Origin of the sequence: Mesorhizobium sp. Root695 (assembly GCF_001428185.1) — a bacterium.
Classification (GTDB): Bacteria; Pseudomonadota; Alphaproteobacteria; order Rhizobiales; family Rhizobiaceae; genus Mesorhizobium.
On record NZ_LMHO01000046.1, the window covers coordinates 169,614 to 226,726 of the forward strand.

Here is a 57,113-nt window from a genome sequence, read left to right on the forward strand (position 1 = left end):
TTTCCTGGCGCTCAACTGGTTTGCGCTGCGGGACAGGATTTAGGACCGGTTCCGTCCCGATGGAATCAGGACCGGGCTCCATCTGTTGGTTGGCATGATTTTTGGCGACAGCCTGATGCCACTTTCGGGATCATGCGCCGGGTGGATAGGATCGTTCTGAATTCCTGTAATATTGCTGTAATATTTGTTGCCGTGGCGACACATTGCAGAATCCCCGGCGAAGGTGCAGAATCACAGGGAAGGCGTAGTGATGCCACAATCACCGGCAAAAGATGCCGGTTGTGGGCGACTGACGGGGAATTCTGCGGGCTTGCCCGCTTTGGTTTCTTGGGATCGATGCAGATCTGGCGCCAGGTTCTTGGCATTCGATCGAAAGAACATCGGCCCGCTTATGGAGGTGGCAAGAGTGAGAGAGCCCTTCAGTTTCGGTACGCCGGAACGTCGGCGCTTTGCCATGCAGTTCGGGTATGACATGCGGCCGTCCTTCTGGCAGGAAGTCCGTTCGAATTCGCATCTGGTGATCGCCGCGATCGGCACCGCCGCACTGTTTGGCGTCGCCGCCGTTGCGCTGTGGCTGGCATTGCCGGCCAATGACAGGCAAGCGGCAGCGAGCCCCGAGCAGACCATTCCAACCATTCCGGTGAAGACGACGAAAATCGCGCCGGCAGGAGCAGCGGTGGCTGCGGCAACCGTGCCGCAGGCGCGCAAATCCAACGCGGTTTCACCGACCGTAGCGGCCGCTGAAGCCAACATCCCCGCACTCGCGGCCAACGATCCGCGCTGGACCGGTTCGCAGCCGAAGGCTGCACCCGCTTCCGACGCGCCTGCTCGCAGCCAGGCGGCGAACCAGGCTGAACAGGCGCCGGACAAGCCGGCGGCATTCGCGCAGCCGTCAGCCGATACCGATGCCGCCACCGAACTTGCCAAGGTCGCCGCGCCCACCTCGCCGTCGGGCGGCCATCCCGATGGTGCACAAACCGCCGCCATACCGGAGGTGCAGCCGCAAGTGACGGCGCAGCAGCCGGCAGCGGCGGAAGGCGATGGCAGCCAAGCCAAGGAAAAGCCAAGGAAAATTGCCGTCGCCGGAACCGGACGGATCCTGCGGGCCGTGACCATGCGGAGTGGTCCGAAGAAAAATGCGGCCGCCATCGTCACGGTGCCAGCCAGAACCTCGGTGCAGGTGATGAGCTGCAAGAAATGGTGCCAGATCACCTACAACGGCAAGACCGGCTGGATCTACAAGAGCTACATCAAGACCGGCGCCTGACGCCCATCGCCCTGCGTGGAACGTGCCTCTTGCTTTTGTGCATGTCGTTCGCCCAAAACCGGTTCTCGCTTCTGGGCGACCCAGGGCCTTCAGATACAGCGGCCGCCGTCGACCTCCAGCGCGACACCGGTGATGAAGGCGGCTTCGTCCGAGGCCAGCCAGAGCGCTGCGTTGGCGATATCGAGCGGCGTCGAAAGCCGGCCGAGCGGGATCGATGCCCGGAACTTCTCGCGGATTTCGGGCGTGTCGGCGCCCATGAATTTCTCCAGCATGCCGGTCTCGCCGGCAACCGGGCAGAGGCAGTTGACGCGGATGTTCTTCGGCGCCAGTTCCACCGCCATCGATTTGGTGGCGGTGATCGCCCAGCCTTTTGACGCATTGTACCAGGTGAGGCCCGGCCGCGGGCGCAGGCCTGCGGTGGAGGCCGTGGTCAGGATGACGCCGCCGCCTTGCCGCTCCATGATCGGCACCACGGCGAGTGCCGCATGATAGATCGCCTTCATGTTAACTGATGTGATCAGGTCGAAGGTTTCCTCGTCGACGTTGAGCATGTCGCCATTGCGATGGGTGTAACCGGCATTGTTGACCATGATGTCGATGCGGCCGAAGGCGCTTTTTGCGGCATAGACCATCTCGTCGAATTCGGAGCGCAGCGAAACATCCGTCTGGGTCCAGATCGCCGCTTCCCCGATTTCGCCGGCGACGCGCTCCGCGCCCTTGGCATTGAGATCGGCGACAACGACCTTGGCGCCCTCCTGCGCAAAGCGCCTGGCGATGCCCTCGCCAAAGCCCGACGCGGCACCGGTGATGACGGCAACCTTGTTTTCCAGACGCATGTTTTTCCCGCTCATGATTGGTGACGATCAACCGGCGCGCCAATGGCGCTCATCCGCACAGAGCCAGGGCTTCTGACCGGATTGGGCGAAAGATGTGCGGCCATTGCCGATTTCTCCTTTGGCTTTCGCTTCGATCCCGCTCTATGCTGCAACTGCGAAGGCTTCCGGAGCCGCGCCTGTCGACAAGCCTCCCGGGTATCGGACTGTCAAGAGGCAGGCGCATACACCCAGATGTGACACCATGGCACTGGAAAATTTAAATCGATTAGATTATATCAGCCGCGTCACAGCGACCGGCGTCAAAGCGGACAGACCATGACCAGCCAGATCATCCCCGTCGACCCGTTCGACTTCATCATTTTCGGCGGCACCGGCGATCTGTCGGAGCGCAAGCTTCTGCCGTCGCTCTACTATCGCCAGCGCGATCATCAATTCTCCGAGCCGACGCGCATCATCGGCACGTCACGCTCGAAGATGAGCGATGAGGAATTCCGGGCCTTCGCTAGCCAAGCGATTTCCGAGCACGTCAAACCGGCCGATATCGACGCCAAGGAACTGAAGACCTTCCTGGCGCGCCTCTCTTATGTCTCGGCCGATGCAACAAGCGGGGCCGGATTCGACAAATTGAAGAAGGCGATCGGCGACAGCGATTGCATCCGCGCCTTCTACCTGGCGGTGACGCCGGCGCTGTTCGGCGATATCTCGCACAAGCTGAAAGAGCACAATCTGATCACGCCGAACTCCCGCATCGTGCTGGAGAAGCCGATCGGTCGCGACCTTGCCTCGGCGCAAGCGCTCAACGACTTGGTCGGCGACGATTTCCACGAAAGCCAGATCTTCCGCATCGACCATTATCTCGGCAAGGAAACGGTGCAGAACCTGATGGCGCTGCGCTTTGCCAACGCGCTCTACGAGCCGTTATGGAACTCCGCCCATATCGACCATGTGCAGATCACCGTGGCCGAGACCGTGGGGCTGGAAGACCGCGTCACCTACTACGACAAGGCCGGCGCGCTGCGCGACATGGTGCAGAACCATATGCTGCAGCTGTTGTGTCTCGTCGCCATGGAAGCGCCGTCGTCGATGGACGCCGACGCCGTGCGCGACGAGAAGCTGAAGGTGCTGCGGGCGCTGAAGCGCATCAACGGCAACGAGGCGCCGAAGCACACCGTGCGTGGCCAGTACCGCGCAGGCGCCTCGGCCAGCGGAGCTGTAAAGGGCTATGTCGAGGAGCTTGCCCACGACAGCAACACCGAGACCTTCGTCGCTATCAAGACCGAGATCGGCACCTGGCGCTGGGCGGGCGTTCCGTTCTACCTCAGGACCGGCAAGCGGCTGGCGACCCGGGTTTCGGAAATCGTCATCGAATTCAAGCCGATCCCGCATTCGATCTTCGGCGACAGCGCCGGTCCGATCTTCGCCAACCAGCTGGTCATCCGGCTGCAGCCCGACGAAGGCGTCAAGCAGTTCATCATGATCAAGGATCCGGGTCCGGGCGGCATGCGGTTGCGTCAGATCTCGCTCGATATGAGCTTCGCGCGATCCTTCGACGGCCGCGCGCCGGACGCTTACGAACGGCTGATCATGGATGTCATCCGTGGCAACCAGACCCTGTTCATGCGCCGTGACGAAGTCGAGGCTGCGTGGAAATGGATCGACCCGATCCAGAACGCCTGGGAAAGCGCCAGACAGGAAGCGCAGGGCTATACGGCAGGCACCTGGGGTCCCTCGGCCTCGATAGCGCTGATCGAACGTGACGGGCGGACATGGCACGAGAGCAATTGAACAGCGCCGCCTATAGCTGGAACGGCTTCGCCAAGCGCCAAGAGCTGGCGGCCGCCCTCGCCGATCATGTCGCCGGCCGCCTGACCAAGGCAATCGCCGAGCGCGGCACAGGGCTGCTCGCCGTCTCCGGCGGCACTACGCCGGCAAAATTCTTCGCCGCCCTATCGGCGATACCCATCGCCTGGGAAAAGGTGATCGTGACGCTGGTCGACGAACGTTTCGTGCCGGCCTCCTCGCCGCGCTCCAACGCCGGCCTGGTGGCCGCCAATCTGCTGCAGAACGCGGCCAAGGCGGCTCGTTTCGTGCCGCTCTACCACGAAGCCGCCAGCATTGAGGATGCGGCTTCCTCCGACAATGCAGCGCTCCAGTCACTGCCCTGGCCGCTCGACGTCGTCGTGCTCGGCATGGGACCGGACGGCCACACCGCTTCTTTCTTTCCCGATGCCGATGACCTGGCAAGATTGCTCGACCCGTCCTCCAACAGGATCGTGCTGCCGGTTCATGCGGCAAGTGCGGGCGAGCCGCGGCTGACCCTGTCGCTGGCGCGCATCGTCGATGCCGGTTTCACCGCGTTGCACATCGAAGGCGAGGACAAGCGCACCGCCTTCGACAGCGCGGTGGCACCTGGACCGCGAAAGCCAATCCGCGCCGTGCTCGATGCCGCGCGCAAGCCCGTAGAGGTTTTCTGGGCTCCCTGAATTGAACTTGCTGAGGGTCCCGGCGGACAGCCGGATTGTGTTCCGGGACCTCGCCTGAAAGGACCGACGCCATGACCGCCAGACGCGATATCGAAGCCATCACCGAACGCATCCGCCAGCGTTCAAAGCCAGGCCGCGAGCGTTATCTTGGCCGCATCGCCGAGGCATCGAACCGCACCGCCAACCGGGCCGTGCTGTCGTGCGGCAATCTTGCGCACGGCTTTGCGGTGTGCAGCCCCTCGGAAAAGCTGGCGTTGGGCGCCGACAAGGTGCCTAACCTCGGTATCATCACCTCCTACAACGACATGCTGTCAGCGCATCAGCCGTTCGAGACCTTTCCGGCGCTGATCAAGGACGCGGCACGCGAAGCCGGCGGCATCGCCCAGGTGGCCGGCGGCGTGCCGGCAATGTGCGATGGCGTGACGCAAGGCCAGCCCGGCATGGAGCTGTCGCTGTTTTCGCGCGACGTCATCGCCATGGCCGCGGCGATCGGCCTGTCGCACAACATGTTCGACGCTGCCGTCTATCTCGGCGTCTGCGACAAGATCGTGCCGGGGCTGGTGATTGCAGCCCTCACCTTCGGCCATTTGCCGGCGGTCTTCATTCCGGCCGGGCCGATGACGACCGGCCTGCCCAATGACGAAAAGGCCAAGGTTCGCCAGCTCTATGCCGAGGGCAAGGCAGGTCGCGCCGAACTGCTGGAGGCCGAGTCCAAGTCTTACCATGGGCCGGGCACCTGCACCTTCTACGGCACGGCGAATTCCAACCAGATGCTGATGGAGATCATGGGCCTGCACACGCCCGGCGCATCCTTCGTCAATCCAGGCACGCCGCTGCGCGAGGCCTTGACCCGCGAGGCGACGAAGCGGGCGCTGGCGATCACCGCGCTCGGCAACGCCTATACGCCGGTCGGCCGGATGATCGACGAGCGCTCGATCGTCAATGGTGTTGTCGGCCTGCATGCCACCGGCGGCTCGACCAATCACACCATCCACCTGATCGCCATGGCGGCGGCGGCCGGCATCACTATTACCTGGCAGGATATTTCCGATCTTTCGGAAGCGGTGCCGCTGCTAGCGCGGGTCTATCCGAACGGTCTCGCCGACGTGAACCATTTCCATGCCGCCGGTGGGCTCGGCTTCCTGATCCGCGAACTGCTCGACGAAGGCATCCTGCACGAGGATGTGCAGACGGTCTGGGGCGAAGGCCTGCGGCCCTACGCGGTCGAGGCAAAGCTTGGTGCCGACGGCAGCGTCGTGCGCGAAGCCTCGCCGCGGACAAGCGGCGACGAGAAGGTGCTGGCGCCTTTCAACAAGGCGTTCCAGGCAACCGGCGGTCTGAAGGTGCTGTCGGGCAATCTCGGCCACGCCGTCATCAAGACTTCCGCCGTGAAGCCGGAGCGGCGCATCATCGAGGCGCCAGCCAAGGTTTTCGATAGCCAGCAAGGGCTGAATGACGCGTTCAAGGCCGGCACGCTGACCGGCGATTTCATCGCCGTCATCCGCTTCCAGGGGCCGAAGGCCAACGGCATGCCGGAACTGCACAAGCTGACCACCGTGCTCGGCATCCTGCAGGATCGCGGCCAGCGCGTGGCGTTGGTGACCGACGGGCGCATGTCGGGCGCCTCCGGAAAGGTGCCGGCGGCGATCCACGTGACGCCGGAGGCGGTCGAGGACGGGCCTATTGCCAGAATCCATGAAGGCGACATCATCCGGCTGGACGCCGATGCAGGCACCCTGGAAGTGTTTGTGCCGGCACCGGAATTCGCACTGCGCCGTACGGCGGAAGCCGATCTCATCGGCAATGAATTCGGTTTCGGCCGCGAGCTTTTCGCCGGGTTCCGGCAATTGGTCGGCCGCGCCGACCATGGCGCCAGCGCCTTCGGCACGGCTTGACGGACCACCGTCCTGCCCATGAAAAAGGGCGGCTCGTGGCCGCCCTTTTTCATGGGTTAAGGCAGTTACTTGACGGTGACCTCGACGCGTTCGCCGGCCTTGACCGTAGCCGTGCCTTCCTTTGAGCCGTTCTCGGAGGTGTCGGCGACAATCGCGTAGTCGCCGGCTGGCAGCGTGGTCTGGAACTTCGCGTCGTAATTATAGCCGATCGACTTGCGGTTGCCGTTGATGTCCTTCTTCGTCTCGAAAATCTCGATCTTCGAGGCGCCGGGCGCGGCGGTGATTGCCAGCACGCCGGCATTCATGGCCACTTTCACGTCCTGAGACTCACCGGCCTTCACCGTGAACGGCTGCTCGACCTCTGCCAACTCGACCGTCGCGATCAATACATAATCGTCCGGCGGCAGATCGAACTTGCTGTCGGGACCATAGGCATAAGTCACTTCTTCCCTAGTCCCGTCGATCTTCTTTTTCGCCTTGAACACCTTAAAGCCGATGCCCGAACCGTCGGCCTTGTCGCCGCCAGCGGTATAGTAGGCGTTGGCAACGATATGCCCGACGCCGACGATGATGTCCTTTTCGACCGTCTTGCCCGCAGCGAGCGGTATCGACTCGGAAGCCACGCCTTGGCCGATTGTGACCGTCACTTTCTCGTCGCCGGCCGGCAACACGATCTTGGTGGTCCCATAGTAGGTTGCGGGGTTGTCGGCACCCGGGTAGTCGATCACGACAGCCGCGCCATCGACAACATCAGCCCCCGCGCTTGGTCGCGGATGAATGATGAGCGTGCCGGCATTCAAGGTGAAGACTGGCTTGGCGACCTGGCCTGCCTCGATCTTTACCTTCTGCTCCACCTTGGCCTCGCCGTCGCGCGCGACGATGACGTAATCGCCCGGTTCCAGATTGGCTTTGTAGGCGCCGTATTCGGTGGTGACGTTGTCGCCACGCGTGCCGTCGGACTTTGCCTTGTAGACTTCCCAGGCATTGCCGTCGGTGACCGGATCACCGCCCTCGGCAAGCACTGCCGTCGGCATGAAGTTGAATTCCGGTTTGGCAGGCTCGGGGGCAGGTGCGGGCGCCGGTTCAGGAGCAGGTGCCGGCGCTGGCGCCGCCACGGTCTCGACAAGCGCCTCCTGCAGCGCTTTCTCGTCAGACGCCTGGATGTATTTGCCGCCGGTGTTGTCGGCAAGACAGGCGATCTGCTTGCCCTCGTCGGCGGTCAGACCAAAGCCGACGACGTCGGCGGTAAAATCGATGCCGGACGCCTCGAGCTCCTTGCCGAGCGCGCAAGGATCACCGCCACAGGTTTCAAGTCCGTCGGTGATCAGCACGACGGTCGCCTTGTCCTCTGTGTATTTCAACGCTTCGGCCGCCTGCTTGACGGCCGCCGTCAGCGGCGTCTTGCCGAGGAATTTCAGGCTGTCGGCGGCGGCCGAAATGGCGCTCGCCGAACCTGCCTGTGGCGGCACGATCAACTGGATATCGTCGCAGCTGCCTTTTTCGCGATGGCCATAGGCCATGAAGCCGATCTCATCGTCGGCGGGGACCGATTGAAGCACTGACCTCAGCGATTCACGGGCGATTTCGAGCTTGGGCTTGCCGTCGATCTGCGCCCACATCGAGCCGGAGGCATCGAGAATGATGATGACCTTGTTTGCGGCAAAGCCGAATGTCGTCATCGACAAAAGGAGGATCGCCGCAGCGACGCTCCGTGCAAGTCCCGCCATCGATATCTCCTCAAATCCGCCCCTGATCCGGGCGGGAAAGCTATTTGACGCGGCGTCAGGACACAAGTCCGGGCAAGGCTGGGAGGGGCCGAATGCCAAACTTTTCGGCGAAAGCGAAAATCCGCTCAGTACGTCGTGCGGCGCTCTTCCGAGGGCGGCCTGCCAAATTGCAGACGGTAGCTCTGGGCGAAGTAGGAATGCGAGGTGAAGCCGGTCGCGATCGCCACGTCGAGGATCGGCATGTTGGTCTGGCGCAGCAATTCGCGCGCCCGCTCCAGCCGCAGCCGCATGTAATAACGGCCAGGCGTGACGCTGAGATGGCGCAGGAACAGGCGCTCGACCTGGCGCACCGATAGGCCGGCGGATTTGGCCAGTTGCACGGCCGACAGCGGTTCGTCGAGGTGGTCGGCCATCAGTTCAACGATGCGCCTGAGCTTCTCCGACTTGCCGGTCAGGTCACGTTCCGGCCCGACGCGCTGGCGGTCGCCGGCCGAGCGGATGCGTTCGTGCTGGAACTGGTTGGCGACGCCATTGGCGAGGTTCGAGCCGAAATCGCCGCGCACGATTTCCAGCATCAGGTCGATCGAGGTGGTGCCGCCGGCGCAGGTATAGCGCTTGCGATCGATCTCGAAGACGTTGCCCGTGCAGTTGATGTCGGGGAAGCGTTCGACGAAGCCGGCGCGGTTTTCCCAATGGATGGTGCAGCGATAGCCTTCGAGCTGGCCGGCCTCGGCCAGCAGGTAGGAACCGACCGACAAGGCACCCAGCGCATTGCCACGCCTGCCCCAGCTGCGCAAAGCCGCCAGCACCTTGCTCTTGCCGGGAAATTCCGTCGTCAGCCCGACCGAGACGAAGAGGATGTCGACCGGCGGCAGGTCGGCAACGGCGTAGTCGATCTTGAGCGGCAGGCCATTGGAGGCCATCACCGGATCGCCGTCGGCCGACACCGTGGTCCAGCCATAGAAGTCGCGGCCGAGCAACCGATTTGCCGACCGGAACGTGTCGATCGCCGCGGCCAGCGAGAACATGGAGAACTTGTCGACCAGCAGGAAAGCGAACTGCCGGCCGCCTTGAACGGGATCGGTCATGGCCGGCCGTTCCAAGGGAATAGTGGGGTTCGGCAAAGCTGCGGCTTTCTGGCGGGTCAGAAGGACGGCCGTTTCAATCCGGCCGCAAGGTAGGCAGAGGCTAACGTATTGGCCATCAGCATGGCAATGGTCATCGGCCCGACACCGCCGGGCACCGGCGTGATTGCGCCGGCGGCCTTGGCCGCTTCGGCATAGGCGACATCGCCAACAAGGCGCGACTTGCCCTCGCCCTTTTCCGGCGCCGGAATGCGGTTGATGCCAACATCGATAACGGTGGCGCCGGGCTTCACCCAATCACCCCTGATCATTTCCGGCCGGCCGACGGCCGCGACAAGAATGTCGGCGGTGCGGGCTAGTGCCGGCAGATCCCTGGTGCGGCTGTGGGCGATGGTGACGGTGCAGTTGGCAGCAAGCAAGAGATTGGCCATCGGCTTGCCGACGATGTTGGAGCGGCCGACGACGACGGCATTTAGGCCGGACAGGTCCTTGCCGCGCACGCGCTCGATCAAAAGCATCGAGCCGGCCGGCGTGCAGGGCACGAAGGCGGTCTCGAGTTCACCGGTGCCAAGCTTGCCGACATTGATGAAATGGAAGCCGTCGACATCCTTTTCCGGCGCGATGGTCTGGATGATCTTGCCGGCGTCGATATGGGCCGGCAGCGGAAGCTGCACCAGGATGCCGTTGATGGCCGGATCGGCGTTGAGGTCGCCGATGATCTTCAGCAATGCCTGTTCGGAGGTTTCGGCCGGCAGCGTGTGCTGGACGGAATGAAAGCCGCATTCCTTGGCTGTGCGCGACTTGGAGGCGACATAGACCTGGCTGGCCGGATCCTCGCCGACGATGACCACGGCAAGACCGGGCTTTGCCTTGCCTTTGGCAACCAGTTCGGCCGTCAGGGCCTTGACCGTCCGCACCACATCTTCGGCGACGCTCTTACCATCAATCATTTCGGCCATGGACCATCCTCAACACCAAAATGCCCAAGCGCGTCGCTTCCGGAAGCGACGCGCTTTTCGATCTTTCACAGCCTGGCATTTTCACGAAAATTCCAACACGCAATCCCGCCAAAGCGCCTTCCCATGCCGCTTACGCGAAACCGGCATGTTTTTGTATGGCGCCGCGAAGAATTTTGTGGCTCAGAAATACCTGCGGCGCGCGCGGCTCTCGGTCAGTTCGCGGACCGCTTCGCGGAATTCGCGCAGGCTGGCGCGGATTTCCTCGATTGGCGCCTGCTGCTCGACATCCGCCTTGGTCCGCGGCGTCTCCACCGATTGCTGAGGCGGGATGGGCGGCTGCGGATAAGACTCAGAAGCAGGCTGAGGCGGATAGGGCTGCTGTCCGGCATTGGGGGCCGGAATGGACTGCGAATAGGGATGGCCGGGCTGCTGCGTGTAGCCCAATGGCTGCGCGTAGGGATAGAGCTGCGGGCCCGAATATGGTCGCTGCGGCACTATCTGCGGAGGCAATGGCGGCTGCGCCATCTGCTGCGGATGGGGGGCATGGCCACCGGGCTGGAAAGGCAGCGGTGGCGGTGGGTAGGCTGCCGCAACCTGCTGCCTAGGCGCAAAGGCCGGCGCCGACTGGGGATAGGCGGGGTACGCTGGATCTTGCGTTGGCTTCACGTTTTCAGCGGAGACCCATTCGGTATCGAAGGGCTCATCCGGGGACGGCTTGCGGGACACGGCCTTACCCAGCATCGACAGCAGCGCACGGATCCGGCCGGGGCCTTCGTCCGGCGCGATCTCAGTCTGCTGGACAGGTGGTGGTGCTGCCGGCGGTGGCGCAGGTGGTGGCGGTGCAGGCGGGGGTGTCGATGGCTGCGGTACTGGTGGTTGTGGCGGTGCCGAGGGTGCTGCCCGATATGGCTTGTCCTCGTAGGGCGTCCGGCGTTCGTCCATGCCGCGGTCGCGGCGCGAGCGCGAATTGGCTGTGTCACGCAGGCTCTCATAGGCGCCACGCATGGCGCCGAGGCCAATGCCGGAGGCAAAGCCCAGCAACAGGCCGGCAAGCGCCACCACGACCCGCGACGGCCCGTTCGGCTCCAGCGGCGCGAAGGCCTTCGAGATCACATTGATGTTGGCGGTGTTGATGTCCTTCTGCTCGCCGGTCTCCTTGGCGCGCAGCAGATACTGCTCGTAGACGGAACGCTTGGCGGAGGCCTCGCGCTCCAGTTCGCGCATAGACACCAGATCGCTGTTGACGTCGCCGCTGCGGACCTTGAGTTGAGCCAGACGAGAGGCGAGATCCTGTTCGAGCTGGACGGCACGCTTGAGGTCGACCTGCAGCGACGAGCCTATGCGGCGCAGCTCCGCGGCGATGCGGTCGCGTGCGCCGGCAATCTGGGCATTGAGGGCCTGGAGTTCGGGGTGACGCGGGCCGAACCGGATGACGGCGCGGTCAGCTTCCTGCTTCAGCGACGCATATTGCGAACGCAGGTCGCTCATCGTGTTGGAGTTGATCTCCTCCGGCAAGGTACCGGTGAGAACCGAGTTGACGTCGACCGAACGCGCCGAGGCCGCCCGGGCATTGAGTTCCAGCGTGCGGGCGCGGGCAACCGACAGTTGTTCGTTGAGCTTCAGCATCTCATCGTCGCTGATGAGGTGGCCTTGCGCATCGACAAGGTCGTGCGTGGCTCTGAAATCCTCGACCTTGCGCTCCGCCGCCTCGACGCCCTTGCGTAGCTCGTCCAGTCTTGCCGTCAGTTCGTCGGTGGCGCGGCCTGCGGTATCGGACTGGATTTGGCCGAAGGTCTGCAGGAAGACATCCGTCATCGTGTTGGCGATCAGAGCCGATTTCTCGCCATTCTGCGTGGTGGCGCTGACGGTGATGACAAAGGTCTTGCCGCCGCGCTCAACCGAGAGGCTCTCAGCCAGATTGCCGACAGCCAGCGCACGGCGGCGGGTGTCGTCGACACCCCCCGGCCCGTCATTGCGAGACAGGACGGAGCGGATGAGCGACATGACGCTGAGGCCGCCGCTGCCTTGCCCATTGAATTCCGGGTCGTTGACGAGATTGAGCTTGTCGACGACCTTGTTGAGAACAGTGCCTGACGTCAGCACCCGGACCTGGTTTTCGACTATGGCCAGCGTCGCGTCCGAAGCGACGACCGACTGGGTGAGATCGCGATCGGTAAGCTTCAGGTCGCGCGGATCGACGATCAGTTCGGTGGTGGCTTCGTATTTCTTCGGCGTCGACAGCGCGATGGCAATGCCGAGCGCGGCACCCAGTATCGTTGTCGTCACGATCAGCAGCTTCGACTTGCCGACACCGCGGACCACCTGCATCGGATCGATCAGCGGCTTCCATTGCTGGCTGTCGGCGCCATCGTTGTGGGACGTCGGCGCGTCGCCTGAATGGTAGCGTTCGGAGGCCCGATCGGAGCGATGGGCGCCTGCGATTTCGGCAGCAACAGTTCCTGCCCGTGACGTGGTTTGCGCGTGGGCCGATGAGGCCGATCCGGCAGTTGAAAAATCGTCGGCGAACAGACCGCGTTCGGGCGTCACCTGCGCTGACGAAGCGGGTGCATAGCCAGCCTGATATCCGTCTGTTGAAACCAGATCCGACAGCTTCGGGTTCGTCCGCGTTTCGCGCTGCGAACGGGCAAGGCGGTGGCGCGTGGCGGCATCCTCGCGCCATGACGGGTCTGCCCGATCCCCGATCGAGACCAGGGACGCGTCGGGTTCGTCGCCGCGCACAGCCTGGCCAAGCGCCAGCAACGAGCGCTCGCGCTTCCAGTCTTCGCGATTTTCCCTGTCGACCATCGTCTGGAACTTTACCCTTGGCGACCTGCAAACGGCGATTGGCCACTCGTTAAGCCACGCTAAACAGGCATGGAAAACAAAAGGTTAATTTTCCCGCGCCGAGCCTGCGGTTTCCCTCTTAGATTGCATCTATTTTCGACACAACCTCAGGCTCCAGAACGGCACGTTAAGTTTTCCGGCCTAGGCTCTCCATGAGACATGACGCAGGCCAGTGATATACCGCAAAGGCGGCCCCTCGCCCGGATCGGCACTTTTTTGGCCGAACGACGAGGGCTGCTTCGCGACTATTTCTCGGCGATCAGCGGCGCCGGTGGGCGACTGGTGTTTTCACTCGCCTATTTCATCGCACTGGCCAACACGCTGTCCATTTCCGAGTTCGGCATGTTCGCCACCGCATCGGCGGCCGGCGTCATGCTGTCGCGCATCCTCGCCTTCGGTTTCATCTCGGCGCTCTACCGCACCGCCACCATCCGCCCCAATCTGATCGGCACCTTCACCGCCGGCTTCCTGCTGCTCGGCGTGCTGTCGCTGCCGCTGCTGGCCGCGGCCTCGTTCGGCGTCTATCTGATTTTCTTCGCCGACACCGTGCCGCTGTCGGTGTTTGCGGCAATCGTCTTTGCCGAGGCGCTGCTGTGGCGGCCGGTGGAGGTGGCGCTGATCGTCAACAACGGTCTGGGCAAGTTCGGCCGCGCCGCGCTGCTGGCCATCCTGGCGACGGCGCTGCGGGCGCTTGGCGCGGTGCTGTTCATGTTCTGGGCGCAACACAGCGTCTGGATATGGTCGTGGTTCTATATCGGCGCCAACGCCGCCTCGCTGCTGATTGCCTTCGGCTTCTTCTATCCACGCCAGCGGCTGCGGCTGCGCATCGAGCTCTATCTCCGGCGATTGGCCGATTCCATCTATGTGGCCGGCGCCGAAGTGCTGTTCTACCTGCAGATGGAGTTCGACAAGCTGCTGGTTCTGGCGATCGGCGGCCCGCATCTGGCCGGTATCTACGCCATCATCATGCGGCTGGTCGACCTGACGGCCATTCCGATCCGCACTTTCTCGATGATGCTGGTGCAGCGCATGATGCGCGCGCCGGAAATGCTGTCGCGGCTGGCGGTCAAGAGCGGCATTGAAGGCGGCGTGTTCGCGGTGTCGACGCTGGCGCTGCTGACGCTCGGCATCGTGCTGCATTTCTTCCCCAATGCGCTTGGCAAGAATGTCGCCGAGGCCGCGCCGCTGGTCGTGCTGGCGATCTGCGTGCCGGGGCTGCGCAATCTGGTCGAATACCAGGCCGAGCTTTTGTTCGCGCGCGGCCAGACGCTGGTGCGGGCGCTCAATCTGGGCCTGCTCGCCGGGCTGAAGGCGCTGCTTTTGACCCATGTGCTGACGACCATCCTCGACACGCCGAACCTGGTGCTGTCGCTCAATGTCGTCTTCCTGCTTTTGTATCTCGCCTCGACGCTGCTCACCTATTCGGCGATGCGCAAGCCGGCGAAAGCTATCTAAGAGCGATCGAGCCCAATCAGACGGCGGATGCGGCCGATATCGGTGCCGATGAAGGACTGCATGCCTATCGCCACCTGCTCCGGCGCCATGTCAGCAACGAAGTGGCGGAGCTCGTCATCCGACAGCGCCTCGCCGGTCCAGTGCACCCGGCAGAATTCTTCCGAACCGTGGAAGTGACCGGCGCCCTGCAGCAGATCATCGACGTAGCGGCCGTAGATCATGCATTCGGAGAATTTGCGCGCCGAGCCGACGACCTCGACCCAGTTGCGACCATGGACCTTCTGGATCTCGCCGCACATGGCCAGCACGGTGTCGCGACGCCAGGCGATCAGCGTCGAGATGTAGTCGTGGATCGATGTCCGGGACGGGTCGATGCCAAGTGCCGCGCCGGCGTTGCGCGACCAGATGCGATGCTCTTCGTGACCTTCGTTCGCCAGCACGCCGTCACGGCGAAACAGCCGCGCCTTGCCATCACGCCAGAAGGCGCCGCAGTCGAAGGGCTTCAGGAAGGCGACGTCGGAATCGCAGAAGATCAGCACGTCTTCCGATGCGTGCGCTGATATCGCGATGCGGCGCAGCTGCTGCACATGCCAGCCGCGCAGCGGCTGGGTCTTCAGGCTGAGCCAGACGCGCCGGCGAAACAGGCTGAGCGGATCGTGGAAGGCGTGCAGCCAGCGCGGCAGCAATTCACGCTCATCAACGATGCTGCGATGGCCGGCCTCCAATTGGCGAAACAGCCTGACATCGCGATGTTCGACCAAAATATAGTGGTGCGCCGCACCGGAAACGTGGCGATCAAGTGTCTCGCACAGCAGGCGGCAGCGCTCGAAATCGGGCGCGTAGCTTGCCGTCACTATTGCCGCCGTCGGTGTCTGCCGAACGGGGCTTGGTTCGACAGCGGTGCCTGGAAGGAACCTGCTGTTCACTGGCCGTCCCTCGCAGCTTCGGATGCGCGCGAAAATCTCTGCCCGGCAACACGCAGCAGGAACAGGGGATTGCCGACCACGTAGCGGCGCCACAGGCGGCCCGGTTCGACAGCCAACCGAAACAGCCATTCGAGCCGCAGCCGGCGCATCCACAGGGGTGCCCGGGGCACCGAGCCGCTCAGGAAATCGAGCAACGCGCCGACGGCGATCGGCAGCGTGCAGTGGCGCGCGTCGATATGGCGTTCGATCCACAATTCCTGGCGTGGCACGCCCATGGCGACCAGAAGCACGTCCGGCCGCAGCGCGGCGATCCGGTCGACGATTTCCGATTCCTGCGAAGCGGGGAAATAGCCGTCGTGGATCACCACGAAGCTGTGCTGCACGGCCAGCGCCGCCAGCTTGATCGACGCCGCTTCGGCGTTGACGCGCGTCGCGCCGAGCAGCCCGACCGTCAGCGGCGTCGTCGAGGCCTGCAGGAAGGCGGGGACGAAGTCGGTGCCGTTGAGATTGTCTGGAAACGGCGCCCCATAGAGAAGTCTCGCCGCCAGATCGACACCGATGCCGTCGGGCAGGATGAGGAAATCATCGAGCGCCTCGGCGAAGACCGGGTCGGTATAGGCGATGTTGGCGTTGTGGGCGTTAAGGAAACTGACCTTGGTGAAACGCCGCTCGGCGATCAGGCGGGTCAGCAGGACGATGGCATCGTCCCAGCGGATCGCAACCACCGAGATACCAAGGATCGTCTTCAGCTTGTCGAGCCCGAACGCGGCGCGGGCGGAATGCATGTTCATGCAAACGCCTCCTGCCTGACGGGTCCGAGCTTTTCGAGGCCGAGCCGGATGGCGGCGTCGAGCGCCTTGACCTGCGAACGCCGGAATGCGCTGCCGTCGACGTCGCGGATGTCGGCCGCCGCGGCTTCGAGAGCCTTGGCGAAACGGGCGGGATCGTCGGCGACCACGCAATTGGCCGGGCGATGATCGATGCCGCGCAGCGAACGGCTGGTGGCGACCGAAGGCAGGCCGAGTTCGAAGGTTTCGATGGTCTTCAACTGGACGCCGCTGCCGGCGATGCTGATCAACGGGATGACGGCAGCGCTGCGCACGAAAGCCTGCGCGTCGGGCACGCGGCCGACAAATTCGACACCGGGATGCTTCGACGTGACGCCGGCAGGCATGCTGCCGGCGACGCGGATGCGGAAACCGGAGCGTAGATGCGGTACGACCTTGCCCAGGAACCAGTCGAGGCCGATACGGTTCGGCTGCCAGGTCCAGGTGCCGATCAGCGCTGCATCGCAGTCGATGTGGCGCGGGGCTTTCGAAGTTGGCGTTTGAGCCCCGGTCACCAGCGGCAGCACCGCTGAGCGGTCGTGCGAGGCGACACCGAGTGCGGCGCGGTCTTCCTCGGCCAGGGTGAAGATGAAGCGCGCACGGCGACAGAGCCGCTCTTCCACGGTCTTGAGCAACCTCGCCTCGCGGCGGAATAGTAGGCGCTGAAAGAGGCTGTCGGCGGCAGCCGCATTCTCCTGCGCCGAAAGATGCTCGACATTGTGGGCAACGAAGATCGAAGGCAAGTCAGAGAACAGCTTTTCGAAGGCGCCTGCGAACTGCACGGAATTCAGCACGTAGCCGTCAAACGGTCCGGCGCGCTCGACAGCAGCTAGTACATCGCCGTCGGACACCGCGCGCAACTTGACCGACGCAAAGGTGAGGCCCGAAAGCAGCGCCTTACCGACCCAAGCCAGCTTTTGCAGTGCGGAGGCATTGTCCGTGCGCACGTCGATCGCACCCAGCACCACGGTGTTTTCGGGATCGGCCGCGGGTTTCCCCGGCCAGGTGAAGCCGATGACCGTGACGCGCGCGCCAGCGCGCCGCAAGGCGGCGATGATCGCAGCGTTGGCGATCTCGTAGCCCGAGGCGAGAGCACCGTCGGGCACGATCGATGTGGCGAACAGCAGATGCATCTCACCTATCCAGTGGTGTAGCCGGTAGCAAAGTGCGGTGAACCCTTGATTAAGCCAGCACATTCGACGGCCGAAAGCCCCTGCCTGGCGGGCTTCTCAGTGCAAGGTGATTAACGAAACCTTATCACCGTGGTGCTACCAGAGCCCAACTCACCATGTGGCTGGACACTGATGATCCCTTTGCCATCGGACGGCTCGGTATCGATCGCTGGACGATCGCCGCGGCTTGATGTCGAGGCCGTCGAAGCGGTCGTCACCTTGCCGACCTTCAAGCGGCCCGAGCAGGTGCTGGAAACACTGGCGTCGCTGCGCGCGCAGCAAACCGGCAGGCGCTTTGCCGTCATCGTCATGGAAAACGAAGCCGAGGCGCGTGCCGGCTCCAAGGCGGCACTGCCGCTGTTCGAGCGCGGCGAGATGTCAGGTCTGGTTATCATCGCGCAGGAGCGCGGCAATTGCAGCGCCTACAATGCCGGCTGGCAGACAGCGATCCTGCAATTCCCGAACTTCAGGCATCTGCTGGTCATCGACGATGACGAGATCGCCGATCCGCAGTGGCTGGAACGGATGTGCAAGGCGGCGGAGACACTCGGCGCCGATATCGTCGGCGGCCCGCAGGTGCCCGTGTTTGCCGATCCCGCCCATGCGCGATGGGCCGAGCATCCGGTGTTCGCGCCTCCCTACCGGGAAACAGGGCGCGTGCCCGCGCTCTATTCGTCCGGCAATCTTCTGGTCGGGCGTAACGTGCTGGTCGCCATGGGTCCGCCCTTTCTCGATCTGAAATTCAACTTCATGGGCGGCGGCGATTCCGATTTCCTGAGCCGGGCGGCGCAGCGCGGCTTCGTGCTTGGCTGGTGCGCTGAAGCGCAAGTGCAAGAAACCGTTCCGGCCCGGCGTGTCGAAGCCGACTGGATCCGTGCCCGCAGCCTGCGCAACGGCGTCATCTCGACACTGGTCGAAAAGAAGAAACGCGCCGGCACCCCACTGGCCAACGCCAAGGTGTTGCTGAAGAGCCTGGCGCTGCTTACCGCCTCGCCATTTCGCGGCCTGATGCGGCTGGCGCGAACCGGATCACCGGCAATCGCCATCTATCCCGTCCATGTGGCGCTGGGCCGCGTGCTGGCCGAATTCGGATATGCCAATGAGCAATACCGCCAGCCTGAGAAAAACTGAGCGCGCCCCGCTCGGCGCCGCGTTCACGCGCGAAGGCGTGGCCACTGCCATTGCCGCGCTGCTGTTCACCGTCATTATGGTGTCGTTCCGGCCGTTCCAGCCGGCCGGCGCCGAGCTCACCGGTCAAGGCGGCGACATCGTCAATCAGCTTGGCTTCAGTTCGCTTGGAGCCATGTCGATCTTCTCGCTGATGGCCTTTGCCGATCCGCGCGTGGTGCGCTCGCTGCTCAGCCCGTCCTGGATGCTGATGCTGGGCTTCTTCTTCCTGTCGGTGATCCTGGCGACCGATCCGCCTTCGGCGATGCGCGCCGCCTCCTTCACCCTGATCGGCATCCTGACGATGGCGACGATCCTGGTGCTGCCGCGCGACGCCGAGGCCTTCTCAAAAGTCATCATCTTCACCGCCGTCGTGGTCATGGGCCTTTCCTATCTCGGCCTCATCGTCTTTCCGCACGAGGCGATGCACACCGCCGACTCACAGGAGCCCGAACATGCCGGCCTGTGGCGCGGCGTGTTCACCCACAAGAACATCGCCGGCCCGATCATGGCCTGCCTCAGCTTCTCAGGCCTGTACCTCTACCGGCGCGGGCAGCGGTACTGGGGCGCCGGGATCTTCTTCGCGGCGATGATCTTCATGCTGCACACCGGCTCAAAGACAACGGCCGGCCTGGTGCCGTTCTCGATCCTGATTGTGATGTTCCCCAGCCTGATAGGCATGCGGCTCGGCACGCCGATCCTGTTTGCCCTGGCGATCATCGCCACGGCGGTCGGCACGCTGGGCATCGTCTTCCTGCCGCCGATAAAACATCTGGCGGCGATCTATTTCCCCGACATGACCTATACCGGCCGCACGACGCTGTGGGAGTTCGCCGGCAGCATGCTGGCGAAGAAGCCATGGATCGGCTACGGCTATGAGAGCTTCTGGGGCACCCCGCTCTTGCTCAACCAGGACCAGCCCTTCGACCGGCCGTGGGACATCAGAACCATCGTACACGGTCATGACGGCTATCTCGACATCGCCGTACTGATGGGTATTCCGGCACTGTGCGTGGCGGTCTATACTTTCCTCATCGCGCCGTTGCGCGACTACATGCGCATTCCGCTGCGCAGGGAGAACATCTTTCTCGGCGACTTCTTCATGATGGTAGTGCTGTTCACGGCGCTGAACGCTTTCCTCGAAAGCTTCTTCTTCCATCGCGGCGACCCGGTCTGGCTGTTCTTCGTGCTCGGCGTGCTTGGCCTCAGGCAAGTCTCGCTGCGGCCGATGGCAGTGCGTGATCCCGATCGCGGTGCACGATCTTCCCGTTCGTCCTGACGGGGTCTTCCCTAGGGAAGCGCCAGCGTCTATGTGAAGGCCTTCCTTCGGAGGGCTTTCGATGACGATCAGGCTTGTTCTCGCCGGCTGCGGCAATATGGGTTACGCCATGCTCTCGGGCTGGCTGAAATCCGGCAAGCTTGCGCCGTCCGCGGTTTTCGTGGTCGAGCCCAATGCCGATCTGCGCAATCGCGCCGCAGCGTTGGGCTGCGGCACATCAGCCGATGCCGGCGCTATTCCAGCCGATGCCGTGCCCGATCTCGTCGTCATCGCCGTGAAGCCGCAGGTGATCCGCGACGTCACCGCCGCCTACAAGCGCTTCGCCGACGGCCGCACCACCTTCGTCAGCATCGCCGCCGGCACGCCTGCCGCCACCTTCGAGGAGATCCTGGGCAATCGCGCACCGATCGTGCGCTGCATGCCCAACACGCCGGCAGCAATCGGCAAGGGCATGATGGTGGTGTTTTGCAACAGGCTGGTCTCCGACGACACCAAGCGTTTCGTCGCCAACCTCCTGTCGGCGAGTGGCGAGGTGGCCACCATCAACGACGAGGGCCTGATGGACGCGGTGACCGCTGTATCGGGATCGGGACCAGCCTACATCTTCCATTTCATCGAGGCGCTGACCGTGGCCGCCGAGAAGGCCGGGCTGCCGATGGCAACCGCCAAGCTGCTCGCCATGCAGACTGTCTACGGCGCTGCCTCGCTCGCCGCCGAAAGCGGCGAGGAGCCAGGCGTGCTGCGCCAGCAGGTGACCAGCCCCAAGGGCACGACGGCAGCGGCGCTGGCCGTGCTGATGGGTGAGGACCGGCTGACCAATCTGCTGACCGAAGCGGTGGAGGCAGCGCGGCTGCGGTCTGTCGAACTGGGGAAGTGAAACCTCAGTCCGCCCCGTAAAGCATCTCGTCCTGCAGCCGCCGCAGGGCGAACAGCCTCGTCGACTGGTCGGGCGACGCATTGTCGGCGGTCAGCAATTCGCCTTTCCTGACCGGTTTCAGCACCTTGCCGCCCTCGAGCAGGCCGACCGGCACGGCGCGCTGGGCACGGGCTTCGCCGACAGTCATGGTCCAGGAACGATAGCAGGTCTCGCCAATCGCATCGAAGGTCTCGCCGGCGGCAAGGTCGCGCTTGGCGACGGCGCACACTTCGGCGACCGGCCTTGGCAACGGCACCATGTCGGGCTTGCCGAAAAGCACGATGCGGGCTGCGGTCAGCGGCACTTCCAGCGAGGTCAAATGATAGGGCCGGAACAGGCTGTAGTAAGGGCCGTGGCCGATATGCAGATCGTCCATGCGCTCGATGATGCGCGGATGCGTCGCCTCGACAATGACGAAGACGCCGGGCGCGACGCCCTTGCCTACCGTGTAGTCGACGACGCCTTTCTTCAGCAACAGACCGCCATCCTCACGCGGGATGAGTACCTTGGCGAGATCGTCGCGGTCGGCCTTGGGGCCGTGCATGCCGGGCACATCGGGCACCAGCCCGGTGGCGTTGGCAATGGCGCACATCTCGACCATGGTCTTGGAGCCGTCGACGAACTCGACCAGCATGCGCGGGTTCATGTTGCGGCGGATCGCTTCCTCGCGATAGTCGTCGGGCACGGCATCGTGGTTGAGCGGATTGTTCTTGCCCTTGCCGGCCGAGACGATGGTCAGCCCGAGCGCCGACGCAAACTCGATCAGTTCCATGCAGCTCGACGGCTCATCGCCCGCACCGACCGAATAGACGACGCCAAGTCGGTCGGCCTGCTGTTTGAGATAGCAACCGATGGTGACGTCGGCCTCGACGTTCATCATCACCAGATGCTTGCCGTGCTCCATCGCCGACAGGCAAAAATCGGCGGCGACACCCGGCTTGCCGGTGGCGTCGATGACGACGTCGATCAACGGATTGGTGACCAGCATCTCGTTGGAGGTGATGGCGATCTTGCCGCTCTCGATGGCGCCGGTGACTTTCGACGCGGTGTCGGCTTCGACCGCCATGGCTTCATCGCCATAGGCGATGCGGATGGCCTCGCGCGCGGTGTGCGGGCGGCGTGTCGAGACGGCGCAGACCGAAATGCCCGGCATCAGCATGCCTTGCGTGACCAGATCGGTGCCCATCTCGCCCGAGCCAATGACGCCGATGCGCACAGGGCGGCCCTCGGCGGCACGCCTGGCGAGATCGCGGGCAAGGCCGGTCAGGGCGACATTGGTCATGCAGGAAGTCCACAGCTTCGTGATTTGTGGTCGGATAGCAGGGAACGGGTTCCATTTGCCAACGAAACCGTTGGCGACCGGCATTTTCCAGCGAAATCGCCCGAAAAAGGGACATTCGTCCCGGGTGATTGGCACAAAGGGTTGCCAATTGACATTGTCGTGAACAGCCCCAATAAAACATTCGTTCGTCAACAAAGGCAAATGTTCATCGACAGATAGGAGAGCATGCGCCTCGCGGCGGACTGGGGAGTGTCTTTGCGCCGTGGCGCCAAAGGCTCGATGGAGCAACATTGCGAGGCGTCGAGCGAAGGCTCGGGGGCTCCAGGGGAGGAATAATGGATACTGTTCTCGCGGGACTCAAAGGGGCCATCGACACGCTCGGCCCGACGATCCTGCTACCGATCGTCATTTTCATCATCGCCGTGGTTCTGGGCGCCAAGGTCAGCAAGGCTTTTCGCGCCGCCGTCACCATCGGCGTCGCCTTCATCGGCATCAATCTCGTGCTTGGCCTCATGTTCACGTCGATCGGAGACGTTGCCAAGGCCATCGTCACCAACACTGGCATCCATCGCGACATCATCGATGTCGGCTGGCCTTCGGCTGCGGCGATCGCCTTCGGCTCATCGGTCGGCCTTTGGGTCATTCCGGTCGGCATCCTCGTCAACATCGTGCTGTTGCTGACACGCATGACGCGCACGCTCAATGTCGACGTCTGGAATTTCTGGCACTTCGCCTTTGTCGGCTCGCTGGTCGTCGCCGCGACAGACAATCTGGCCTATGGCATCGCGGTCGCAGCACTTGTCGCCGCGCTGTCGCTGCTCTTCGCCGACTGGTCGGCACGCGCGGTGCAGCAATTCTACGGCGTGCCCGGCATTTCCGTGCCGCACCTCGCCTCGGCGCAGATCCTGCCGATCGCCATTGTGCTCAACTGGATCATGGACCGCATTCCCGGGATCAATCGCATCAACATCAACACCGATACGATCGAACGCAGGTTCGGCGTGTTCGGAGAACCTGTCGTGATGGGCCTGATCATCGGCCTCGTGCTCGGCGCGATCGCCTTCTACAATGCGGGTGATCTCAGCGTGGTGCTGGCAAAGGTTCTGGGCACCGGCATGACGCTGGCCGCGGTCATGCTACTGCTGCCGCGCATGGTCAAGATCCTGATGGAAGGGCTGATCCCGGTTTCCGACGCCGCTCAGGCGTTCGTACGCAAGCGCACCGGCGACCGCGAGCTGCTCGTCGGCCTCGATTCGGCGATCCTGATCGGCCATCCGGCCGCGATCTCGTCGTCGCTGATCCTGGTGCCGATCGCGATCATCCTGTCCATCATCCTGCCAGGCAACCGCGTCATCCTGTTCGCCGACCTGGCGGTCATTCCCTTCATTGTCGCCATGACCGCGCCGTTGGTCAAAGGCAACGTGTTCCGCATGGTGGTGATCGGCACGGTGACGCTGGCCATCGGCTTCTACGTCGCCAACGCGCTGGCGCCGCTGTTCACTAGCGCCGCAGTCGCATCGGGCTTCAAGCTGCCGGCGGACGCGCTGCAGATCACCTCGGTGGTCGACGGCTTCCTGTGGGTGCCCTACGTGATCATCGAGGCCATGGGACTTGGTCTTGTCGGCATCATCGTGATGGCGGTGGTCGTCGCCGCGCTGTTCGTTCTCTACCGCCGTAATCCGCTCGGCTGGGAAAGGGCGGCTGGCGCCGAGGACGAGCCGGCCGAAGAGACGGTCTGAACCTGATAGCGCCTTGCGTTTGAACCGATCGTGCGCCCTTCACGGGCGCACGATTTCATCGACGGAGCAAAGAAATGGCTGACGGCCTCATGCAGCTTCTGGATCCCGAAGCGATCGTGCTCGGATCCGATGCATCGAGCAATGAGGAGATCATCCGCATCCTGGCGGGCCGGCTCGAGATGCTTGGCTATGTCAAAAGCTCCTATGCCGACGCGGTCGTGCGCCGCGAATTGACCATCCCGACCGGATTGCCGCTGGAGCGCCCCGACAACGTCGCGGTACCGCACACCGATCCGGAGCATGTGCTGAAGCCGGGCATCGCAATGGGCACGCTGAAGCAACCGGTGACCTTCGCCAACATGGAAGACCCCGACGAGATGCTGCCGGTCGGCTTCGTCTTCCTGCTTGCCATCAATGACAAGGACAAGCAGATTGAGGCGCTGCAGGCCGTCATGGCCATCATCCAGAACCCGCAAGCCTTGGACGGCTTGAGGTCGGCCAGAACCCTCGATGACGTGCGAGCCGTACTCGGCTGAAACAAGGAGAAGCAGAGATGTCCAGACAGAAAACCATTCTCTTTGCCTGCGGCACGGGCATCGCCACCTCGACCGCGGTCAACGTCGCCGTCACCGAGGAAATGAAGAAACGCGGCCTTACCTTCAATGCCCAGCAGGCAAAGGCCACCGAAGTGCCGGGACTGGCCGACAATGTCGACTTCATCGTCGCCACCACGCCGATCTCGGCTTCGGTGACCAAGCCGGTGATCAAGGGCCTCGCCTTCCTCACCGGCATCGGCAAGGACAAGATCCTCGACGAGATCGAGGCGCAGCTGCGCAAGTGACGGTCACGCAGCGACACGGAGACTGACGCGATCCGGCGCGACCCCACTGGCGCGGCTTCAGACCACCCTGACGTAGGTCGTCATTCCCGATTTCTGATGCTCGATAATGTGGCAATGCAGCAGCCAGTCGCCGGGATTGTCGGCGACGAAGCCGAGCTGAACCTTCTCGTTGGGCTGGATGAGATAGGTGTCGGAGATGACAGGCTGAACCTGGCGCGTCGAGGATGACAGCACCTTGAAGCTCATGCCGTGCAGATGCATCGGATGGGATTGCGGCGTCAGGTTCTCCATATCGATGACATAGCTCCTGCCGAGCCTCAGTTCGGCCAGCGGCGCGGTCGGATCCGGCGTATCGCCGGGCCACGGTACCTTGTTGATTGCCCAGAAACTGTAGCCAAGCGAACCGCAGATGCCATCGCTCGGGACGTTTTCCGCCGTAGCGCTGAGCGCCAGGGAAATATGTTGGGCGCTGGTGAAATCCACCTCCGCCACCGGATTGACCTCCAGCGGAGCAAGATCACGAATGTCCCGCTTGAGGGAGTCTCCTGTCGCGAGCAGGGTCGCCAGGATTTTTGGCTTCGTGCCCCTGACGTCTCTCAGGCTGACGATCGCGCCCTCGTCGTCGGGCATGCGGATGGCCAGCTCCATGCGCTGACCGGGTCCAAGCAGCAAGGCATCGGGGGAAAAACGCTGCGGCACCGGATTGCCGTCCAGCGCGATGACTGACGCTTCGGCGCCATCGACGCGAAAGGCATAGATCCGGGTGACATCGGTGATGGCGACCCTGAGCCGCACCAGCCCTCCGGCCGGCGCGTCATACTGCGGCTGATCTAGCCAGTTGGCGGTGCGCACCGCGCCGTAAGTGCCGGTTCTTGCGGCATCGCGCGGCCGGAACTGGTCGATGAACTGGCCATCGTCGCCGAGGCGCCAGTCGCGCAGGTTGATGACAATTTCGGCGTCGAATTTCGGATCGTTCGGGTTTTCAACCACGATCACGCCGGTCAGGCCGTGACCCATCTGCTCCAGCGTGTTGCAATGCGGGTGATACCAGAAGGTGCCGGCGTCGGGTGGCGTGAAGGCGTAATCGAAATGATCGCCGGTGTAGACGTAGGGCTGGACCAGAAACGGGACGCCGTCCATCCTGTTTGGAACACGAATGCCATGCCAGTGGATCGTCGTCGGATCATCGATCGCGTTGACAAGGCGCGCGGTGAAAGGCGCGCCTTTTTTCATTCTGAGCACGGGCGGCATTCCGGCGTTACCATAGGTCAGCACATCCTTGGTCTGGCCGACATCCATCAGCTTCGCCTGGATCTTTGCCGTCTGCAAAACCACCGGCTCAGCTGTGGCAGCGGCCCAGCCGCCAAGCCGACCCATGGCCGAAAGCCCGATCCCGCCGGCACCGGCAACCGCGGCCGTTTTCAAAAACCCGCGGCGTGTGAGTACGGTCATTTGGCGCTCCAACTGCAAGGACGGCAGCCTTGGGTTTATCGCAGCCCTGGATCGTAAGCGAGAAGCCTGTGCAAGACCGACCTCCGCCACCGGCCCGCCGACAGGCGCGGACGGACAATCGACCGCAAGACGCATCGCCGTCGGAGAGGAGCGTGACTATTTCGACCGCACCCCATAGGCGGCAAGGAACGCTTCAACCGAGGCATCGGCATGCCGCTCAAGGTCGGCCTTCGAGCGCGGGTTGCTTCCGGTGAACATGGCTTCGTTCATGGGGATCCAGAGAAGCATTCCGAAGAGATGGCTGGCCGCCAAACGGGGATCGCTGGTCTGCAACAGGCCTCGACTGGTAAGCTTTTCAAAGCATGACGCCACCGAGGCAAGCATGCGCTCAAAACCTTTTTCATACCAACTGCGGCCAAGCTGCGGCATTCGATCCGCGTTGGCGATAATCAGACGCCGCAGCTTCAGCAAATCGTCGTCCATCAGCGTCGTTGTCATGCGTCGGGCAAGCTGCTGCAGACCGCCCTCCATGAATTTCGCCTCGGAAAGCAGCATCGTTACGGACTCGACAACATCGTTGGTCTGGCTGGCGGTGGACTCGACGACTTCGCTGAAAAGCGTCTCCTTGTCCGTGAAATGCTTGTAGACGGTCTGCTTGGAAGCGCCTGCCTTGGTGGCGATCTCTTCCATGCTGGTTCCATCATAACCCTTGGCGATGAACGCGGCCGTGGCCGCTTCGATGATTTCACGATCCTTGCGAGCCGATCTGGTCTCACCATTATTTTCCATAGCGCCTCTCAACCAGTACTAGACGGTACCGTTCCCGCATGGTAGCTACGCTTACAGTACTAGACTGGCTAGTACTCGTCAACGAAAGCAAGGCTTGAACCGATGACCAAGATGATCTTCCTCAATCTGCCGGTGCGCGATCTGCAGGCGGCGACCAATTTCTATCTCGCGATCGGCGGCACGCTGAACCCGCAGTTCTCGAGCGACCAGGCCAGCTCGATCATGTTCTCCGACTCCATTGGGGTCATGTTGCTTACGCACAAGCATTACAGCCAGTTCACAGCGCGGGAGATCGGCGACCCCAAACGGGACAGCCAGATGCTGATAGCGCTCACCACCGACAGCAAGGACGAGGTCAATGCCATAATCGAGAAGGGCGTGGCGGCAGGCGGTCGCGCCGATCCCAACCCGGTGCAGGATCTCGGTTTCATGTTCAACCGCCACATCGAAGATCCGGACGGCAACGTCTGGGAGCTGCTGTGGATGAACCCATCCGCCATGCAATAGCCCACCGGAATCGAAGCGGGCCAGGATGACAATGGAGAAGCGATTGGCATTTGCCTGTCGCTTCTCCAACGGACGCGCCGGCATCAGCTATTCCGCCGCCTCGGCATAATGTGCCGGCACGTAGTTGAGGATGGGGCCAAGCCAGCGCTCGACCTCGGCCAATGGCATCGCCTTGCGGCGTGCATAATCCTCGACCTGGTCGCGTTCGACCTTGGCGACGCCGAAATAGTAGCTTTCGGGATGCGCCAGATAGATTCCCGATACCGAAGAGCCCGGCCACATCGCATAGCTCTCGGTCAGGCTAACCCCGGCATTGCCTTCGCCGTCGAGCAGTCGGAACAGCGTCGCCTTCTCGGTATGGTCGGGCTGTGCCGGATAGCCGGGTGCCGGGCGGATGCCGCGATAGGGTTCGCCGATCAGTTCGTTTGGTGCCAGATTCTCGTCGGGAGTGTAGGCCCAAAACTCCCTGCGCACCTTCTCGTGCATGCGCTCCGCAAAGGCTTCGGCGAAGCGGTCGGCCAGCGCCTTGACCATGATCGACGAATAGTCGTCGTTGGCGCGCTCGAAACGCTCGGCGATCGCCACCTCCTCGATGCCGGCGGTGACGATGAAGCCGCCGATATAATCGGGCTTGCCGCTGTCCGTCGGCGCGACGAAATCCGACAGTGCGACATTGGCCTTGCCGTCGCGCTTGGTCAGTTGCTGGCGCAGGGTGAAGAACGTCGCCAGTTCCTGCGAGCGTGCCTCGTCCGTGAACAGCCTGACGTCGTCGCCGACGGCATTGGCCGGCCAGAAGCCGATGACGCCGCGCGGCGCGAACCATTTTTCGGCAATAATCTTCTTCAGCATCGCCTGCGCATCCTCGAACAGCTGGCGGGCGGCGGCGCCTTGCGCCTCGTCCTCCAGTATCTTCGGATAACGGCCCTTCAGCTCCCAGGTCTGGAAGAACGGCGTCCAATCGATATAGCGCGCGAGTTCCGTGAGATCCCAGTTCTCGAACACCTTCACACCGGTGAAGGACGGCTTCGGCGGCTCATAGGCCGGCCAGTCGATGCGGTGCGCGTTGGCCCGCGCCTTGGCCAGCGGCAGCCGCTGCTTGTCGGCTTCGGAGCGGGCATGCGCGTCGGCGACCTTCTTGTATTCGGCGCGCACCGTGTCGACATAGCCGCCCTTGGTCTCGTTCGACAACAAGGACGAAACCACGCCCACCGCCCTGCTGGCGTCTGTGACATAGACCGTTTGGCCCTTGGTGTAGCGCGGGTGGATTTTCACCGCCGTGTGCACGCGGCTCGTCGTCGCGCCGCCGATCAGCAATGGAATGTCGAAACCTTCGCGCTCCATCTCCGCGGCCATGTGCGCCATCTCGTCGAGCGACGGCGTGATCAGGCCTGACAGGCCGATGATGTCGACATTTTGCTCGCGTGCCGTCTGCAGGATCTTTGCCGCCGGCACCATGACGCCGAGATCGATGATCTCGTAATTGTTGCAGGCGAGCACAACGCCGACGATGTTCTTGCCGATGTCGTGGACATCGCCCTTCACCGTCGCCATCAGGATCTTGCCCGCTGTCTGGCGTTCGCCATTGTCGATGCCATTAGCGGCGTTGGCCAGCTTCTCGGCTTCCATATGAGGCAGCAATCCTGCGACGGCTTGTTTCATCACCCGCGCGGACTTCACCACTTGCGGCAGGAACATCTTGCCCGCGCCGAACAGGTCGCCGACGACGTTCATGCCGGCCATCAGCGGGCCTTCAATGACATGCAGCGGGCGCTCGGCGGCCAGCCGCGCTTCCTCGGTGTCGGCGTCGATGAACTCGGTGATGCCGTTGACCAGCGCGTGGCTGATGCGCTGTTCGACCGTCCATTCGCGCCAGGCGAGATCGCGCTCCTTGGCTTCCTGGCCCGCCGTGCCCTTGAAGCGTTCGGCGATCTCCAGCATGCGTTCGGTGGCGGTGCCGCCGGCCCTGGGCACGCGGTTGAGCACGACATCCTCGCAGGCCTCGCGTAGCGCCGGCTCGATCGTGTCGTAGACGGCGAGCTGACCGGCATTGACGATGCCCATGTCCATGCCGCGCTGGATGGCATGGTAGAGGAACACGGCATGCATGGCCTCGCGCACCGGCTCGTTGCCGCGGAACGAGAAGGACAGGTTCGACACGCCACCGGAAATGTGGACATGCGGCAGCGTCCCGGTGATCTCGCCCGTGGCCTCGATGAAGTCGACGCCGTAATTGTCGTGCTCCTCGATGCCCGTGGCGACCGCGAAGACATTAGGGTCGAAGACAATGTCCTCGGGCGGGAAGCCGGCCTGTTCGATCAGGAGCTTGTAGGCGCGGGTGCAGATCTCGACCTTGCGCGCCTTGGTGTCGGCCTGGCCGTCTTCGTCGAAGGCCATGACGACCACCGCCGCGCCATAGGCCCGCACCAGCCTGGCATGATGCAGGAACGCAGCCTCGCCTTCCTTCATCGAGATGGAGTTGACCAGCGACTTGCCCTGCACGCATTTCAGGCCGGCCTCGATGATCTCCCATTTCGAACTGTCGACCATGACGGGAACGCGAGCGATGTCCGGCTCGGCGGCGATCAGGTTCAGGTATTCGACCATCGCTTTCTTCGAATCGATCAGCCCCTCATCCATGTTGATGTCGACGATCTGGGCGCCATTGGCGACCTGGTCGCGCGCCACGTCGAGCGCGGCGACATAGTCGCCCGCCGTGATCAGTTTTCTGAACTTTGCCGACCCGGTGACGTTGGTGCGCTCGCCGATATTGACGAACGGAATCTCGTCGGTGATCGTGAATGGCTCCAGCCCGGACAGGCGCATCCTGGGTTCGATGTCCGGAATGGCGCGCGGGGGATACTTCCGCACCGCTTCGGCAATGGCGCGGATATGTTCCGGCGTCGAGCCGCAGCAGCCGCCAACGATATTGACCAGCCCTTCCCTTGCAAACTCCTCGATCTGCGCGGCCATGAAGTCCGGGCTCTCGTCATAGCTGCCGAATTCGTTGGGCAGTCCGGCATTCGGATAGGCGCAGGTGAAGGTGTTGGCAACGCCCGAAATCTCCGCCAGGTGCGCACGCATGGCATTGGCGCCTAGCGCGCAGTTGAGGCCGATGGTGAAGGGGCTGGCATGGCGCACCGAATGCCAGAAGGCCGTCGGCGTCTGGCCGGACAGCGTGCGGCCGGACAGGTCGGTGATGGTACCGGAGATCATCACCGGCAGGCGCACACCCTTCTCGATGAAGATCTCTTCCGCAGCGAAGATCGCCGCCTTCGCGTTCAGCGTGTCGAAGATGGTCTCGATCAGGATGACGTCGGCGCCGCCATCGATCAATCCGCGCAGCTGTTCGCCATAGGCGAGGCGCAGATCGTCGAAGGTCACCGCGCGGTAGCCGGGATTGTTCACATCCGGCGACATCGAGGCGGTGCGGTTGGTCGGCCCCAGCGCGCCGGCGACGAACCGACGCTTGCCGTCCTGCTGCTCGGCCCGAATAGCGGCGCGCCGCACCAGCCGCGCGCCATCGCGGTTCAGCGCATAGACGGCACCTTCCATGCCGTAGTCGGCCTGGGCGATCGAGGTCGAGGAGAAGGTGTTGGTTTCCAAGATGTCGGCGCCTGAGATGGCGTACTGATAGTGGATCTCCTCGATGGCCTCGGGCTGGGTCAGGATCAGAAGGTCGTTGTTGCCCTGCTGGTGGCAGGCGCAGCCGGCGAAGGCCTCGCCGCGAAACTGGTCCTCCTCGAAGCCGAGGCCCTGGATCTGCGTGCCCATGGCGCCGTCGAGGATAAGGATGCGTTCGCGCGCCGCTGCCCTCAGCGCCGCAAGCACTTCCGATCCGTCGGACTTTGCCGCGACGGGGCCGAACAAAGCGTCCAGCGATGCAGAGTTCTGCGACATTTTTTATCCCTTTGGCGACAAGTTTTCTCATCTCACATAAGGATATCTTTATGTCAATATACGATAGGCGATCATCATTGTCACCCGTCGTTGCAAGTGCCTGGCTCCAGAGGGGCAATCGCTCGGTCAATGCAACTCGGCCAACAAGGCTATCCCGCGTAAAGGCGATACCCGGAACAGAATTGATCTTCTTCTGCACGGCCTCGCGCAGGATCGGCACCGCTTGCTCGAAACGGGTAACGTCGTTTCGGCCCGCCAGCGAGCGTTAAAGTTGCCGACCTCGTTCTGCAGGCTGGCCCAACGGTCGGGATCGCGGTCGCGACCGACCTCGTCGGCGAGCGCCCGGATAGGTCAAATCTCGGCCACAGCCAGCCTATTTGAAGCTGGCGATGGGCAAGAACTTCACCGCGGAGCCGGTGAAGCGGCGGTGATCGGACGTCTGTCCTCGCGGCTGGAATCCGTCGAGATAGACGTGCTCCGGCGCCCTGCGGATGAAATAGGCGGCAACAAGCCGCGCGGTCGCGGACCCCGTTCCATCGGCAATGCCGCGACCTCTCTGGAGCGGTCTGCTGGTGACCGCAGGCGCTTCAGCACCGGCGCGTGGCTGGACACGGTCGGCCTTCGGGCTGGTCCTGACCCGATCTTCGCGTTCCGATGCATGGGGGGCAAGCCGCTGGCCGGTCAGCCTGTCAAGGCCGTCATCGGCGTGGTTCAGGGCCAGCAAGGCACCGATTGCGTCGCCGGATTTGGCTGCTTCCGGTTGGCGCGTCGGGCTTGTCTGGCTTTCCGGCCGCCATGTCGGCAAGGGGATGTTGAGCGCCACCATGTCCGCCGCGACGCTCGCGAGAACGGCATCCCCGCCCAAAGGAATGTCGGCACCGGTTGCTGCCGGCTTGGCCACCGCCAGTTCGGCCCGCGCCATGGACGCACCGGCGATTGCGGACCGTGCGGTTTCCGGTGTCGGAACACGCGCCGCAAGTTCGGCGCGAGGGGCGAAGGCGGGCAGCGGCACCGAGCCCGGTGCCATGGCCATGACGATCGCTTCAGGCGTCTTCCCCGTCTGCCCAGATGGCGGTTCCTCCCCTGGATAGCTGGCAGCCATCTGGATGTCCGCCCGCTGGGCATCCTGCGGCTGCACGATGGCGATACCCTGTCCGACCGGCCTGGGTTCAACAGACCTGGCCGGTTTGCGCGGCGCCGACACCGCTTCCGCGACATCATCCGACTCGTCTCCGCCACCCAAAAGCGTCGCCAGTAGGCCACGCGCCTGTCTGCGTTGGCCGCCATCAACGCTTGCCAGCTCGATGTTGGGCGTGCCGGCGCCCTTGCGCGATTTGTAGGCGGCAAACGCCTGCTCGTAGCCGGGCAGCGGTCTGCCGTCGCTTGGCACATGCAGTGTGTTGCCGTTCGGAAATACCCTGGCTAGTTCCTGGCGGCTGATGCCCGGCCAATGCCGCACATTGCCGACATCCATGTGTATGAAAGGCGAACCGGAGGTAGGGTAATAGCCTACGCCGCCGCCCTGCATCTTGAGGCCGATATCGCGCAGCTTCTTCAGCGGCACATCCGGCAGGAAGAAATCCATCGCGCGGCCTACCATGTGTTGACTCTCTCGAGCTACGCCCTTCGAGCGGCTGCGCAGCATTGCGTTCGTCGCCGGCGAACGATAGGCGCTGACCACATGGATATAGGCTCTTGATCCACTGGCGCGATAGGCCTGCCAGACAAGATCGAGCAGGCGCGGATCCATCTTCGTCGGTTCGTTGCGACGCCAGTCGCGCAGCATGAGATTGATCTTCTTCAATCCCGCCGGATCGTAGCGCCCATTGCGCTTGAAGACGATTTCGGCCTTCTCGCCCGTATGGAGATGTTGAATCTTCAAAGCGCGCGTCTCCGCCAACGCGCTGCTGACGCAGAGGCAAAGGAACGCCACCATGATGGCCGGCAGCAATGTCCAACGATGGGAAGCGCCGGGCGTGTTTTGCTCGTTTTCAATCACGTTCATGCCTTGCAAATTGTTTTGTTTTCAGGCGATTTGACGTCGGCGTCGAGATGAAGAGCTCGTCTTCGGCGTCCTCGACCTGACAAGGCATGGACTTGACCGGCGCAGACGGGCATCCATCCCACAACGCGCCTGTCGAAGAACATCATCTTGGTTAATGAATCGTGTCGGTGCCGAGAATGCGATTCGACCGGTGGGTGCCTGTAACAACTCTTGGAGCCAAGGCTCCCCGCTGCAGCTAGGTCAGTGAGGTTTTCCAATCCTAGTCCCGGACAGCATCGGCAAACGCATCAATGGCTGGCGAGTGTGAGCGCCCTGCGACAGTAACCAACGACACTTGCGGATGATTTCGGGATCGACCACAGGCTGGTGGCACCCCCATTCCCGCCGCGACTATCGCCAGAATCCAATCCTCGCGCTCACTACGATGTGCACTTTCGATCTCTATGCCGAGGCTTCAAAGCTCGTCGATGTGATCGCTGTATTCGCAGTTGATGCGGTCGAGGTAGGGCTGCTCGTGGACATCGGAAAGATGGAGCGTGTTGCGCAGTTCAAATGGATGGCCTGTCGAAAAAGCGAGGCCAAAACGCTCGGTATAAACCGGTGTCAGGGCCGGTCGTCGCGGAGATGAGGTGACCAGGTCCTGTTCGCTAGAAACTCCGAAGCGGAAGATTTTAGAAAAGCAATTACTAATATAATGACGTGACAGCGCCAGTATCCGCGTCGCGTATGGGAGGATGCCACGACGGATGGTGGAATGAACGTCACGAAATTTGAATCCAAGTCTCACAACAAGCCGGGTGAGGTTCGCTCGCCCAACAAGACACGCGTCGAAGTGGTGCGGCTTCCCGGTTTCACGCTCGGACGGCTCAACATGGAGCCAGGATGGAAATGGTCGGAGTGCGTGAAGCCCGTCGTCAAGACCGACAGCTGTCAGGTGTCGCATGTCGGTTACGTTGTATCCGGAGCGATCACCATCAGATTGGATGACGGCACCCAGAAAACCTTCGAACAAGGCACATCCTATACAATTCTGCCCGGCCACGACGCCTGGGTGGAAGGCAACGAACGCATTGTGTGTATCGAAGTCACGAGCGCCGAGCAGCATGCCAAACCAGCGTAGGACAGAACGCAGAACTGCTGGCTGGCGGGGTTTGCGTCGGGCGACGGGCTGCTGTCGCGCCATCAAATTATTTGACGCGGAACACTATGTAACCGCACCTCCGCCCGTTCCGCGGGCAACGAGACGGTTCAAGGCCCGCAGCGAGAACCGGCAACGGCACTGAACTAGGTCTCCGCCTCTCCTATTCGGTGCCGGCGAGCCACCGCACCATGTTCGCCATCAACTTGCCGTAGAGCGGCCATTCGAGGAAATCCTGCGACAGCCAATGCGGACCGATGTCGGTCGTCCAGGCGACCGTGCGGCCGCGACCGTGGTTGCAAACGGCAAGGAGTGGCCAGTCCGTGCCGCGGTGATGGCAGGTTGCCAAAAGACGGGATGAGCCATCATGCCTGAATTCCAGCTTGTTCATGCCGAGGATCGGAGGCAACGGCCCCTCGATGCCGGAAAAGATTGGGTGGGATGTTTGCAGGATGGAGGCTTGAAGACCTTGCGGCACCTCCATGCCGTCGCAATACGGCAGGCAACGGACAGGCAGCACATCTTCGACCGGGGTGTCGTAGAATCGCGCTGTTCCGAACATGCCCTGAAAGCCCATATAGCCGCCGGCCAGCATCAACCCACCGCCACCTTCGACATAGATCTTGAGCAGATCGAGGCGGTTGACACCGACACGGCCGGCCCGGGCTTCCGGCGTCACCAGCAAGGTCAGCGCGCCGACATCGGAAATCACCACCGCCTGATATTGGGCGAGCGCATCCAGATCAGAGGGAAACTCGGCGGCGCACCGATCACCGCCGATCTGTGTCACCGCGACGCCCTCGGCGGCGAGGGCGGCATTGAAGGTCGTTGCACCATTGGTGGAGGTCGCGCTTGTGAGCACATCGCCACCTATGGCGACCGAAGTCGTCGCCGCGAAGGTTTCGCCTGCAAGCAGCACTTTCATAGTCGCCCCACATTGTCCGATAGATCGAGTTGAGAGGGCGCCAGCTGGAATCGGCGCCCCCGGGGGTTCGATAACCGCCGTATCAGAACTTGAACTCAGCCAGATTTTCGGGGGTCACGATTTTCGCTGGTCCAAGGATCAATTCGCCGCCGGCCCCAATCGTGTATTCGCCGAGCCTGCCTGCCTTGAACTTGTCACCCTCCTTGCCGGTGATCTTGCACTGCGCAAGCGCCTGGGCAGTTTGATAGGTAAGATAGCCAAGATCGGTGACGTTCCACCAGATATCCTGAGCAGCGCCGTCCTTGATGTATTTCGAGATCAAAGTGGCCGGGGCCAGGCCGGTGAGTTTGACCTTGCCGATCATGCCCGCCTCCTCAAGTGCACGAGCGGCCGCAGGAAGGCCAATGCCTGCTGGAACGATGATCACCTTGAGATTCGGAAACGCTTGCACCAGCGCCAGTGCCTGCTGCTGGTTGATCTGTTCGCTTTCTTCGCCATAGGCGACCTGCACGAGCTTCATTTTGGAAAACTTCGGCTCGGCCGCCATTTTCGCCTTCATGAAGTCGATCCAGGCGTTTTGGTTGGTCGCCGTGGGCGTCGACGACAGGATCGCGAATTCGCCTTCACCGCCGCTAAGATTGAATGCACTTTCCAGCATCATTTCGGCGAGACTGTCGCCCTTCACTTGATTCACGAATACCGCGCGGGCGTCGGCCGCCACATCGGAGTCATACGAAATGACGCGGACGCCCTGCTGGACGGCACGCTTCAGCGCAGGCGCAACGGCATTGGCGTCGTTGCCGGCAATTGCGATGACCCCGACCTTCTGCGACACGAGACTATTGATGAATTCAATCTGCGCCTCTGCCGTCGCTTGCGATGGGGCGACCTGGGTAGCTGTGCCGCCAATTTCCTTCGCCGCCTCTTCGGCCCCTCCAAAGGCCACCTTGAAGTAGGGATCGGTGTCGAGCTTGGGCAGGAAGCCGACCGTTACCGGCTCCTTGGCGCATTCCTGGCTTAGAGCCAGCGAGGTCGGGGCGAGCAGAACCGCGGATGCGAGCAGGGCTAATCTAAACGCTTTCATTGTGACTCCTCCATCAAAAATTCGGGCTTGAAGAAAGGGGCCCGAGATCACCCCTTGTTTTCGCGCAAGACGCGCGATCTTGAGAGCCGCTCCTGTGCTGAGCGCCAGTAATTGCCGACCAGCAGCGAGCCGATCAAAAGCAGCCCGATGATCATGCCCTGCGCGTCGCCGCCGATCTGGTTGAGCGCCAGAACGTTGCGGATCACGGCAATCAGAACCAGGGCCAGCATCACGCCGGTCAGGCGACCCTTGCCGCCAAAGACGCTGACACCGCCGAGCAACACGATGGTGATGACGTCAAGTTCCATGCCAAGTGCGTTGTTGGCGCGGGCGTTGGAAAGGCGCGCGGTATAGACGACACCGGCGACGGCCGCGACGATACCGGAGACGACGAACAGGTTCAACACCATGCGGCGCGTATCGATGCCGGAATAGCGCGCTACTTCTGGACTGCCGCCGAGCGCGTAGATGCGCTTGCCGGTCGGCGTCTTCTGCAGGATGACGGCAAACACCGGCGCCAGCACCAGGAATGGCACGATAGTCCACGGTATCTGCGTGCCCGGCAGGTTGTTGATGCCGAAATCGACGACCGCAGGCGGCAGGATGTTGACCGAACCGGTGCCGAGCAGGATGTAGCCAATACCGCGATAGAGCGCCATGGTGCCGAGCGTCACCACCAGCGACTGCAGTCCCAAGCCCGAGACCAGATAACCGTTGAAGGCGCCGAGCAGCCCGCCGGCGACGAGCGTTAGCGGGATTGCTGCCAGCGTCGGCACGCCGGCTTGAACGAGCAGGCCAAAGACCACGGATGCCAGCGCCAACACCGAGGCGATCGACAGGTCGATCTCGCGGGTGATGATGAGGAGCGTCATCGGCAGGATCAGCAACGCCTTTTCCGAGGCGCTTGCGGCCAGTTGGGAGAGATTGAAGCCAGAAACGAAATTCGGCACGAAGATCGCCGCATAGAGGAAGATGGCGAGACAGGAGACTGCCAGCAGCAGGTCCCAGAAGTCGATCGAGCGCAGGAACTTTCTCATCTCGCCCTCGCCAGTCTCGCCTGCTCGGCGCGCCGCACAATGAAGGTGTCGATGCCGATGGCTACCAGGATCACCAGGCCGTAGACACCCTGCAGCCACAGTGGATCGACGCGCACCAGTGTCAGCCCGTTCTTGATGACCAGCAAAGTGAGCGCACCGAGGATGATACCGAGCAGCGTGCCCGAACCGCCGCGGATGGCGACGCCGCCGACCACCGCCGAGGCGATCACTGTGAGTTCGAAGCCGAGCGCGACACGCGCATCGATGGTGGCGTAGCGCGATGCCCACAGAGCGCCGCACAGGCCGCCGAGCAGGCCGGCCATGCCGAAGGCCAGAAGGATGCGGCGGTCGACGGGGATGCCGATGAGACGCGCGCCGTCCGGGTTGGAACCGGTGGCGAACAGTTCGCGCCCAATGGCCGTGCGGTAGAGCAGCACGTAGCCGGCGCACAGGATGACAATGGCGATAACGACGATCAGCGGCACGCCGGCGATCTTCAGGCCCGTCATGTCGAGCCAGGCCTGCGTGACCTCGTCGGCGCTGATCTGGTCGCCCGCCGCCCAGATCGAGTTGAAGCCGCGAAAGATCGACATCGAGGCCAACGTAACGACGATGGCCGGTATCCTTCCCCTGGTAACGACAAGGCCGTTGGCCAGACCGGCGATACAGCCGACCGCGCATGCAGTCGCCAGGCCGATGCCGATGTCGAGTCCCGGATAGGCCTGAACCATGCTGGCCGCCATGTAGGCTGAAAGACCGATCACCGCGGCGATCGAAAGATCGATATTGCGGGTGATCAGCACCAGCATCTGTGCGAGTGCTGCAACAACCAGCAAGGCAGCATCCATCGACACGGCAGTCAGGTTTGCCGCGCTCACCATGCGCGGGTTGATGATGGTGACCGGAATGGCGACCGCCAGCATCGCGGCCAGCAAACCGAACTCACGCCGCTTTAGGAAATCGAACGGTCCCTTTTTCTTTTCGTTGAAGGCGGCACGCTCCGCCTGCGCCGCCGGATCGATGGGCTCATCGGTTTTCGTCGCCGCTTCCAGCACCTTTTCCTGGGTGGCTTCGCCCCTGGCGAATTCGGCCATCCGATGACCTTCGCGCAGAACGACTATGCGATCGCACATGCCGATGAGTTCGGGCATCTCGGAAGAGATCAGGATGATCGCCATGCCCTGGGCTGCAAGGTTGGCGATCATCGCGTGCACTTCCGCCTTGGTGCCGACATCGATGCCTTGCGTCGGCTCATCGAGGATGAGGACGCGCGGTTCGGTACGCAGCCATTTGGCCAGCACCACCTTCTGCTGATTGCCGCCGGAAAGTTCCTTGACCGGCTGACCGTAGCCGGAGAAGCGCAGCTTCATGCGCTTCAGCCAGTCCGCAACCAGGTCGATGGCGCGGTCCGTGCTGTAGAGGCCGGAGGGCGCCGCCTTGTCGAGAACCGGCAGCACGGCATTGTCGAGGATGGAGAAATCCATCACCAGGCTCTGGCCCATTCGGTCTTCCGAAACATAGGCGATGCGAGCATCCATAGCGTCACGTGCGGATGCGAAGCGCACGGCTTCTCCATCGATCAGCATTTCGCCGCCATCGGGCTGGTCGATACCGAACAGCACGCGCGCGATCTCTGTCCGCCCGCTGCCAACCAAGCCGCCCAGCCCGAGCACCTCCCCGGCATGCAGCTTAAAGTCGACGTCGGAGAAGCCGCCGGCGCGCGAAAGCCCCCTCGCCTCCAGCACCAGCGCGCCGGTGGCGTGGTCACGTTCCGGATAGAGGTCGGTCACCTCGCGGCCGACCATCATGCTGATTGCGGCCGCGCGGCCGAGCTCGGCCTTCGGCTTGACGCCGATGAGACGGCCGTCGCGCAGCACCGCAATGCGGTCGGCGATACGGAAGATCTCGTCCATGCGGTGACCGACGAACATCATCGCCACGCCGTGCAGCCTGAGATCGGCGACGACGGTGAACAGCCGTTCGACCTCGCGCTGCGACAGCGCCGCCGTGGGCTCGTCCATGATCAGCACACGCGCGTCGAGCGACAGGGCGCGGGCGATTTCCACCAATTGCTGCTCAGAGGTCCGCAGCGCGCCTAACCGCGTTGCCGACCGCACGTTGAGGCCGACCGTTGCCAACACCTTGCGGGCGCCGGCAAGCATTGCGGCATTGTCGATGCCGCCGAAGCGGTCACGCGGCATGTGCCCGAGATAGATGTTTTCCGCGACCGAAAGATCCGGAAACAGGCCGGGATGCTGGTGCATGACCGCGATGCCGGCGGTCTGGGCGTCGTGCGGCGAATGGAACGTCACAGGCTTGCCGTCGACTTCGACATGGCCACCGGTGGGAGAATGAACGCCGGCCAGCAGCTTCACACAGGTGCTCTTGCCGGCGCCGTTTTCGCCAAGCAGAGCCAGCACCTCGCCTGGGCGCAATTCGAAAGTCGCGTCTCTGAGCGCAATCGTGCCGCCAAAGGCCTTCGTTGCCTGAACCAGGGCAACCGGAACGGCCACTCCCCGGCCCGCCGTGGCGTCGGCGTCGCTATATGCGCCTAACTGCAACACCTTCCTCCCGGCATTGTTATTTTTTCAATTTGCTATATTAAATGGCTTGAAGCCGCAATAGGAAAATTGACTTAGACGGCTCCGACGCGCACTGTTGCATCTCCCACAGGCGTCGTCCATCGTGACTCGACCGGAGTGGTTTCAGGGCCGCGCGTGCTGGGCTGAGCGGTAACAAACAAATCTGGAGGCTCCGCTTTGTCGGGAAAAGGCAGCAATTCCGTCAAGGTTCGGCACTATAATGAGCGTTTTGTGCTCGATGCCATCCGCCGCCTGAAGGAGGCATCCAAGTCTGACTTGGCACGCGCCGCAAACCTGACGCCGGCTGCAGTTGCCACCATAGTTGATGGACTGGAGGCATCCGGATTTGTAAAGCAAGTGGGAAAAAGATTTGGACAACGCGGATCGCCGTCCACACTTTACAGGTTGACGGCAGAACGAATTTACAGCGTCGGCATCAAGATCGGTCGGCGCGCGCTGGAAGCCGTGCTCGTTGACTTCGCAGGCGAGGTCCGCGCCCGCGACTCACACGAATACCGCTTTCCGGATCCGGATCTGGTGCTCAAAGCCGGGAACATGTCACTGGCCAATTTCGAAAAACTGGTTGCCGGACTTGGCGACGCCAGCATCGTCGGGGTCGGTATCGCTTCGCCTTATTTCCTCGGTGGCTGGAGCGAGGAACTCGGCTTTCCTGGTGACCTTGGCAACCGCTGGGACGCGATCGATCTGACGAAATTCTTCGCCACGAGGCCGAAGACTCCAGTTTTCGTGGAGAACGACGCGTCTTCAGCGGCGCTTGCCGAACTTATCCAGGGCGCTGGTTCCCGATTCCGCGACTTCATGCACATCTCGATCGACACTTTCGTCGGCGGTGGGCTGGTGCAGGGCGGCAAGGTTCATACCGGGCCACACGGCAACAGCGCCGCGCTCGGCCCTTTGCCGGTTTCGCCATCAAGCCTCGATTCGGTGGCGGCCAATCCTGCGCGTTATCAAAGCCTGCTGCATCGTGCTTCCATTTATGTGCTGGTCAATCACCTCAAGTCGCGCGGCATCGTCATCAATCGCGTGCGGGAACTGGACCCATTGCCGGCGGGTGCCCGCGAACCGCTGTTCGAATGGATCGACGATTGCGCCAACGCGCTGGTCGAGGCGATCATCGCCATCACCTCCGTCATCGACATCGAGGCGATCGTTCTCGACAGTATTCTGCCGCGACCGATTCATGTCGAACTCCTGGCAAGGGTGCAGACCCAGTTCTACAGGATCAGCGCTATTGGCATCGTGGCGCCGGAAATCGTGTCGGGACAATTCGGCCCCGAGGCTTCGCCGATCGGCGCTGCCATGTTGCCATTCTCGGCGCTTCTCGCCCCCGACAGCGGCGTGCTGATGATCGGCAAGGACAGAACAATGTTGCTGGGCAGTCTTTCGATGCTTGCCAGCCAAAGCCAACCACCAACAAGCACAGCGACTTCAAAGAGATCGACTGGTGCTGCGAGAGAGGATTGAACTCTCGACCTCTCCCTTACCAAGGGAGTGCTCTACCACTGAGCTACCGCAGCCGCTGATGGCGGGGCTTCTGCCATATCGAACCGGCAAGCGCAAGGCCAAGCGCAACGCTTCTGTGAAAGCCTTTGCCGGATAGCTTTTAATGACATGGCGGCGCCACAATGTTGGCTATGCCTCATTGGGAGGTTGGCAGGGTCACCGGCCGGGACGGGACGATGGACGACAAGACAATTCCAGTGAAAAAGGGCGGTACTAACCGCAAGGATCGGCTCGCCGAGCAATTGCGCGCCAATCTGCAGAAGCGCAAGGCGCAGTCGCGCTCGCGGCGCAGTGGTGACGCCGACAAGCGGCGCGCCGGGGAGGCCGACCAGCGGCCGGACGGGCTCGCTGCATCGAAGGAAATACAAAAAGATTAACTCAAATCGGCCACTCTTGGCCCGGGGTGGGCGAAATCCTATTTCTTGAACCAAGCCGGCCAATGGTCTAGACGGGCCGCTACTCAAACGATTGAACCGGCCCTTTTTGGCCGAGAGGGACGTTCTTCCATGGATCGCATCAGAATTGTCGGGGGCAACAAGCTCTCCGGAAGCATTCCGATCTCGGGCGCGAAAAACGCGGCCCTGCCCCTGATGATCGCCTCGCTGCTCACCGACGACACGCTGACGCTGGAAAACGTGCCGCATCTGGCCGATGTCGAGCAGCTGATCCGCATTCTGGGCAATCACGGCGTCGATTATTCGGTCAATGGTCGCCGCGAGAAGCAGAACGAGGGCTATTCGCGCACCATCAACTTCTCCGCCCGCAACATCGTCGACACGACGGCGCCTTACGAGCTGGTGTCGAAGATGCGCGCGTCGTTCTGGGTGATCGGCCCGCTGCTGGCCCGCATGGGCGAAGCCAAGGTGTCGCTGCCCGGTGGTTGCGCCATCGGCACGCGCCCTGTCGATTTGTTCCTCGAAGGCCTGCAGGCGCTGGGTGCCGATATCGACGTCGACACCGGCTATGTCATCGCCAAGACCCGGAATGGCCGCCTTGTCGGCAACCGCTATGTGTTCCCGAAGGTCTCGGTCGGCGCCACCCATGTGCTGATGATGGCGGCAGCACTGGCCAAGGGCGAGACGGTGCTGGAAAATGCCGCCTGCGAGCCCGAGATCGTCAACCTCGCCGAGTGCCTCAACGCCATGGGCGCGAAGATTTATGGCGCCGGCACGCCGACCATCACCATCGACGGCGTCGAATCGCTCTCCGGCGCCCGCGTCCGAGTCATTCCCGACCGCATCGAGACCGGTACCTATGCCATGGCCGTCGCCATGACCGGCGGCGACGTCGTTCTCGAAGGCGCGCGTCCGGAACTGCTGCAGACCGCGCTCGACGTGATCGCCCAGACGGGTGCCGAAATCACGCCGACCAATTCCGGCATCCGTGTGAAGCGCAACGGCGCCGGCATTTCGCCGGTCGATGTGACGACAGCGCCGTTCCCGGCCTTCCCGACCGATCTGCAGGCGCAGTTCATGGGCCTGATGACGATGGCCAAGGGCAAGTCGCGCATCACCGAGACGATTTTCGAAAACCGCTTCATGCATGTGCAGGAGCTGGCGCGGCTCGGCGCCCACATCACGCTTTCGGGCCAGACGGCGATCGTCGACGGCGTGCCGAAGCTGAAGGGCGCGCCGGTCATGGCGACCGATCTTCGCGCCTCTGTGTCGCTGGTCATTGCCGGCCTGGCTGCGGAAGGCGAGACCACGGTCAACCGGGTCTACCATCTCGACCGCGGCTTCGAACGGCTGGAAGAAAAGCTGTCCAACTGCGGCGCGGTGATCGAGCGGATTTCGGCGTAGACGCATCGGCGGGATTCCAGGCGTCAGACAATTTTCGATCTCGGCGCCGCCCCTCATCTGCCTGCCGGCATCTCTCCCCATATCAGCGACGGGAGAAGGGGCTGCCCGCAACGTCGGTTCCCTTCCGCAACGCTGGATAGTGGCGAAATCCTCATTGAAGGCGTCCTTCTCCCCCGTCCCTACACGGGGAGAAGTGACCGGCAGGGCGATGAGGGCAGCGCAAACCGAAGCTGTTGGCGCGGTTGCACGGATCGCCAAGACCGCCTAACAGAAGGCTGAACAATCAACCTTCAGGTGCGAAAACCGCATGACCGCCCTTAAGCTTATCGCGCTCGACGATCAGGATCTGAGTATTGTTTCGGCCCATGTCCAGGACGCCGTGATGAAGATCAGTGATCTCGAATACCTGCCTGCGGCCAAGCGTTTCGTGCTGACCATGAACCGTTTCGTGTGGGAGGCCAAATCCGGCCTGTTTCGCCAGCACAACGAGCGGCGCCAGGCAGTGCTGCATTTCGACCGAGTGCTTGGCGCCAAGACCAACGGCCTCGCCCGCGACAAGCCGAATGAGGTCCTGTCCCTGCTGGCGATCAGCTTCATCGAGATCAGCAAGCCGGCCGGCATCGTCGAGCTGATCTTTGCGGGCGGCGGCACGATCATGCTCGATGTCGAATGCATCGAGGCGCGCCTCGCCGATATCGGCGGAGCGTGGGAAGCCACCTCGCGCCCCATCCACAAGGCTTGAGCGTCCGATGGCCATCACGCTTCGTCAGTCCGACGCCGATTTCGAGCAGCGTTTTGCCGCTCTCCTGCTGACTAAGCGGGAAGTGTCCGCCGATGTCGATGCCGCGGTGCGCGACATCATCGCGCGCGTGCGCGCCGAGGGCGACGCGGCCTTGATCGACTACACAAGGAAATTCGACCATGCCGACCTCGGCAGTCTCGGCATTGCCGTCTCGAAAGACGACATCGCCCAGGCTTACAAGGCCGCCGACCCAAAGACGATCGAGGCGCTGGAATTCGCGCGCGACCGCATCAGCTCTCATCATGAACGGCAGCGACCGAAGGACGATCGCTATACGGATGCCGCCGGCGTCGAGCTCGGCTGGCGCTGGACGGCGGTCGAGGCGGTCGGGCTCTATGTGCCGGGCGGCACGGCAAGCTACCCAAGCTCGGTGCTGATGAACGCCATTCCGGCGAGGGTGGCCGGCGTCGAGCGCATCGTCATGGTGGTGCCGGCGCCCGGCGGCAGCATCAATCCGCTGGTGCTGGTGGCGGCCGATATATCAGGCGTGTCGGAAATCTACCGCGTCGGCGGTGCCCAGGCGATCGCAGCACTTGCCTATGGCACAGAAACGATCAGGCCGGTCGCCAAGATCGTTGGCCCCGGCAATGCCTATGTCGCGGCGGCCAAGCGGCAGGTGTTCGGTACCGTCGGCATCGACATGATCGCCGGGCCATCGGAAGTGCTCGTCGTGGCCGACGGCAGCAACGATCCGGACTGGATCGCCGCCGATCTGCTGGCCCAGGCCGAGCACGACACATCGGCACAGTCGATCCTGGTCACCGACGATCCGGCCTTCGGCATTGCTGTCGAACAGGCGGTCGAGCGTCAGTTGCAGAGCCTGCCGCGCGCCGAGACGGCAGCGGCAAGCTGGCGCGATTTTGGCGCCGTGATCCTGGTTCCAACCATTGAATCCTCGCTGCCACTGGTCGACCGCATCGCCGCCGAACATGTCGAACTCGCCATCGACGACGCCGAGGGCTTCCTGGCGCGTATGCGCAATGCCGGTGCCGTCTTTCTCGGCCGCCATACGCCGGAAGCCATCGGCGACTATGTCGGCGGCTCCAACCATGTGCTGCCGACGGCACGCTCGGCACGTTTCTCGTCCGGCCTGTCCGTGCTCGATTTCGTCAAGCGCACGTCGATTCTCAAGCTTGGACCGGAGCAGTTGCGCCTCTTGGCGCCGGCGGCGATTGCGCTGGCCAGGGCGGAAGGCCTTGATGCGCACGGACGCTCCGTCGCGTTACGGTTGAACATGTAGGCCGCTATGTCGGACTCCGATCAAACCCGCGCCAGGCTGATCGATGTCGAACTCGATGAATCGATCGGCCGTTCGACACCCGATGTCGAGCATGAACGCGCGGTGGCGATCTTCGACCTGATCGAGGAAAACAGTTTTCAACCCGTCAATGACAGCGGTGCCGGCCCTTATCGGCTGAAGCTGTCGCTGGCCGAGCAGCGCCTGGTGTTTGCCGTGGCGCGCGAGGATGGTGCCGCCGTCGTCACCCATATCCTGTCGCTGACGCCGCTCAGGCGCATCGTCAAGGACTACTACATGATCTGTGAAAGCTATTACGACGCCATCCGCTCCTCGACGCCGAGCCACATCGAGGCGATCGACATGGGCCGCCGCGGCTTGCACAATGAGGGTTCGCAAACGCTGATGGACCGGCTCTCCGGCAAGATCGACATCGATTTCGATACGGCGCGCCGGCTGTTCACGCTGGTCTGCGTGCTGCACTGGCGGGGCTAGTCCTGGCACCCGGCGCCCTGCCCCGTTCGATCCTGTTCCTGTGCGGCATGAATGCCGTGCGCTCGCCAATGGCAGAGCAACTGGCGCGGCGGATACTGCCCGCCACCATCTTTGTCGCTTCGGCCGGCGTCCGCGCCGGCGAGCGCGATCCGTTCGTCGATGTGGTTCTGGCCGAGGAAGGACTGTCGCTGGGCGAGCGCCACCCAAGGACACTGGACGATCTCGAGGACGATTACTTCGACCTCATCGTCACGCTGGCGCCGGAAGCGCACCACGCCGCACTTGAGCTCACCCGCTCGCTCGCCGTCGAGGTCGAATACTGGCCGACGCCGGACCCGACCGATGCCGGCGGCACGCGCGAACAGATCATGGCGGCCTACCGGGACGTGCGCGAGCGGCTGAAAGCGCGGATCGGGCGTCGATTCGCGCCTCCGGAGGCCGCCGATTAAGCGTGTTCACAAGCGGACGATTATCATATAGGTTCCGCCGAAATTCCGGCTAGAGTCGGATGATTTCAGGTCTGTTCGACCTGAAATCTGAATCCGCCTCTAAACCAAGAAGTAGAGCATGATGTCGTCCGAAAACCGCTTTACACTTTTCGGCATCATGCTCTAAGCGCCGGAACTGCCATCCAAGCAAAGGTATCGAATGCCGAAGGAAGAAGTCCTCGAGTTTCCGGGTGTCGTGACGGAATTGTTGCCCAACGCGATGTTCCGGGTAAAGCTCGAAAACGAACACGAGATCATCGCCCATACGGCCGGCCGCATGCGCAAGAACCGCATCCGCGTGCTGACCGGCGACAAGGTTCTGGTCGAGATGACGCCATACGACCTGACCAAGGGCCGCATCACCTATCGTTTCAAGTAAGCAAAGCCCGACTGGTCCGCGATGAGCATTTTGCAGAAGCTGGTGCTTGCCTCGGGTTCGCCGCGCCGGATCGAGCTCTTGCAGCAGGCGGGCATCGAACCGGACCGCGTGCTGCCGGCCGATGTCGACGAAACGCCGCTGCGTGCCGAGCATCCGCGTTCGCTGGCCAAGCGGCTGTCGAAGGAAAAGGCCGAGAAGGCGTTCGCGTCACTGAAGACCGAAGCCGACTATGCGCCGGGCTTCGTGCTGGCCGCCGACACGGTGGTCGCCGTCGGGCGGCGCATCCTGCCCAAGGCAGAGACCCTCGACGACGCCGCCAACTGCCTTGGGCTGTTGTCGGGCCGTTCGCACCGGGTCTATTCCGGCATCTGCCTGATCACCCCAGGTGGCAAGCTGCGCCAGCGGCTGGTCGAGACGCGGGTGCGCTTCAAGCGGCTGCCGCGCGAAGAGATCGACGCCTATGTCGCCTCGGGTGAATGGCGCGGCAAGGCCGGCGGCTACGCGGTCCAGGGTCTTGCCGGCGCTTTCGTCGTCAAGCTGGTCGGCTCCTACACCAACATCGTCGGGCTGCCTCTGTATGAGACCGTCGCGCTGTTGAGCGGGGAAGGCTTCAAGGTGCATGGCGGCTGGCTGGCGGGAACCCGGCTATGAATTCGGATTCCAAAGTCACGCCCTTGCGCCCAAAGCGCCCCTGCCCCGAATGCGGCAAGCCATCGGCGCGCGACGCCTTTCCGTTCTGCTCGACGCGCTGCAAGGACATCGACCTCAACCGCTGGCTGAAGGGCGCCTATGTCATCTCCGCCCGCGACGACGAGGAAGAGGCGGACCCGGTCGCTCCGAAATAAAGCGAGCCTTGTTTTTATGCATGTCTTTGTCCCAAAACCGACCCTTTTGGGCGACATGCATTGGTCAGGCGGCCTCGGTCTTGCGCCTCACGCGCGCCCAGGCCGGCAGCCAGTCGCCATGAGCTGCGAGAAGATCATCGACCAGTGACCAGATCTGGTCGAGATCGAGCTCGGCGGCGGTGTGCGGATCCATCATCGCCGCATGGTAGATGTGCTCGCGGTTCTCCGTCATCAGAGCCCGCACCGTCAGTTCCTGCACGTTGATGTTGGTGCGGATCAGCGCAGTCAATTGCGGCGGCAGCTCGCCGATATAGGTCGGCTGGATGCCGGAGGCATCGACCAGGCACGGCACCTCGGCGGCACAATCCCGGGGCAGCGAGGTGATGCAGCCATTGTTGCGGACATTGCCGTAGATCACCGATGGTTCGCCGGTCCAGACCGAATTCATGATCGAGGAGGCATATTCCCGGGACTGCTCGACCTCGATGCGATCGGCCGAGCGATAGGCCTCAGCCTGCCCCTTCCAGCGCTCGATCTGCTCGATGCAGCGCTTGGGATACTCATCCAGCGGGATGCCGTACTTCTCGATCAGGTCCGGGCGGCCGTCCTTTATGAAATAGGGCGTGTATTCGGCGAAATGCTCCGAGCTTTCGGTAACGAAATAGCCGAGCCTGGTCAGCATCTCGTCGTAGCGGACGGTTGGTGCTAAGGATTTGGCGAGCGCGACGGTCATCTCTGCCACCTCAATAGGGTCTACGGCGCCGCGCAGGCCGTCGCCCAGCGCGTTGAAGGCAAAAACGGTGACGAGCACGAAACCGACCGGCGACAGGATCCAGGGATAGGTGCCGATGACGGAATAGGTCGCGGCGTCCTGCAGCATCAGGCCCCACGAGATCAGCGGCGGATGGATGATCTGTCCGACGACGCCATCTATGCTGGCGCGCATCTGCCGCTGGTGCATTTCTTCCGCTTGCATTTGCCGACGGATGTCCGCCATCGGCTGATGACAGGCGCCACCGACCCGGCGGACCACCACAATTTCGAGCGCTGGAACCGCTACTTCCGCTCGAAAGATCCGGCGATGACCGCGCATGCCGCCAACGAATTGCTGCCCAGGCTGGAGCGGGTGCGGTTCGAACCTTACTGGCTGGTGCCCGAAACCGCGCCCGGGCAGGAAACGGGCAGCCCTTTCGACCAGCAATCGTCGCGCAATGTCGGGCGCATGTGCGATTTCATCGCCGAGAACTTCCTCTTCGACATCGATTGCGTGAACATCGCGGCGGCCGCCGACATCCACCCCAAATACGCCATGAGCCTGTTCAAGAAATCGACGGGCATGACGCTCAACGAATATGTCAACCTTTTGCGGCTGAGCTACGCGCAGGCGCTTTTGATGCATCAGGATGCCAATGTGCTGGGCGTTGCCATGGACTCCGGCTTCGGCACGCTCAGCGCCTTCAACAAGTCGTTCCGCAAGCTGGCCGGCATGTCGCCCTCCGATTTTCGCCGAGGCGTGACCGGCGCCAGATAGGCGGCAACGGCCAGCGGCGCACCTGGTGCCGCGAAAGCATTGGTGCGCCTCGATCGCCGGCTAAAAGACGTGTCACGGCATTTCAGCCCGCAATCGCGACGCGGACAACGGTGACGATGGCCGGATCGTGCCATGCTATGCGCCATTCCGGCCATGCAAGCAGCATGGAAACCGGGGCACTGCACGGCATCGCTTTTCCTGTCTGAAATCGCCACCTAGGCGCTGGACAGGCCGAATTCCCGTGCTATAACCCACGCGCTTTCAAGGGGTGCCCACGGCGCCTTGATGAAATCCGGTCAACGAGATTTCGTTCGCCGGAACAGGCCCAGATAGCTCAGTTGGTAGAGCAGCGGACTGAAAATCCGCGTGTCGGTGGTTCGAATCCGCCTCTGGGCACCACTACCCTTGAAGAGCATTGAATTTTCGCGACTTTTTGCCCCGTTTTGTCCAACCGACTTACACCATCCCGTTTTTCTGGACACTTTTGTTCCTCCGCATCTTCCCTCGGCAAGGCGGCGGCCAGAACCTTCAATAATCCACATGCCGCACTGCCGTTCCTGATGCTCGGGTTCGTGTCCCTCGCAATCAAAGTGGAAGAAAGCCGGCGGAACCCACCATCTGGCCTGCAAAGCTAAACGTAACGCGAAGATAGGAGCCAACCGGCCCTTTCGCGGTCCATTGATAGGTCTTCATCGGGCTCGCGATTACCAATACTCCTTCGCAGCCGATTGTCGCAACCACTTCGGCGTATGTCATGTCGGGTTTGAGCATTGCCTTGGTTGATCTGGTTGCTTCGCAAGTCGTCTTAACCGGTGCTGCAATCGCAGAATTCGCACAGAGTAGCCCTGCTGACAGCGCAAGAGTAAGTGCTGGTCTCATCGCTTCCCCCACCGATGTTCGTCGGCGCGATTGCCGGCAGGGTACTATTGCGCCGCCCTTAGTAGCGGCACAACCAAGCCAAATGTGTAACATTAGCTACCCATAATTTTGGCACGTTTTTTGCTGTCGCGAACTTGGGGGGATAGCGAGGCCGAAGCGATGCATCGAAATGATGAAGAACTGTGCAATTGGGCGAGCACACGGGGCATCATGATTTACCGACGCTCAAAGACGGTGTGGATCGCGGCAGGTGGATACCGTGGCCGCGATTTTGAGGTTAAGGGACGTTCCCCATCGATTGCGGTCGCATTGTGGCTGGAGGCTGCCCAGTACAAAGGTTCAAGGTGTTATAGCACTCCATGATCCTGCCAGCTGCCGAAAGGTGGCGGGCTTTTGCGTTTCAGACCGGCCACTTTCGCAGCGGCGTCGTGCTCGACCCTCTGTCCATCAAATTCTAACGGCGGGACAGCGCAGCCGTAAAGCACTGGCGGTAACAGTTGATTCAACCATAGCTGGTATCTTAGGAGTGTAGCGGCTCCGACAGTGCCGGGGGGCGCTGATTGCCGGAGCCGCCTGCGCAGCCCGGTTGGGGGTTTGACCGCGCCGTCCTATTCTGGGACAGCGCGGTCTACGATTCGTTAAAATTTTCCGGATTAATTAAGTGCATTCTAGTCGAATGGCGCTGTTTATGCCGGCCGGCTTTGGCTCACCGCCGAGCTGGACGGGGCGGAGGCCGAGTCGCTTGAACAGGCGATGGTCCAAGACGGAGTAAAGGCGCAGATCGAAGAGATCACGCCGGAGGCGAAGCGGCGCTAGTTGCACGCTCCATGAACCTTTAAATTAGCCCCGACAGGTGGAGTAGCTTGGCAACTCGCGCACCAAAGCCAATGACGAATCGGCCATCGTTAGTGGCAAAGTCCCAACAGCAGAATGCGGCCCAGCCGAAGAGCAGAAGGGAGAAGCGCATATGTCAAATGCTAAATTAGATGCATTGAATAAACGTTAAGGCATGGGACACGGCCGGCGTCCGTTGGGTGGGCGCGTTGGGACAACAGGCGCCGGCCAGGCGGAAACAAGTCCGCCGCAAAGGAGAAGCTAATATGCGGAATGTCCCTGCGCCTATGGCGTGATAGCGGAAGCCACAACGTTTGTTGGTTGGACAGTTTTCCGAAAAGCCTAACGATTAGGTGGGAGACCGGACTGAAATCACGCAAGCTAATGATTGCGCTAGGTTTCTGTATCCCGCCTGTGGGCACCATCATTTTTCAAAGCAAAAAACAAAAGCTTAGGCGCCCATCCGAAGCAGCATTTCTGCGTCTAAGCTTCGAACTGCCGCCGCTTATCAGTTCGGCAGCGTTTGCAGACGGATTATCCTGGCACAGAAAAAACCCGGGCGCCACAGGCGCCCAGGCCGTCCATCAATAGTCGTACGGGCTCAGTTCTTGCCGACGTCGGCGGCCGCCTGTTCGATGAGCTCGGCGACTCATGGCGCCCGTTCTGCTGGGGGCAGCCCGGCTTGATGCGCTCGATGTCGATGCCCAGGCGCAGCCACCAGACCGACAGCTTGCTGAGGTTGAACAGCGCATTGGGGCTGGCAAAGGGAACGCCATTGTCGGTCCTGATCGCGTTGGGCAGGCCGAACTCCTTGAATACGCTCTCGAACACGGTGAAGGCATAGGCCTCCTTCGTGGTCGAGAGCGCTTCGCAGGCGATGAGATAACGGCTGGCGAAGTCGGTGATGGTCAGCGGATAGCAATAGCGCCGATCGGCGAGCATGAACTCGCCCTTGTAGTCGGCGCACCACAGTTCATTGGGTCGACAGGAGTGGGAAAGCGCTGTCCCCGTTGCCTTGTTGCGTCGCCGCTTGCGGCGCTCGACCAGGCCGTGGCGGTCCAGAACCGCATGCACCGTCGAGATCGCTGGCCTGTGCACATCCGGGTACAGCCGGGCCAGCCGCTCGCGTATCTTCGGCGCTCCCCAGTTCGGCTTGTCCTGCTTCAGGCGCACAATCAGCTTCTCGATTTGAAACGGAAGCTGATTGGCGTGGCGGTAGGGCCGGCGAGACCGGTCCGTCAGTCCTTCCAAGCCGCTGTCGTTGTAGCGCGTGAGGATCTTGTAGCCGGTCTTGCGCGAGATATCGAACTCCCGGCAAAGCACCGCCATCTTCTCGCCGTCCAGCAGCCGGGCAACGAACTTCAGCCGCTCTTCCATGACGTTACACTCCTTCCAAGGCACCTTGCTCTCCTTGCAAAGGGCCGAAAGTGTAACCCATCTATCCGGAATGAACTGTCACCCATCTCTCGGGAAGGGCACTATAANACTCCTTCCAAGGCACCTTGCTCTCCTTGCAAAGGGCCGAAAGTGTAACCCATCTATCCGGAATGAACTGTCACCCATCTCTCGGGAAGGGCACTATAAATCCACCATAGCCAGCGGGGGATTTCCCACGCGCGCAGCGGCAACACTACGGCTCCGATCGATCCGACAGTTGCCATTGATCGGGTTTGCCGATTGGCAAGAAGCCGTCAGCGCTTCCAGAAATCGCGGTGCGGTGCGAGCAGCTCGTCCGCGATTTCGGGGAAGGGGCCAAAGACCTCGATCTTTTTCTGGCCGGAGTCGAGTACGGTGCGCGAAGAGAGGCTCATCGTCGGATTCTCCGCGTGATCCCCGGTGAGCGCCAGGAGCTCGGCCTCCTCGAAGCCGTAGACCAGCCGGCCGATATTCGCCCAGTAGAGCGTTCCGGTGCACATCGCGCAGGGTTCACCGGTTGAGACCAGCGTGCAGGTCCAGAGAAACTCCGGCTCGTAGGTCGCCGCGGCGCGCCGGGCGAGCTCTGTCTCGGCATGGCGCACCGTGTCGAGATTGCCCTGCCGCATCAGCACGCGATCGTCCGGTCCGACCAGCACGCAACCGAACGGATGATGCCCATGCGCCGCCGCCTCGTGCGCCACGGCGCCGGCGGATCGGAGGTGGGCGAGCATCTGATCGCGGGTCATGGCAAGATCCTGTCACGCCGACATCCACCCGATGAGCGGCTCTTTGAGCCGAGATTGCCGCCAAGGGAAGCGAGTGGCAAGGGCCAACCGTCGCTTGAGACCTTGCGCTGGGATATCAGACCTTTGCCCTACAATCGCCGACCGGTCTTGGCGTCGAACAGATGAGCACAGGCGCGGTCGATCTCGATTCGCATCTGCGCGCCTTGCTTCAGCGCAAGCCGCTCCCGGAAAAGGCAGGAGATTTCTTCGCCGGCGCAGTCGACCTTGGCGAAGATTTCCGAACCCGTGGCTTCCAGAAGCATGATCGTGCCGGCAATACCCTGAGAAGTCGTTGCTCGGATATGTTCGGGACGAATGCCGTAGATGAGTTCGCCTGCTGGAACGCTTCCCAGATTGACGCCTTCCGGCAGCGGCAAGGTCAGCCCACCGGTGCTGCGGAACACGCCTTCCTCGACATGGCCGGCAATGAAGTTCATGGCGGGCGAGCCGATGAAGCCGGCAACGAACAGATTGGCCGGACTGTCATAAAGATCGAGCGGCGCGCCGATCTGCTCGACAAGGCCGTCATGCAGCACGACGATCTTGTCGGCCATGGTCATGGCCTCGATCTGGTCATGCGTGACATAGATGGTGGTGGTGCCCAGCCGCTGGTGCAGCGCCTTGATCTCGCCGCGCATCTGGACGCGCAATTTGGCGTCGAGATTGGACAGCGGCTCGTCGAACAGGAAAACCTGCGGGTCGCGCACGATCGCGCGGCCCATGGCGACGCGCTGGCGCTGGCCGCCGGAAAGCTGGCGCGGGTAGCGGTCAAGCAGCTTGTCGAGGCCCAAGATGCTGGCGGCCCTGCCGACGCGGCTGGCGGTGTCGGCAGGATCGGCTTTCTTGATCTTCAGGGCAAAGCCCATATTGTCGGCCACCGTCATATGCGGATAGAGCGCGTAGTTCTGGAACACCATGGCGATGTTGCGGTCCCGCGCCCGCAGATTGTTGACGATGCGATCGCCAATGGCGATCTTGCCGCCCGAGATCGTTTCAAGCCCGGCAATCATGCGCAGCAGCGTCGACTTTCCGCAGCCCGACGGGCCGACCAGGATGACGAATTCGCCATCGGCGATATCGACGCTGACATCGTGAATGATCCTGGCCGTTCCGAAGGCCTTCTGCACGTTGTTGATTGTGACCGATGCCATTGGGTTTCCCTCGAAGAAAATGTGATGTCGGACCGCGCCTCAGCCGCCCTTGACGGCGCCTGCGGTCAGTCCCGCGACGATCTGCCTTTGTGCGAACATGGTCAGGATCAGCACCGGCAGCGTCACCACCAGTGCCGCGGCGGCGAGCGGCCCCCAGCTCACCTGCTCGTAGGAAAGCATGTTGTAGACGGCGACCGGCAGCGTGCGCGTTTCGCGGCTGGCTAGCACCACGCCGAAGACGAAATTGTTCCATGAGAAGATGACGGACAGGATGAAGGCGACCACGATGCCCGGCTTGGCGATGGGCAAGGCGACCAGCCGGAACACCTGCCAGGAGCTGGCGCCGTCGATGTTGGCCGCTTCTTCCAGTTCCATCGGCGTGGTTTCGAAATAGCCGATCATCACCCAGACCACGATCGGCACTGTCACCACCAGATGGATGATGATCTGCGGCCAAAGCGTGCCGAGAATGCCGACCCACTGGAACAGCAGAAACAGCGGAATGAGATAGGAAAGCCCCGGCGTCATGCGGGCGATCATGATGACGACCGCCGATCGTTCGGCCTTGAGCCGTGCTATGCCATAGCCGGCCGGCACGCCGATCAGCAGCGCCAGCAGCGTCGCCGTGCCGGTCACCAGAACCGAATTCCAGAGATAGAGCAGGAAATTGTTCTCCTCGAACACCTTTGCATAGTTCGACCAGGCGAGATGTTCGGGGATCAGGATCGGCGGATAGGCGCCGTTGTCGATCTCGAATTTCAGCGACAGCGAGATCATCCAGAGGAAGAACAGGATCGCCGGCGAGACGAAGACCAGAGCCGCGAAGAACAGCCCGATCTGGTTGAGCAGCCGTGAACTCATCTATTTGCCCTCCACGCCGATCCACTGGGAGCGCTGGCGCAACATCAAGAGGATGAAGGACAGGGCGACGATGACGATGAAGAACACCACGGCCATGGCCGAGCCATAGCCGATGTCGTAGTAGGAGAAGGCGGTGTTGTAGAGATAGATGTTGATGGTCTCCGACGCAGTGCCCGGTCCGCCCTGGGTCATCGCGTAGATGATGTCGAAGCTCTTCAGTGCGTCGATGGTGCGGATGATCACCGCGATCATCAGGAACGGCGCGATCATCGGTAAAGTGAGATAGCGGAATTGCTGCCAGGCATTGGCGCCATCGATTTCGGCGCTCTCGAACGGCTCGCGTGGCACGGACGCCAGGCCGCCCAGCACGATCAGCATCACCAGCGGCGTCCACTGCCACGTCTCGACCGCAACCAGCGAAGGGATGACCGTGTTGGCGTTGAATATCCATTCCTGCGCCGGGATGCCGACCAGCGACAGAAGATAGTTGAGGACGCCCAGCTGGGGGTGGAACATCATTGTCCAGACCAGCGCCACGGCGACGGGCGTTGCCATCATCGGCATGACAAAGACGCCACGCAACAGGCCACGCAGCGGAAACCTGGCGTCGAAGATCAGGGCGGCGACCGTGCCGAGCAGCATCGGCGCGGCAACCGAAAGGAAGGTGTAGCTCAAAGTATGGAGAAGCGATTCCCAGAACCGCTGGTCGACCGCCAGCCGCAGGTAATTCTCCATCCCGGCAAAGCTTCGCGACTGGCCGAGCGTCCAGCGGTTGACGCTCATCCACAGCGTAAAGGCCCAGGGGAAGACGATGACGGCGCCGACGACGACGAGTGCCGGAACGACGAAAGGCCAGTAGTTGGGAGCCAGCCGGATCGTCTGGCTCCCTTCGATGGCTTGCGTCATCACCCCGGTGCGTTCTGGGGTGGTGGCGGACATCAGCCTTGCTCGCTCCTGTCGAGGACCGGCTGGAATTGTTCGGTGGCCTTCTTCAGCTCATCTGCCGGATCGGCGCCCGCGATCAAATTGGTCAGCGCCACGCCATAGATGTCGCGGAACTCGGTGACCGGGATGATGACCGGCAGCGCCAGCCGGCTGATATTGCCGGAGCCGACCACCGCATCGAGCCAGCTCGCCGGCATGGTGACGCCTGCGCGCACTTTGGGGTCTTCCAGCACCGACTTGCGGAACGGCACGCCAGCGCCTGCCTGCAGCAGGCGCGCGCCCATGGCCGGCGACACCGCCCACTGGCAGAACAGATAGGCGGCCTCCTTCTTTTCGCTCGCCGCCGTCACGCCGAGGCCGTCGCCGAAGGTGCCCGAGGCTTGCGCCTTGGGACCCTTGGGCATGACGCCGTAGCCGACCTTGCCGACCACCCGCGACTTTTCTGGATTTTCCATCGGCGGGGCAAAGCCGACGCCGTCGAACCACATGCCGATCTTGCCTTGCAGGAAGGCGGACTGCGCTTCGGCCCAGTTGAAGCCGGTGACGCCTGGAGGCGCGGATTTGGTCATCAGCCTTTGGTAGAGGCTGGCGGCCTCGATCGCCTCGGCCGACGTCGTGCGCAGCTTGCCCTTGTCGTCGAGTGGCGTCATGTCGTAGCCGAGCATGAGCGACGTCCACACCGGCGTGTTGGCGTTCTTGATGCCGCGGGCGACGAAACCATAAGTGTTGGTCGACGGATCGGTCAACGCTTCGGCGGCGGCCACCATCTGCTCGAAGGTTTCGGGATATTTGAGGCCCTTGGCCTCGAACAACTCCTTGTTCCAGTAGACGATCCAGTAGTCGACCGAGAAGGGCAGCGAGCGCAGCACGCCCTGACCGTCCTTGGCGAACAGCATGCCGGCATCGGCGAAATCGTTTTCGACCAGCCCCGGATCGGTAAGGGCTGGGTCGGCGAGATAGCCTGATATGTCGGCCAGCCAGCCAGCCTTTTCGAACTGCCGCTTCTGCACATGGTAGCTCAGATGC

At 62.5% G+C, this 57,113-nt stretch carries 47 protein-coding genes, 2 tRNA genes and 4 pseudogenes (2 of these 53 cut by a window edge); 27 read left to right on the forward strand and 26 right to left on the reverse strand.

The genetic code is table 11. The features are described 5' to 3' along the window. Positions 1–43, forward strand: partial view of an NAD(P)/FAD-dependent oxidoreductase gene (locus ASD99_RS31145; RefSeq protein ID WP_057145983.1) — the 3' end only. The gene continues 1,244 nt to the left of window position 1, outside the view; 43 of the gene's 1,287 nt are visible here — the last part of the coding sequence; its start codon lies off the left edge, out of view; the stop codon is at positions 41–43. Positions 44–406: 363 nt separating this feature from the next. After that, entirely contained in the window at positions 407–1,267 is an 861-nt protein-coding gene (locus ASD99_RS31150; protein WP_057146022.1) for an SH3 domain-containing protein, read from the forward strand. An 89-nt stretch (positions 1,268–1,356) separates the two neighbouring features. On the opposite strand, the gene ASD99_RS31155 is transcribed toward ASD99_RS31150, so the two are convergent. Then, positions 1,357–2,103, reverse strand: a complete 747-nt coding sequence (locus ASD99_RS31155) for an SDR family oxidoreductase (protein ID WP_056583320.1) — start codon at positions 2,101–2,103, stop codon at positions 1,357–1,359. Between the two features lie 315 nt (positions 2,104–2,418). Between ASD99_RS31155 and zwf the strand changes: the two genes are divergently transcribed. The 3 genes from zwf to edd all read left to right on the forward strand — a co-directional run bounded on the left by zwf (position 2,419) and on the right by edd (position 6,481). After that, a complete protein-coding gene (gene zwf, locus ASD99_RS31160; protein ID WP_056583321.1) occupies positions 2,419–3,888 on the forward strand; it encodes a glucose-6-phosphate dehydrogenase in 1,470 nt (489 codons plus the stop codon). Beyond that, complete coding sequence (gene pgl / locus ASD99_RS31165; protein ID WP_056583323.1) at positions 3,870–4,586, forward strand: 6-phosphogluconolactonase; 717 nt, start codon at positions 3,870–3,872, stop codon at positions 4,584–4,586. Before zwf ends, pgl begins: the two co-directional genes overlap by 19 nt. 71 nt (positions 4,587–4,657) lie before the next feature. Beyond that, a complete protein-coding gene (gene edd, locus ASD99_RS31170; protein ID WP_056583324.1) occupies positions 4,658–6,481 on the forward strand; it encodes a phosphogluconate dehydratase in 1,824 nt (607 codons plus the stop codon). A 65-nt stretch (positions 6,482–6,546) separates the two neighbouring features. Here edd and ASD99_RS31175 read toward each other — a convergent pair whose 3' ends face one another. The 4 genes from ASD99_RS31175 to ASD99_RS31190 all read right to left on the reverse strand — a co-directional run bounded on the left by ASD99_RS31175 (position 6,547) and on the right by ASD99_RS31190 (position 13,057). After that, positions 6,547–8,208: a vWA domain-containing protein gene (locus ASD99_RS31175; protein WP_056583326.1), complete on the reverse strand. Its 1,662-nt coding sequence runs from the start codon at positions 8,206–8,208 to the stop codon at positions 6,547–6,549. Between the two features lie 125 nt (positions 8,209–8,333). Next, positions 8,334–9,296, reverse strand: coding sequence for a GlxA family transcriptional regulator (locus ASD99_RS31180; protein ID WP_013530232.1), 963 nt, complete (start codon positions 9,294–9,296; stop codon positions 8,334–8,336). Positions 9,297–9,352: 56 nt separating this feature from the next. Beyond that, positions 9,353–10,252, reverse strand: a complete 900-nt coding sequence (gene folD, locus ASD99_RS31185; RefSeq protein ID WP_056583330.1) for a bifunctional methylenetetrahydrofolate dehydrogenase/methenyltetrahydrofolate cyclohydrolase FolD — start codon at positions 10,250–10,252, stop codon at positions 9,353–9,355. Positions 10,253–10,432: 180 nt separating this feature from the next. After that, complete coding sequence (locus ASD99_RS31190; RefSeq protein ID WP_057145984.1) at positions 10,433–13,057, reverse strand: Wzz/FepE/Etk N-terminal domain-containing protein; 2,625 nt, start codon at positions 13,055–13,057, stop codon at positions 10,433–10,435. A gap of 198 nt (positions 13,058–13,255) precedes the next feature. On the opposite strand from ASD99_RS31190, the gene ASD99_RS31195 reads away from it, so the two are divergent. After that, positions 13,256–14,551 carry a lipopolysaccharide biosynthesis protein gene (locus tag ASD99_RS31195; protein ID WP_057145985.1) on the forward strand — a complete coding sequence of 432 codons (1,296 nt, stop codon included), beginning with the start codon at positions 13,256–13,258 and terminating at the stop codon, positions 14,549–14,551. Here ASD99_RS31195 and ASD99_RS31200 read toward each other — a convergent pair. The 3 genes from ASD99_RS31200 to ASD99_RS31210 are packed head-to-tail and all read right to left on the reverse strand — an operon-like array spanning position 14,548 to position 17,437. Next, the gene (locus ASD99_RS31200; RefSeq protein WP_057145986.1) at positions 14,548–15,477 is read right to left on the reverse strand and encodes a DUF6492 family protein; all 930 of its coding nucleotides are present in this window, start codon (positions 15,475–15,477) and stop codon (positions 14,548–14,550) included. The two genes, ASD99_RS31195 and ASD99_RS31200, sit on opposite strands and share 4 nt — an antisense overlap. Continuing rightward, on the reverse strand, positions 15,474–16,268 hold the full coding sequence (locus ASD99_RS31205; protein ID WP_056583339.1) for a WecB/TagA/CpsF family glycosyltransferase: 795 nt from the start codon (positions 16,266–16,268) through the stop codon (positions 15,474–15,476). Before ASD99_RS31205 ends, ASD99_RS31200 begins: the two co-directional genes overlap by 4 nt. Then, a complete protein-coding gene (locus tag ASD99_RS31210) occupies positions 16,265–17,437 on the reverse strand; it encodes a glycosyltransferase family 4 protein (RefSeq protein ID WP_057145987.1) in 1,173 nt (390 codons plus the stop codon). Before ASD99_RS31210 ends, ASD99_RS31205 begins: the two co-directional genes overlap by 4 nt. Before the next feature lie 171 nt (positions 17,438–17,608). Between ASD99_RS31210 and ASD99_RS31215 the strand changes: the two genes are divergently transcribed. The 3 genes from ASD99_RS31215 (at position 17,609) to proC (ending at position 20,799) form a co-directional block, all read left to right on the forward strand. After that, the gene (locus ASD99_RS31215; RefSeq protein WP_057145988.1) at positions 17,609–18,607 is read left to right on the forward strand and encodes a glycosyltransferase family 2 protein; all 999 of its coding nucleotides are present in this window, start codon (positions 17,609–17,611) and stop codon (positions 18,605–18,607) included. Continuing rightward, positions 18,576–19,922, forward strand: coding sequence for an O-antigen ligase family protein (locus tag ASD99_RS31220; protein ID WP_056583349.1), 1,347 nt, complete (start codon positions 18,576–18,578; stop codon positions 19,920–19,922). The genes ASD99_RS31215 and ASD99_RS31220 overlap by 32 nt, the downstream gene beginning before the upstream one ends. 61 nt (positions 19,923–19,983) lie before the next feature. Further along, positions 19,984–20,799, forward strand: coding sequence for a pyrroline-5-carboxylate reductase (proC, locus tag ASD99_RS31225; protein WP_057145989.1), 816 nt, complete (start codon positions 19,984–19,986; stop codon positions 20,797–20,799). Positions 20,800–20,803: 4 nt separating this feature from the next. On the opposite strand, the gene ASD99_RS31230 is transcribed toward proC, so the two are convergent. Next, complete coding sequence (locus tag ASD99_RS31230) at positions 20,804–22,120, reverse strand: NAD(P)H-dependent oxidoreductase (protein WP_056583420.1); 1,317 nt, start codon at positions 22,118–22,120, stop codon at positions 20,804–20,806. A 335-nt stretch (positions 22,121–22,455) separates the two neighbouring features. Here ASD99_RS31230 and ASD99_RS31235 point away from each other — a divergent pair, with 335 nt between their 5' ends. The 3 genes from ASD99_RS31235 to ASD99_RS31245 all read left to right on the forward strand — a co-directional run bounded on the left by ASD99_RS31235 (position 22,456) and on the right by ASD99_RS31245 (position 24,700). Then, positions 22,456–23,859: a PTS galactitol transporter subunit IIC gene (locus ASD99_RS31235; protein WP_056583356.1), complete on the forward strand. Its 1,404-nt coding sequence runs from the start codon at positions 22,456–22,458 to the stop codon at positions 23,857–23,859. A 74-nt stretch (positions 23,860–23,933) separates the two neighbouring features. After that, positions 23,934–24,395 carry a PTS sugar transporter subunit IIA gene (locus tag ASD99_RS31240; RefSeq protein WP_056583358.1) on the forward strand — a complete coding sequence of 154 codons (462 nt, stop codon included), beginning with the start codon at positions 23,934–23,936 and terminating at the stop codon, positions 24,393–24,395. 17 nt (positions 24,396–24,412) lie between these two features. Then, positions 24,413–24,700 (forward strand): PTS sugar transporter subunit IIB, encoded by a 288-nt coding sequence (locus tag ASD99_RS31245; RefSeq protein WP_056583361.1) that lies wholly within the window; start codon positions 24,413–24,415, stop codon positions 24,698–24,700. 57 nt (positions 24,701–24,757) lie between these two features. Here the strand turns inward: ASD99_RS31245 and ASD99_RS31250 are convergent, their stop codons facing one another. Continuing rightward, a complete protein-coding gene (locus ASD99_RS31250; protein WP_057145990.1) occupies positions 24,758–26,152 on the reverse strand; it encodes a multicopper oxidase family protein in 1,395 nt (464 codons plus the stop codon). Positions 26,153–26,308: 156 nt separating this feature from the next. Further along, positions 26,309–26,941, reverse strand: coding sequence for a TetR/AcrR family transcriptional regulator (locus tag ASD99_RS31255; protein WP_056583366.1), 633 nt, complete (start codon positions 26,939–26,941; stop codon positions 26,309–26,311). A 102-nt stretch (positions 26,942–27,043) separates the two neighbouring features. On the opposite strand from ASD99_RS31255, the gene ASD99_RS31260 reads away from it, so the two are divergent. Further along, entirely contained in the window at positions 27,044–27,448 is a 405-nt protein-coding gene (locus tag ASD99_RS31260) for a VOC family protein (protein WP_056583368.1), read from the forward strand. Between the two features lie 87 nt (positions 27,449–27,535). Here the strand turns inward: ASD99_RS31260 and metH are convergent, their stop codons facing one another. Continuing rightward, positions 27,536–31,345, reverse strand: coding sequence for a methionine synthase (gene metH, locus ASD99_RS31265; protein WP_057145991.1), 3,810 nt, complete (start codon positions 31,343–31,345; stop codon positions 27,536–27,538). A gap of 373 nt (positions 31,346–31,718) precedes the next feature. Further along, complete coding sequence (locus tag ASD99_RS31270; protein ID WP_057145992.1) at positions 31,719–33,350, reverse strand: DUF882 domain-containing protein; 1,632 nt, start codon at positions 33,348–33,350, stop codon at positions 31,719–31,721. Between the two features lie 340 nt (positions 33,351–33,690). On the opposite strand from ASD99_RS31270, the gene ASD99_RS31275 reads away from it, so the two are divergent. Then, positions 33,691–33,978 (forward strand): hypothetical protein, encoded by a 288-nt coding sequence (locus ASD99_RS31275; protein ID WP_156389123.1) that lies wholly within the window; start codon positions 33,691–33,693, stop codon positions 33,976–33,978. Between the two features lie 126 nt (positions 33,979–34,104). Continuing rightward, positions 34,105–34,470, forward strand: a complete 366-nt coding sequence (locus tag ASD99_RS31280) for a cupin domain-containing protein (RefSeq protein WP_057145994.1) — start codon at positions 34,105–34,107, stop codon at positions 34,468–34,470. Between the two features lie 181 nt (positions 34,471–34,651). Here the strand turns inward: ASD99_RS31280 and ASD99_RS31285 are convergent, their stop codons facing one another. The 4 genes from ASD99_RS31285 to ASD99_RS31300 form a co-directional block, all read right to left on the reverse strand. Beyond that, positions 34,652–35,413 (reverse strand): glutamine amidotransferase, encoded by a 762-nt coding sequence (locus tag ASD99_RS31285; RefSeq protein ID WP_057145995.1) that lies wholly within the window; start codon positions 35,411–35,413, stop codon positions 34,652–34,654. An 82-nt stretch (positions 35,414–35,495) separates the two neighbouring features. Next, positions 35,496–36,497, reverse strand: coding sequence for a rhamnose ABC transporter substrate-binding protein (locus tag ASD99_RS31290; protein WP_056583380.1), 1,002 nt, complete (start codon positions 36,495–36,497; stop codon positions 35,496–35,498). A 47-nt stretch (positions 36,498–36,544) separates the two neighbouring features. Continuing rightward, positions 36,545–37,534 carry an ABC transporter permease gene (locus tag ASD99_RS31295; protein WP_056583382.1) on the reverse strand — a complete coding sequence of 330 codons (990 nt, stop codon included), beginning with the start codon at positions 37,532–37,534 and terminating at the stop codon, positions 36,545–36,547. After that, positions 37,531–40,098, reverse strand: coding sequence for an ATP-binding cassette domain-containing protein (locus tag ASD99_RS31300; RefSeq protein WP_413813972.1), 2,568 nt, complete (start codon positions 40,096–40,098; stop codon positions 37,531–37,533). Before ASD99_RS31300 ends, ASD99_RS31295 begins: the two co-directional genes overlap by 4 nt. Before the next feature lie 249 nt (positions 40,099–40,347). On the opposite strand from ASD99_RS31300, the gene ASD99_RS31305 reads away from it, so the two are divergent. Beyond that, complete coding sequence (locus tag ASD99_RS31305) at positions 40,348–41,601, forward strand: ROK family transcriptional regulator (RefSeq protein ID WP_244482770.1); 1,254 nt, start codon at positions 40,348–40,350, stop codon at positions 41,599–41,601. Here ASD99_RS31305 and ASD99_RS31310 read toward each other — a convergent pair. Further along, positions 41,580–41,654: transfer RNA gene (locus tag ASD99_RS31310), tRNA-Thr, on the reverse strand. The two genes, ASD99_RS31305 and ASD99_RS31310, sit on opposite strands and share 22 nt — an antisense overlap. A gap of 162 nt (positions 41,655–41,816) precedes the next feature. On the opposite strand from ASD99_RS31310, the gene ASD99_RS31315 reads away from it, so the two are divergent. The 9 genes from ASD99_RS31315 (at position 41,817) to yacG (ending at position 47,685) form a co-directional block, all read left to right on the forward strand. Further along, positions 41,817–42,017: a hypothetical protein gene (locus ASD99_RS31315; protein ID WP_056583384.1), complete on the forward strand. Its 201-nt coding sequence runs from the start codon at positions 41,817–41,819 to the stop codon at positions 42,015–42,017. A 129-nt stretch (positions 42,018–42,146) separates the two neighbouring features. Continuing rightward, a complete protein-coding gene (murA, locus tag ASD99_RS31320; protein WP_056583386.1) occupies positions 42,147–43,439 on the forward strand; it encodes a UDP-N-acetylglucosamine 1-carboxyvinyltransferase in 1,293 nt (430 codons plus the stop codon). Positions 43,440–43,746: 307 nt separating this feature from the next. After that, positions 43,747–44,181: a DUF2948 family protein gene (locus ASD99_RS31325; RefSeq protein ID WP_057145996.1), complete on the forward strand. Its 435-nt coding sequence runs from the start codon at positions 43,747–43,749 to the stop codon at positions 44,179–44,181. Between the two features lie 7 nt (positions 44,182–44,188). Further along, complete coding sequence (hisD, locus tag ASD99_RS31330) at positions 44,189–45,481, forward strand: histidinol dehydrogenase (protein ID WP_057145997.1); 1,293 nt, start codon at positions 44,189–44,191, stop codon at positions 45,479–45,481. A gap of 6 nt (positions 45,482–45,487) precedes the next feature. After that, complete coding sequence (locus ASD99_RS31335; RefSeq protein ID WP_056583391.1) at positions 45,488–45,973, forward strand: UPF0262 family protein; 486 nt, start codon at positions 45,488–45,490, stop codon at positions 45,971–45,973. Further along, the gene (locus ASD99_RS31340) at positions 45,961–46,422 is read left to right on the forward strand and encodes a low molecular weight phosphatase family protein (RefSeq protein WP_082525287.1); all 462 of its coding nucleotides are present in this window, start codon (positions 45,961–45,963) and stop codon (positions 46,420–46,422) included. The genes ASD99_RS31335 and ASD99_RS31340 overlap by 13 nt, the downstream gene beginning before the upstream one ends. Before the next feature lie 199 nt (positions 46,423–46,621). Continuing rightward, positions 46,622–46,840, forward strand: coding sequence for a translation initiation factor IF-1 (gene infA, locus ASD99_RS31345; RefSeq protein WP_006200926.1), 219 nt, complete (start codon positions 46,622–46,624; stop codon positions 46,838–46,840). A gap of 21 nt (positions 46,841–46,861) precedes the next feature. Beyond that, on the forward strand, positions 46,862–47,491 hold the full coding sequence (locus tag ASD99_RS31350; RefSeq protein ID WP_023809261.1) for a Maf-like protein: 630 nt from the start codon (positions 46,862–46,864) through the stop codon (positions 47,489–47,491). Further along, a complete protein-coding gene (gene yacG, locus ASD99_RS31355; protein WP_056583395.1) occupies positions 47,488–47,685 on the forward strand; it encodes a DNA gyrase inhibitor YacG in 198 nt (65 codons plus the stop codon). Before ASD99_RS31350 ends, yacG begins: the two co-directional genes overlap by 4 nt. A 64-nt stretch (positions 47,686–47,749) precedes the next feature. Here yacG and ASD99_RS31360 read toward each other — a convergent pair. Together ASD99_RS31360 and ASD99_RS34420 are read right to left on the reverse strand one after the other, a co-directional pair. Next, positions 47,750–48,382 (reverse strand): annotated as a pseudogene (locus ASD99_RS31360) (alpha-glucosidase/alpha-galactosidase); the annotation flags it as partial. Between the two features lie 51 nt (positions 48,383–48,433). Next, positions 48,434–48,595, reverse strand: a pseudogene (locus ASD99_RS34420) (ABC transporter permease); the annotation flags it as partial. Here ASD99_RS34420 and ASD99_RS31365 point away from each other — a divergent pair. Next, positions 48,587–49,216, forward strand: a pseudogene (locus ASD99_RS31365) (helix-turn-helix domain-containing protein); the annotation flags it as partial. The pseudogenes ASD99_RS34420 and ASD99_RS31365 sit on opposite strands and share 9 nt — an antisense overlap. 323 nt (positions 49,217–49,539) lie before the next feature. Next, positions 49,540–49,615, forward strand: a tRNA-Phe gene (locus ASD99_RS31370). 1,962 nt (positions 49,616–51,577) lie between these two features. On the opposite strand, the pseudogene ASD99_RS31380 reads toward ASD99_RS31370, so the two are convergent. The 6 genes and pseudogenes from ASD99_RS31380 to ASD99_RS31405 form a co-directional block, all read right to left on the reverse strand. Continuing rightward, positions 51,578–52,330 (reverse strand): annotated as a pseudogene (locus tag ASD99_RS31380) (helix-turn-helix domain-containing protein); the annotation flags it as partial. Between the two features lie 290 nt (positions 52,331–52,620). Further along, positions 52,621–53,091 (reverse strand): nucleoside deaminase, encoded by a 471-nt coding sequence (locus ASD99_RS31385; protein WP_057145998.1) that lies wholly within the window; start codon positions 53,089–53,091, stop codon positions 52,621–52,623. A gap of 128 nt (positions 53,092–53,219) precedes the next feature. Then, complete coding sequence (locus ASD99_RS31390) at positions 53,220–54,281, reverse strand: ABC transporter ATP-binding protein (protein ID WP_057145999.1); 1,062 nt, start codon at positions 54,279–54,281, stop codon at positions 53,220–53,222. Between the two features lie 39 nt (positions 54,282–54,320). Beyond that, positions 54,321–55,142, reverse strand: coding sequence for a carbohydrate ABC transporter permease (locus ASD99_RS31395; RefSeq protein ID WP_057146000.1), 822 nt, complete (start codon positions 55,140–55,142; stop codon positions 54,321–54,323). Then, positions 55,143–56,048, reverse strand: a complete 906-nt coding sequence (locus tag ASD99_RS31400; protein WP_413813973.1) for a carbohydrate ABC transporter permease — start codon at positions 56,046–56,048, stop codon at positions 55,143–55,145. A 32-nt stretch (positions 56,049–56,080) separates the two neighbouring features. Further along, a protein-coding gene (locus ASD99_RS31405) for an ABC transporter substrate-binding protein (protein ID WP_057146001.1) crosses the window boundary here: on the reverse strand, positions 56,081–57,113 show its 3' portion. 305 nt of this gene lie beyond the right edge of the window; the window shows 1,033 of its 1,338 coding nt (coding positions 306–1,338); the start codon falls outside the window, past its right edge; the stop codon is at positions 56,081–56,083.

Excerpts from the sequence above, each read along its gene's own strand:
- ASD99_RS31325 (WP_057145996.1), top strand. The coding sequence starts at position 43,747 with ATGACCGCCCTTAAGCTTATCGCGCTCGACGATCAGGATCTGAGTATT.
- ASD99_RS31240 (WP_056583358.1), top strand. The coding sequence starts at position 23,934 with ATGGCTGACGGCCTCATGCAGCTTCTGGATCCCGAAGCGATCGTGCTC.
- ASD99_RS31190 (WP_057145984.1), bottom strand. The coding sequence starts at position 13,057 with ATGGTCGACAGGGAAAATCGCGAAGACTGGAAGCGCGAGCGCTCGTTG.
- ASD99_RS31215 (WP_057145988.1), top strand. The coding sequence starts at position 17,609 with ATGATCCCTTTGCCATCGGACGGCTCGGTATCGATCGCTGGACGATCG.
- hisD (WP_057145997.1), top strand. The coding sequence starts at position 44,189 with ATGGCCATCACGCTTCGTCAGTCCGACGCCGATTTCGAGCAGCGTTTT.
- pgl (WP_056583323.1), top strand. The coding sequence starts at position 3,870 with ATGGCACGAGAGCAATTGAACAGCGCCGCCTATAGCTGGAACGGCTTC.
- ASD99_RS31290 (WP_056583380.1), bottom strand. The coding sequence starts at position 36,497 with ATGAAAGCGTTTAGATTAGCCCTGCTCGCATCCGCGGTTCTGCTCGCC.
- ASD99_RS31230 (WP_056583420.1), bottom strand. The coding sequence starts at position 22,120 with ATGACCAATGTCGCCCTGACCGGCCTTGCCCGCGATCTCGCCAGGCGT.
- ASD99_RS31180 (WP_013530232.1), bottom strand. The coding sequence starts at position 9,296 with ATGACCGATCCCGTTCAAGGCGGCCGGCAGTTCGCTTTCCTGCTGGTC.
- ASD99_RS31210 (WP_057145987.1), bottom strand. The coding sequence starts at position 17,437 with ATGCATCTGCTGTTCGCCACATCGATCGTGCCCGACGGTGCTCTCGCC.
- ASD99_RS31285 (WP_057145995.1), bottom strand. The coding sequence starts at position 35,413 with ATGAAAGTGCTGCTTGCAGGCGAAACCTTCGCGGCGACGACTTCGGTC.
- ASD99_RS31275 (WP_156389123.1), top strand. The coding sequence starts at position 33,691 with ATGATTTCGGGATCGACCACAGGCTGGTGGCACCCCCATTCCCGCCGC.
- ASD99_RS31195 (WP_057145985.1), top strand. The coding sequence starts at position 13,256 with ATGACGCAGGCCAGTGATATACCGCAAAGGCGGCCCCTCGCCCGGATC.
- infA (WP_006200926.1), top strand. The coding sequence starts at position 46,622 with ATGCCGAAGGAAGAAGTCCTCGAGTTTCCGGGTGTCGTGACGGAATTG.
- ASD99_RS31395 (WP_057146000.1), bottom strand. The coding sequence starts at position 55,142 with ATGAGTTCACGGCTGCTCAACCAGATCGGGCTGTTCTTCGCGGCTCTG.
- ASD99_RS31315 (WP_056583384.1), top strand. The coding sequence starts at position 41,817 with ATGGACGACAAGACAATTCCAGTGAAAAAGGGCGGTACTAACCGCAAG.
- ASD99_RS31385 (WP_057145998.1), bottom strand. The coding sequence starts at position 53,091 with ATGACCCGCGATCAGATGCTCGCCCACCTCCGATCCGCCGGCGCCGTG.
- edd (WP_056583324.1), top strand. The coding sequence starts at position 4,658 with ATGACCGCCAGACGCGATATCGAAGCCATCACCGAACGCATCCGCCAG.
- yacG (WP_056583395.1), top strand. The coding sequence starts at position 47,488 with ATGAATTCGGATTCCAAAGTCACGCCCTTGCGCCCAAAGCGCCCCTGC.
- ASD99_RS31335 (WP_056583391.1), top strand. The coding sequence starts at position 45,488 with ATGTCGGACTCCGATCAAACCCGCGCCAGGCTGATCGATGTCGAACTC.
- ASD99_RS31280 (WP_057145994.1), top strand. The coding sequence starts at position 34,105 with ATGAACGTCACGAAATTTGAATCCAAGTCTCACAACAAGCCGGGTGAG.
- ASD99_RS31390 (WP_057145999.1), bottom strand. The coding sequence starts at position 54,281 with ATGGCATCGGTCACAATCAACAACGTGCAGAAGGCCTTCGGAACGGCC.
- ASD99_RS31245 (WP_056583361.1), top strand. The coding sequence starts at position 24,413 with ATGTCCAGACAGAAAACCATTCTCTTTGCCTGCGGCACGGGCATCGCC.
- metH (WP_057145991.1), bottom strand. The coding sequence starts at position 31,345 with ATGTCGCAGAACTCTGCATCGCTGGACGCTTTGTTCGGCCCCGTCGCG.
- ASD99_RS31270 (WP_057145992.1), bottom strand. The coding sequence starts at position 33,350 with ATGAACGTGATTGAAAACGAGCAAAACACGCCCGGCGCTTCCCATCGT.
- ASD99_RS31295 (WP_056583382.1), bottom strand. The coding sequence starts at position 37,534 with ATGAGAAAGTTCCTGCGCTCGATCGACTTCTGGGACCTGCTGCTGGCA.
- ASD99_RS31220 (WP_056583349.1), top strand. The coding sequence starts at position 18,576 with ATGAGCAATACCGCCAGCCTGAGAAAAACTGAGCGCGCCCCGCTCGGC.
- folD (WP_056583330.1), bottom strand. The coding sequence starts at position 10,252 with ATGGCCGAAATGATTGATGGTAAGAGCGTCGCCGAAGATGTGGTGCGG.
- proC (WP_057145989.1), top strand. The coding sequence starts at position 19,984 with ATGACGATCAGGCTTGTTCTCGCCGGCTGCGGCAATATGGGTTACGCC.
- ASD99_RS31250 (WP_057145990.1), bottom strand. The coding sequence starts at position 26,152 with ATGACCGTACTCACACGCCGCGGGTTTTTGAAAACGGCCGCGGTTGCC.
- ASD99_RS31400 (WP_413813973.1), bottom strand. The coding sequence starts at position 56,048 with ATGACGCAAGCCATCGAAGGGAGCCAGACGATCCGGCTGGCTCCCAAC.
- murA (WP_056583386.1), top strand. The coding sequence starts at position 42,147 with ATGGATCGCATCAGAATTGTCGGGGGCAACAAGCTCTCCGGAAGCATT.
- ASD99_RS31175 (WP_056583326.1), bottom strand. The coding sequence starts at position 8,208 with ATGGCGGGACTTGCACGGAGCGTCGCTGCGGCGATCCTCCTTTTGTCG.
- ASD99_RS31260 (WP_056583368.1), top strand. The coding sequence starts at position 27,044 with ATGACCAAGATGATCTTCCTCAATCTGCCGGTGCGCGATCTGCAGGCG.
- ASD99_RS31235 (WP_056583356.1), top strand. The coding sequence starts at position 22,456 with ATGGATACTGTTCTCGCGGGACTCAAAGGGGCCATCGACACGCTCGGC.
- ASD99_RS31155 (WP_056583320.1), bottom strand. The coding sequence starts at position 2,103 with ATGCGTCTGGAAAACAAGGTTGCCGTCATCACCGGTGCCGCGTCGGGC.
- ASD99_RS31205 (WP_056583339.1), bottom strand. The coding sequence starts at position 16,268 with ATGAACATGCATTCCGCCCGCGCCGCGTTCGGGCTCGACAAGCTGAAG.
- ASD99_RS31350 (WP_023809261.1), top strand. The coding sequence starts at position 46,862 with ATGAGCATTTTGCAGAAGCTGGTGCTTGCCTCGGGTTCGCCGCGCCGG.
- zwf (WP_056583321.1), top strand. The coding sequence starts at position 2,419 with ATGACCAGCCAGATCATCCCCGTCGACCCGTTCGACTTCATCATTTTC.
- ASD99_RS31255 (WP_056583366.1), bottom strand. The coding sequence starts at position 26,941 with ATGGAAAATAATGGTGAGACCAGATCGGCTCGCAAGGATCGTGAAATC.